This window comes from Jeotgalibaca arthritidis, from assembly GCF_011100465.1.
GTDB classification, from domain to species: domain Bacteria; phylum Bacillota; class Bacilli; order Lactobacillales; family Aerococcaceae; genus Jeotgalibaca; species Jeotgalibaca arthritidis.
Genome location: NZ_CP049740.1, coordinates 1,804,386 through 1,862,056 on the forward strand (window position 1 = coordinate 1,804,386; position 57,671 = coordinate 1,862,056).

The window sequence follows — 57,671 nt, forward strand, 5'->3', positions numbered from 1 at the left end:
TTAAAGAAAATCGTACAGGTAAAGGTTTGCCAATAATTACATCAGATGTGGTCTTAGGACAAGCTAATCCGACTTATACAGATGTACTATTGCGTTTTAAACAAGTTGAGAATCAAGGTTTAACTTTTGCTCATCCACAACTCACACAATTAGATAGCGCAGATGGTAAAGGTTATATCCATGCTTCGCAAGTAAGCAAACAAGAATTGGAAGCAATAAAAGACCAACTTGAAAAAAACCATCAGCTTGTATTTGAAGCTGTTTATCAATCTATTTAATTATACAAAGGAGTTTCTTTATGACTGTCATAAAAGTGCCCGCTACATCAGCGAATTTAGGACCGGGATTTGATTCGATTGGAATGGCTGTAGCTGTTTATTTGGAGTTGGAAATTTTAGGACCTTCTGAAGAATGGTTCATTGATCACGATATGGGGGAAGATATTCCGTCCGATGATCAAAACCTTATCATTCAAACTGCTCTACAAACATCAGCTGAACCATTAACACCGCAGCGGTTGAAGATGACATCAGCTATTCCACCAGCAAGAGGATTGGGTAGCAGTTCGGCAGCGATTGTAGCCGGAATCGAATTAGCAAATCATTTGGCAGACTTACAATTGACAACTGATGAGAAAATTCAAATAGCTAGTCGCATTGAAGGCCATCCAGATAATGTTATGCCAGCTATTACAGGTGATTTAGCGATTGGAACGATGATTAATCAAGAAGTCATCTGGAAAACAACTGACTTTCCCGACTGTGCATTGATTGTCACTGTACCAGAACGAGAGCTCTTGACATCGGCTAGTCGAGCAGTGATGCCAGAAAGTCTCTCTTTAAAAGATGCCGTTGAAGGTAGTGCCGTTGCCAATGTTATGGTAGCTGCACTTCACCAAGGGGACATTGAAACAGCTGCTCGCTTGATGGAGAAGGATGTCTTTCACGAACCTTACCGCCAAACTTTGATTCCCGAGCTCAATCAGATTCGCCAGCTAGCAAATCAAGAAGGGGCATACGGTGTTTACTTAAGTGGTGCTGGCACAACGATTATGACGCTGGCCAAGCCAGAACTTGCCGAAATAATTCAAGAACGCATTAAAGATGAATTTCCTGATTGCCACGTTTTCTTGACGGAAATAGACAAAGAAGGATCTCGAATCGAATAGTTAGGCTAGAAAGAGATTAAGCTGTGTGCTTAATCTCTTTTTTATAGACTAGGGGATTATAAGTTCAGCCATCAATGTCTAGCTCCCAAGTCCTGACCTAGTGAAAAAAAGATAAATTTGCCCCATTGCGCGCTTCGCTGCTCGCTAACGCATATCATTCGACTAACCCGCTGAAGCGTGAAGTCTCCTGACAATTCAGGGTCAAATTTCCTATTTTTTCATAGGCCAAGGCGGACTTGTCCGCTTTTCTTATTATTATGAGCGACTACTCAGAAGAAACAGGCTTTTCTTGTATTTCTTTGCTATTCTTATATAATTAAGGTAAAATAATGTGTTCATAATCATTAAAAAAAATAGAGCGTGAGGTTGGATTGGCACTAAAAGAATGCGTTATTATAACGCTGTGTTTATTTCTTATCCTAGCCTCTTCTTTTTGTGAGAAGGAGTCAATATGTTTAATAAATTTAAGCCTGTGTGGATGGTAGAAAGTGTCTATCAAATTTCAGCTGAGCAATTAGAAAAACACAATATCAAGGCAGTCTTTTGTGATTTAGACAACACACTGATTGCGTGGAATAATCCAAATGGTACAGAAGAGTTACTAGCATGGATTGAAGAAATGAAAGAAAATAATATTCACGTTACGATTGTTTCAAACAACAAGGGAGACCGTGTTCAAAAGGTAGCAGAGCATTTAAAGCTTCACTATATTCCGCGAGCACTTAAGCCTTTAAAGAAAGGTTATCGTCAAGCAATAGAACAAGCTGGTGTGCCAATGGACCAATGTGTGATGGTTGGAGACCAATTGATTACCGATATTTTCGGTGCTAATCGTTTAGGACTGAAAACGATTTTGGTGATACCGATTTTGAATTCGGATGCTTGGAATACACGTATTAATCGCTTCTTCGAACGGATTATTATGAAAAAATTACTAAAAGACGACCCAGATATGAAATGGAGGAAACGACTTGACTAGGGAAGAAATAGAAGAATTAGAACAAGAAGAACTGTTTTGTATTGGCTGTGGTTCACAGATTCAAACAGACCATAAAACAGAACGCGGTTATACACCGATGAGTGCCTTGAAAAAAGGACTTGAGAGTGGCGAATTATATTGCCAACGCTGTTTCCGTTTGCGTCATTATAACCAATTGGAAAAGGTTTCTGCTACGGACGATGAGTTCTTAGAAATGTTAAACCAAATTGGAGAGAAAAATGCCTTAGTTGTGAACGTAGTTGATATTTTTGATATGTACGGCAGTATGATTCCAGGCTTACACCGTTTTGTAGGATCTAATCCTGTCTTGATGGTTGGTAACAAGGTAGATGTTTTACCAAAATCAGTGAAGCATTCTCGTGTGAAACATTGGATGTTACAACAAGCGCACCAAGTTGGGCTTCGTCCATTTGATGTGGCACTTGTGAGTGGTAAGACGGCTACTCAAATTGATCGTTTGTTGGAAATTATTGAAGAAAACCGCCAAGGTCGTGACGTTTATGTGGTTGGTGTGACGAACGTAGGTAAGTCAACTATTATGAATCAAATTATTAAAGCTGCTACCGGAAGTAAAGAAGATGTGATTACAACATCACGCTTCCCTGGGACAACGCTTGATTTAATTAAGATTCCTTTAGACGATGGTGCATCATTAATCGATACACCGGGAATCATTCACCGCCACCAAATGGCTCATGTGTTAACGGCAGAAGATTTAACGATTGTGTCTCCACAAAAGGAAATGAAACCTGTCACTTTCCAATTGAATCCAGCACAAACACTCTTTATGGGTGCGGTGGCACGATTTGATTTTGTTGAGGGCGAACGCTCTTCATTTACCTGTTATTTTGCTAATGATTTGAAGATTCATCGGACTAAGCTTGAAAAAGCCACTGACTTCTATGATAAGCATAAGGGTGGGTTGTTACAGCCGCCTAATGAAGCTAACATTGGTGACTTTCCGAAGTTGGTTCGTAAAGAATTCCAAGTTAAAGAACCGTCAGATATTGTCTTTTCTGGTTTGGGCTGGGTAGCCGTTCAAAAACCGGGTAAAGTGGCAGCTTGGGTGCCAGAAGGCGTAGACGTTGTTATTAGAGAGCAGATTATTTAAGGAAGAGGTTTATTATGGAATTAAGAGGAAAACAAAAACAATTTTTAAAGAAAGAGGCGCATCACTTACAAGCGATTTTCCAAATCGGTAAGGGTGGTTTGTCTGATGAAATTGTTAGACAGATTGATGAAGCCTTAGAAAAAAGAGAATTAATTAAAGTGAGCTTGCTTCAAAATACTGATGAGGTAGCTGCTGATGTCGCAGTTGAAGTAGCAGAACGTGTTGGCGCAGTTGTCGTTCAACAAATTGGTAAAACAATTATCTTTTTCCGTGAGTCATCAAAAGAGAAGAACCAACGTTTGTCTCTTTTAGTTAAGAAAATATAAGCGAATCGCATTCTAGAAAGGTGGAATTTTCAGTCATGGTCAAGTTGTTTGATGTTCAGATACCAGAATTTATTGTAGTGGAAAAGACGAGTGTTGAGCCACAAGAGGTGACTACAGAGCGCAAGCGTGTAGGCATTATTGGTGGGACATTTAATCCGCCACATTTAGGTCATTTGATCATTGCTCAGCAAGTTGGGCAGCAGTTGGCTTTGGATAAGGTTTACTTTATGCCAGATGCGGAACCGCCTCACATTGACGAGAAGCCTTTTATTGACGGCAAGCATAGAGAAGAAATGGTTAAGCGTGCAATTGCAGATAATGATTTGTTTGCCTTAGAAGATGTAGAATTAAAGCGCGGCGGTAAAAGCTACACCATTGATACGATGAAGGAACTAATTGAGAAAAATCCTGATACAGACTACTATTTTATTATTGGTGGCGATATGGTTGCCTATTTACCAAAGTGGGAACGAATTGATGAGCTTATGACGCTCGTTCATTTTGTTGGAGTTGTTCGACCTGGTTATCCAGATACGAGCCCTTATCCAATTATTTGGGTGGATTCTCCTTTAGTGGATATTAGTTCCACTAAGATTAGAACGATGGTTAACTGTGGCCGTCCGCTACGGTATATTGTTCCTGAGGGTGTAGAGCGTTATATTAAGGAAGAGGGGCTGTATGTAAATGACTAAGCCACTGTATTCAAACCGTTATACGACTTGGACACGCGATGCCATTTTAGAGGCTGTTAATCGTAATGTTACTGAAGCACGTTACGAGCATATTTTAAGAGTAGAAGAAACAGCTATCAGATTAGCTGATCACTATGGTGCGGAAACTGAAGCGGCTAGTCTTGCGAGCATTTTACATGATTACGCCAAAGATATTCCGAGAGCAGATATTGAAGTCTTAGTTGATCAAGGTGATTTGCCTCGCGAGCTATTAGACTTCGGAAGTCAAATTTGGCATGGACCTGCAGCAGCTTATTATGCTCAAACGATATTTGGTATTCACGACCAATCGATTTTGGATGCTATAGCTCAACATACTATTGGCGGCCAAATGATGCCATTAGTGAGTCAGATTGTTTTTATAGCAGATTATATTGAACCAGGTCGCCAGTTTCCAGGTGTAGAGGAAGCAAGACGACTGGCTGATCAAACGTTAGAATCAGCAGTTGTTTATAAAATTAAACAAACATTGCTGTATTTGATACAAAAAGAAATTGTGATTTACCCAGAAACGTTCCATGTCTATAATAAATGGATGGGAAAATAGGAGGAAACATATGTTGAACAGTGAACAAATCTTAGAAGTCGTTGTGAAAGCAGCAGATGATAAACTAGCAGAAGATATTACCGTTTTAGATGTACGTGGATTAACGACTTTAGGCGACTACTTTGTGATTATGAACGGTCGTAACGAGCGCCAAATGGGTGCGATTATTGGTGGCGTTGTCGATGAAGCCCACAAAAATAACATCGAGATTAAAAACCAAGAAGGAAAAGACTCAGGAAACTGGGTATTATTAGATTTGGCAGATGTGGTTGTCCATGTCTTTAGTTCCGGTGAGCGTTCATACTACAATTTGGAAAAATTATGGAGTGATGCGCCGATTGTTGATATCAGCGCTATGATTAGTAAATAATGAGCTATAACATTTTTTCACATTTTTATGATATGGTAATGGATCAAACCGTCTATGATCAATGGTTGTCGTTTGTGGAAGGTTACCGTCAACGCCACCATCAATCTAAAGAACAGCTAGCCATTTTAGAGTTAGCTTGTGGAACAGGTATTATTGCGCTTAAATTGGCTGAGGCGGGTCATGATGTGACGGGCTATGATTTGTCAGCTGATATGTTGTCACTTGCTCAAGAACGGATAGAAGAAGCTGGCCAAGAGATACAACTCATAGAAGGTGACATGAGGGAATTACCAGACATTCAAGCTTTTGATATGGTGACTTGTTTTTCTGATTCGTTATGCTATTTGCATCAAGAATCAGACCTCTTGCAAGTTTTTGAAGGGGTTCATCGTAACTTGAGTGAAGGTGGGACATTTTTATTTGATGTCCATTCGCTTTTTCAAATGGACCACGTTTTTCCAGGGTATCAGTATATCTATCAGGAAGAGTCAGAGGTCTTTTTGTGGGAGAGTTTCATCGGTGATTATGATCATTCGGTCGAGCATGTTTTGACTTTCTTTGTGGAGAATGAAGATGGTCGTTTCGATCGACTGCAGGAAATTCATCAAGAGCGTTCATTCCCACTTGAAACCTATCAACGACTATTAAAAGAAGCTGGATTTTCTTCAGTAGAACTAACAGCTGAGTTTGGTGAATCACCTGTTGATGAAACAACAACGCGCTGGTTCTTCGCAGCGAAAAAATAGCAAATGCGTTAGGATGAATGAAATGAAAAGTTGTGGCATTATAGCGGAATATAATCCTTTTCATCATGGGCATGCTTATCAGATCGAACAGGCGCGCAAGCAATCTCAAGCGGATGTGATGATTATTGCGATGAGTGGTAATTTCACTCAAAGAGGTGAACCAGCCATTTTTGATAAGTGGGAGCGGGCTAAGGCAGCACTAGAAAATGGTGCCGACTTAGTGGTTGAACAGTCGGTTTTAGGAAGTGTTCAATCATCAGATTTATTTGCTGAGGCGGGCATTCATCTGCTTGATGCGCTTGGTTGTGACAGCTTTTCATTTGGAGCAGAGACGGCCGATGGTGAACGATTAATTCAGTTAGCTGACCAGTTGATTCAACAAGAAGCCGCTATTAACCATGTTTTTCAAAGTGTTCGAAACGATGGACGGACATATGCGAGCCAAATGACTGATGCGATTCAAGCTGTCTTAGGCTCTAGTAGCCTACCAGAGACGTTTTGGAAAGCAAACAGCCAATTAGGTTTAGCCTACTTGAAAGCAAATCTGAGGGCAACTAGACCCATGGAAGCCTATCTTGTGGAACGCATGGGTGCTGGTCATCAAGGGGAGCTTGATCGAGAACAACAATTTGCTAGCGGAACAGCTATTCGACAATTAATTCATAGCAGAAAGTTTGCTGAAGCCAAACAGTGGATGCCGCTAAAGGATGAGAGCTCTATTGCTCATAGTCCAGCTGCCAGTTGGACTCATTTCTGGCCATTATTACGCTATCGTTTGTTGCTTCTTAGTCCAGAAGAGTTACGTTTGATTTATCAAATGGAAGAGGGAATTGAGCATCGCTTAAAAAAATATGCCGCACAAGCAGATTCTTTTGATTTGTTTATCAATCTAGTAAAAAATAAACGTTGGACTTGGGTTAGACTACAACGGCTAGCGGTGTATGTTTTACTCGATATTCGAAAAGAAATGGTTGCGAGTTATTTTTCACAACCACCACTTATCCGTGTACTAGGTTTTACTGAAAAAGGGCGTCGCCATTTAAAAGCGATAAAAAAAACAACCAATAGTCTGATTTTGACAAATGTGTCTCAAAAAAATCATAGCTATTATGAAAAAGAGATTCAAGCTGATCAAATTTATCAATTTGGCTTGGAGTTAAAACAATCTGAACAAAATTATACGCGTGCACCAATTGTTATTAAGAGTTAAATGAGAAACTTTTCTATAGCTTGTAAAGTAAAAGCCATTGACAAACAATTTTTTCACTAGTATAATTCAATTTGTTATTTTAGGGGTGAAGGAAATGAAGTGGACCTTAAAAGAAATCCAAGAACATCGTGGTGAACCACTACAATTTGACGAAACAGTCAATTGTGAAGCGTCACTGATGAAAAGGGATAGAGAAATCCTGGCAGTTTCAGATATTAAAGCAACTGGTTTTCTATTATATGAAAACCGATCAGTACTTGCCAATTTCCAGATCGATTATACGATCACCCTACCTTCGTCACGTTCATTGGAGCCGGTAGAATTGAAGGTAACTGTACCAATTTTTGAGACTTACGTGGAAGATGAATCGTCATTTGACGCTTCAGAAGAGTCAGTCGATGTGATTATTCCAATTGAGAATAATGAAGTTGATTTGACACCAGCAATAGAAGATATGATTCTATTGAATATTCCTGTTCAAGTTTTCACTGAAGAAGAGCTCAGCTCTGAAGAGATGCCGAAAGGCGCTAATTGGTCAGTTGTGTCTGAAGATGATTACCAGCAAAAACGGGCGCAAGAAAAAGAAGGTCAAGTCGATCCGCGTTTAGCAGATCTAAAGGCTCTTCTGGAAGACGAAGAAAACGAAAGATAAAGTTCTACCTGCTGCTAAAGCAGCAACATTATGGGGAGGTGTAAGGAAATGGCAGTACCTAAAAGAAGAACATCAAAAGCACGTAAAGCTAGAAGACGTACTCATTTTAAATTAGAAGTACCAGGATTGAATGCTTGTCCAAATTGTGGTGAACTTAAAAAGAGCCACCACGTTTGTGCTTCATGCGGTCACTATGACGGCAAAGAAGTTGTATCAAACGAAGCATAATTCCAAAACGATTCAACCGAGTGATATTATATCCTCGGTTTTTTTGTTACCAAAAATTGCTGCTACTTCATTTCATTAAGCTTTCAGCTTATACTTAGCTTATAATAATAGTATCGGTTAGAATAAATGAACGAAAGGACGTGATGGCTTGCAAACTATTGATTTATTTGAAGTATTTTTATATCTTTTCCCGCTTTTAGAAATTATCATCATCTCCCTGTTTTGCAAACCTTTTTTACACTATAAAACATTTAAATTATCTGTGACAGATGTAACTATGCCGATACTCTTATTAGGGATTCACCTACTGAGTGTACGCTTGCTAACATACAGTCTCTTACCAAATTATATCCTTCTTGTTTTTGCTTTAGGATTATTGGTCACACTCTATTTTGATTTTTCTAAAAAAACAGTTAAAGCAAATAAAGTATTTTCAGTGTGGTTAAAAATTGCCTTTATAATTGGTTTTATCATGTATTATGCTATTGTTGCTGCAAGACTTGTTCAACGGATAAGAGGCTAGGTTAACAACGAAGCAGAGGTGGTTAAGGTGAAGATACTGTTATATTCAGAAGCAATGAAATGGATTGAAAAGTCAGGCCTAGGAAGAGCAATCAGCCATCAGAAAAAGCACTAGCAATTAATCAAGTAGCTTATACGACTGATCCTAAAGATTCTTTTGATTGTGTTCATATTAATACTTATTTTTTCAAATCACTCTAACTTGCCAAGCGAATGAATAAAAAAGGGATAGCAGTTGTTTACCATGCACATTCAACAGAAGAAGATTTTAGAAATTCTTTTTTATTTTCTAATGTATTGTCGCCGTTATTTAGGAAATAGAGTATCAGGTGTTATAACTTGGGTGACATTGTCATAACACCAACACCTTATGCCGGGACCGATTTATTTTTCTTTCCTACTTATGAGGAGACAGAAGGCATTGTCCTTTTAGAGGCGATGGCGATGGGGAAGACCTGTCTCATTAGAGACATTCCTATTTACGCAGACTATCAAGATGCTAGTCACCTTTATAAAGCGAGTGATCAAGAGAGTTTTTATACGGCAATTAACCATATTTTAGAAGGAGACTGGCCGTCCTTGCAACAAACTAGTTTACAAGCCGTGCAACAACGCGATATCAAAGAAATTGGAAAACAATTAAAAGAAGCTTATCAAGATGCGATAAAGATAAAACAAGACAAATCCTGCAAAGATGGATCGGAAAGTTGAAAAATAAATCTTTTTTCACTTTTTAATAGAAATCAATTGAAATATAAGTGAGAATATTCTAAAATTAAACTCAGCTATCTCTCATACGAGATATGAAGATAGCGAAAGTCTTTAACTTAGCACAGAGAGGCTAACAAGGCATGCTAAACGATTGATGTTAGACGACCGTTAAAACGCGCCTGGAATAGGTGCGTTTTTCTTACATTCAAATGTTTCATGCGAGGCTGAAAGTTGGACTGTTACTATTAAAGTCGGGAGGAACAATATGAAGCAACGCAGATATTTAGTTTTAGAGGATGGTAGTTATTACCCAGGTTACGCATTCGGATCCGGGGGGGAGACGTTTGGGGAACTTGTTTTCAACACAGGTATGACTGGCTATCAAGAAACATTGTCAGATCCATCGTATGCAGGACAGATTATTACATTTACTTATCCAATGATTGGTAATTATGGTGTCAATGAGGACGATTATGAGGGCGTTCATCCTGGTTTAAAAGGGATGGTTGTTCACGAAGTCGCAGATCACCCTAGTAATTTCCGATCAACCAAAACATTAGATGAAGCATTAAAAGATTTTGGTATTCCAGGGATTCAAGGTGTCGATACGAGAAGTATTACTAAGCGAATTCGTCGTGCTGGCGTCATGCGGGGGGCATTAGTTAACACGATTGATCATTTAGAAGAGACCATTGCATCCTTAACAAGCTATCAATTACCGAAAGATGAGATTGAAAAACGATCAATAACTGAGGCGAAAACCTATGACGGTAACGGCAAACATGTCGTTTTAATTGATTTCGGATCAAAAGAAAACATTTTATCTGAACTGTTAAAACGTGACTGTCGCGTAACCGTTGTTCCTTGGAACACAACAGTAGAAGCTATTCTTGCTTACCAGCCAGATGGTGTTATGTTAAGTAATGGACCTGGGGACCCTACAGCTGTTCCAGAAGCGGTTCAAACCGTTAAGGGGCTGATTACAGAAGACCATTTGCCACTATTTGGTATTTGTTTGGGACATCAGTTAATCGCCTTAGCAGCGGGAGCTAAAACCTACAAATTAAAATTTGGTCATCGTGGCGGCAATCATCCTGTTAAAAATCTAGAAAAAAACAACATTATTTTAACAAGCCAGAACCATGGCTACGCGGTAGATGAATCAAGTTTAGAAGCGACTGATTTTATCGCCACGTATACAGCTTTAAATGACGGTACAAATGAAGGTATAAAACATAAGAGCAAGACAATTTTCTCGGTTCAGTTCCATCCAGAAGCGGCACCAGGTCCGCACGATGCAAACTATCTGTTTGATGAATTTATAGCTGCTTTACAGCCAGCTCAAGGAGGAACTGTTCATGCCTAAACGTACTGATATTAAAACCATTCTAGTAATAGGGTCTGGCCCAATTATTATTGGACAAGCCGCAGAATTTGATTATGCTGGTACGCAAGCTTGTCTGGCATTAAGAGAAGAAGGTTACCGTGTTATCTTAGTGAATTCAAACCCAGCGACCATTATGACGGACGTTGAGATTGCAGACAAAGTTTACATGGAGCCGCTAACGTTAGAATTTATTAGCAATATTATTCGTAAAGAAAGACCAGATGCCTTATTACCAACGCTTGGCGGTCAAACAGGCTTAAATATGGCTGTTGAACTTGATCGCGCTGGTGTCTTAGAGCAATTTCAAGTGGAACTATTAGGAACGAAGTTGAGTTCTATTGAACAGGCTGAAGACCGTGATTTATTCCGTCAATTAATGATGACGTTAAATCAGCCAGTTCCAGAAAGTGATATTGTTCATACGGTTGAGGAAGCAGTGGCTTTCTCTGAAACGGTGGGCTATCCGCTGATTGTGCGTCCTGCCTTTACTATGGGGGGTTCTGGTGGCGGTATTTGTAACGATGAAGAAGAATTACGTGACATTGTAGCAAATGGTTTACGCTATTCACCTGTAACCCAATGTTTGCTTGAAAAATCAATTGCAGGCTTCAAGGAGATTGAATACGAAGTCATGCGCGATAGCAATGACAACGCGATTGTGGTCTGTAACATGGAGAACGTTGATCCTGTTGGCGTTCATACGGGAGATTCTATTGTTGTTGCACCAGCGCAAACCATGTCAGATAAAGAGCATCAAATGCTACGTGATGTGTCATTGCAAATTATTAGAGCGCTAAAAATTGAAGGTGGCTGTAATGTGCAGCTCGCACTCGATCCACATTCCTTTGATTATTATGTTATTGAAGTGAACCCGCGTGTCAGCCGTTCGTCAGCATTAGCTAGCAAGGCAACCGGTTATCCGATTGCTAAAATGGCAGCAAAAATTGCTGTTGGCTTAACCCTTGATGAAATGAAAAATCCGGTAACAGGGACTTCATACGCTGCTTTTGAGCCAACACTAGACTATATTGTTTCAAAAATTCCGCGTTTTCCATTTGATAAATTTGAAAAGGGCGACCGTAGTTTAGGAACACAAATGAAGGCAACTGGTGAAGTAATGGCAATGGGCCATACCTTTGAAGAGTCAATGTTAAAAGCTGTTCGCTCGTTAGAATACGGTGTGCACCATTTAGGATTGCCACAAGCCCAAGCTGAATCAGTAACCATGGAAGAGATTGAATCTCATATTCGTCTTGCTTGTGATGAACGTTTATTCTATATAGGAGAGGCAATGCGTCGTGGTGTAACCGTTGAGACTATTCACGAGTGGAGTACCATTGATTTCTTCTTCCTTTATAAATTTAAACATATTATTGATCTTGAAAAGGAATTAGTTGAGCATCCAAATGATTTAGAGCTATTGGCTGACGTTAAAAAATATGGCTTTAGCGATCAAATTATTTCTGAACTATGGGATATGCCAACTGAAGCCGTTTATAACTTGCGTAAAGCAAATGGCATCGTGCCTGTTTTTAAAATGGTTGACACCTGTGCGGGTGAATTTGAATCTTCAACGCCTTATTTCTACAGTACTTATGAAACTGAACAGGAATCAATTCCAAGTGAACGTGAAAAAATCATTGTTTTGGGTTCGGGACCAATCCGTATTGGGCAAGGTGTGGAGTTTGATTATGCGACCGTTCATGCTGTTTGGGCGATTCAAGAAGCGGGTTATGAAGCGATTGTTATTAACAATAACCCAGAGACTGTTTCAACAGACTTCTCGGTATCGGATAAGCTTTACTTTGAGCCGTTAACGGAAGAAGATGTCATGACCATTATTGATTTGGAGCAACCTAAAGGGGTTGTTGTTCAGTTCGGTGGTCAAACAGCTATTAATCTAGCTGACAAACTGGTTAAATATGGTGTTAATATCTTAGGAACAAGTCTCGAAGACTTGGACCGAGCAGAAGACCGTAAGTTATTCGAACAGTTATTGCGTGATTTAGAGATTCCTCAGGCACCTGGTAAAACAGCCGTTACTGTTGAAGAAGCAGTAGCAGTTGCTGATGAGATTGGCTATCCTGTTTTGGTTAGACCGTCTTATGTACTTGGTGGACGTGCGATGCAGATTGTCTACAATCAAGCTGACCTTGAGCGTTACATGAAGGAAGCTGTTATTGCTAGTCCTGACAGACCAGTTCTAGTTGACCACTACTTAGTAGGGCAAGAGTTAGAAGTGGACGCCATCTGTGATGGCGAAACAGTCGTGATTCCAGGTATTATGGAACATATTGAACGTGCTGGCGTTCACTCTGGTGACTCGATTGCTGTTTATCCACCGCAACGACTAAGTGAAGAGCTACGGAAAACGATTGAAGACTATACGATTCGAGTGGCGCAAGGACTCAATACGGTAGGCTTAGTGAATATTCAATTTGTTATTAGTGATGGACGTGTTTATATTATTGAAGTAAATCCGCGCTCTAGCCGGACCATTCCGTTTTTAAGTAAGGTAACTGCTATCCCGATGGCGAAATTAGCTATGAAGGGTATTTTGGGGCTAAGTTTAAAAGAGGCTGGCTATACAACAGGCCTTGTAGACGATCAAGATGGCGTCTATGTCAAAATGCCAGTGTTTAGTTTTAACAAGCTGAAACAGGTTGATACCGTATTAGGGCCAGAAATGAAATCCACAGGGGAAGCAATTGGGAAGGATATCAACTTACCAAAGGCTTTATACAAAGGGTTCGTTGCGTCAGGCGTTCGTGTGCCGGCTTATGGGGCAGTTTTAATGACTGTAGCTGATAAAGATAAAGAAGAAGCGACAGCGATTGCCAAGCGCTTTGCTCGTGCTGGCTACCGCTTAATTGCAACAAAAGGTACTGCGAAAACTTTAGAAGCAGCTGGACTTGAGGTAGAAACGATTGATAAAATCAACGCTAATAATAATGCTATTTTAGATGCGATTCACAATGGAAGAATCAACTTAGTGGTGAATACGATGACAACAGGGCAAACAAGTGAAACAGCTGGGTTCCTTATTCGTCGAGAAACTGTGGAAAATAATATTCCGTGTTTGACGTCCTTGGATACTGCAGAAGCATTATTGCAGGCTGTTGAAACCACCCATTTCCAATTGGAAGACATGTCTAAAGCATAAAACAATCAAAAAGTGGGAAAATTCCCCACCAACTTAAAAGTTGGTAAATCTTTTAAAATCAATCCTTTTTCTGAATTTAATCAGAAAAAGGATTTTTTTTTGCATTTTTGTGAAATAGGGTGGTGGGAAGTGGGGGAATGTGGTAGACTGAATTCATATTGTAGAGTGGGGTGATTTCTCATGCTGATTGGCGAATATAAACACAATATGGACGCAAAAGGTCGTATTATTATGCCAGCTAAGTTCCGTGAAGAACTTGGTCAGTCGTTCATCCTAACAAGAGGTTTGGATGGGTGTTTATTTGGTTATCCAATGGAACAGTGGGAAATCCTTCAAGAAAAGCTAAAACAACTGCCCCTAGCAAAAAAAGATGCTCGGGCATTCGTCCGTTTCTTTTATTCTGCTGCAACTAAAGCAGAAATTGATAAACAGGGAAGAATTAATGTACCAGCCAATTTAGCTGAGTATGCAAAAATTGAAAAAGAATGTCGTGTTGTCGGCGTGTCAGATCGTATTGAGATTTGGAGTGATACGAAGTGGGAAGATTTTGCTGATATGGCAGCAGACTCGTTTGAAGACATTGCTGAGAGTATGATTGATTTTGGATTGTAGGTGAAAATATGACTGAATTTGAACATTACAGTGTCCTTCTTGATGAATCAATTGAAGGTTTAGCAATTAAGCCAGATGGTATTTATGTTGATTGCACACTTGGTGGCGCAGGCCACAGTCGTAAAATATTAGAAAAATTAAACGAAAACGGTCACTTATATGCCTTTGACCAAGATCGTATCGCTATTGAGAACGCAGAACGCGAACTAGCTCCTTACATTGAAAAAGGGCAAGTCACGTTAATTAAAGAAAATTTCCGTTATTTAAAAGAAGAATTAGAAACAAGAGGTGTTGAAAAAGTTGATGGTATTCTTTATGACCTAGGTGTGTCATCACCGCAACTTGATCAAGCAGAACGTGGCTTTAGCTACCGTTTTGACGCGCCGCTCGATATGAGAATGAATCAAGACCAAGAATTAACTGCTATGACAATTGTGAATGAATGGCCCTATGAAGCTTTAGTAAAAATCTTTTTCCGTTACGGAGAAGAGAAGTTTTCGAAGCAAATTGCCAGACGTATTGAACGTGAGAGAGAAGACCATCAGATTGTAACGACTGGAGAACTTGTTGATATTATTCGTGAGAGTATTCCAGCTCCTGCTAGACGTAAAGGAGGACATCCGGGTAAGCGTATTTTCCAAGCGTTGCGTATCGCTGTAAATGATGAGCTATCTGCTATTTCAGATTCATTAGAAGATGCATTAGAGATGGTAGGCATCGGGGGACGTGTGAGCGTTATTACCTTCCAATCATTGGAAGACCGAATTGTTAAAGTTATGTTTAAGGAAGCATCATCTGTTATGGATGTACCAGCTAATCTACCTGTTTTACCAAAAGATATTGAAGCTGACTTCCGCTTGGTAAACCGTAAACCTATTTTACCGTCAGACTTTGAATTGTCTGAGAATAGACGCTCACAAAGTTCGAAACTACGTATTATTGAGCGAGTGAAATAGGACTTAAACGCATGAAATAGAAGGAGTGGGATATTTGGCAACACCAGAATATGCAGAGTCTACTTATAACCAAACGCTACCGAACTATAGTCCGCAGCCAAGCCAAGAGCCAAAGTCTCCTGAGATAGTTAGACCTAGTAAAAAACCAAGCATCATTACAAAAAAAGAAATCATGACGATGACAGTGGTTGGGGTTACAGCAATTATATTGTTATTTAGCAGTTTGATTACACAAGTCACACTGTCAAATCAGAATCGTAGCTATCAAGATTTACAACAAACAAATGTCATGATTACAACTGAAAATAATAATTTAAGTCAAGAAGTTCAAGAATTATCACGCTACAACCGAGTTATGGAGATTGCAGAAAAACTCGGTTTAAAAATGAATGAAACTAACATAAGGAATGTAAACGAATGAAGGATAAGAATAACCCCCAAAAGAACCGTCGTATAATGACTAAAATTATGATGCTGCTGACGGGATTGATGTTCCTGATCTTTGTTGTTCGCTTCTCAACCATTATGTTAACTAAAAAGGTAGACGGTGTAGATTTAAGTGAACAAATTGATAACTTGTATTCAAGAAGTAGCATCCTGCCTGCAAAAAGAGGAACCATCTATGATATTGGTGGCAATCCTATTGCTATGGATGCTACTTCTTATTCGTTAGTTGGCGTTTTAACAGATAAATGGAGCCAAGACGAAAAAAATCCACAGCACATCATTGACAAAGAACAAACAGCTGAAGCATTAGCGAAGCATATTGATATGTCAAACAGTGAGATTCTATCTCTATTAAATCAAGAAAATGTCGACCAAGTTGAATTTGGTTTGGCAGGTACTAATTTAAGTTATGGTATAAAAGCAGCTATTGAAGAAGAGGAGTTAAATGGTATTTTCTTTGAAGAAACGCCATCTCGTCTCTATCCAAATGGTGTCTTTGCATCTCATCTTGTCGGCTATGCTGCTGTTGATTCTGAATCAGAAGATAGCGTTTTGGTAGGGATGATGGGAATTGAGCAAGCCTTTGATGATTTATTAAATGGTCAAGATGGTAAAGTGACCGATCAAAAAGATTCGCAAGGTTATGGTATCCCAGGGACAGAAGTGGTTCTTGAAGAACCGATTGATGGGAAAGAGATTTATCTAACCTTAGACATGAGGCTACAAACCTATTTGGAAACATTGATGACAAAGGTTTATGAAGAGGCGGAGCCAGAAGAAATGGTTGCCATGCTAGTGAATCCTAAAACAGGAGCCGTTATGGCAGCGACACAACGTCCGACTTTCAATGCGACTACAATGGAAGGCATCGATGAGAGATGGCAAAACCTTTTAGTGGAAGAAGCGTTTGAGCCGGGCTCAACCTTTAAAATATTGACGATTGCTGCTGCAATCAATGAAGGTATTTTTCGTCCGTATGATACCTATCAATCAGGTTCGATTGAGGTAGAAGGCGGCAAGATTAGCGACTACAACTTAGTTGGTTGGGGACCAATTTCATACTTAGAAGGTTTTGGACGTTCAAGTAACGTCATGGTTGTGAAACTCGTTCAAGAAATGGGTTATGATGTTTGGGAAGAATACATGCAAGCATTTGGTATGACAACACCAACAGAATCCAAGCTAGCAAATGAAGCGACAGGTCATTATAACTATGACTACCCATTGGAAAAGGCAAATACCTCATTTGGACAAGGGGTAACCGTAACACCATTCCAGCTTATCCAAGCTTTTACTTCCGTTGCTAATGGTGGAGACATGATGAAGCTAAACTATATTCATAAAATTGTTGATCCTGAAACAGGAGAAGAAACGATCATTGAGCCTGAAAAACTATCCTCTCCAATTACAGCTGAGACAGCTAGTGTCGTATTAGATTATTTGACTACTGTTGTTTATGAAGACTATGGAACAGCCTCTGCTTATGCGATTGATAATGCCACAGTCGGTGTTAAAACTGGGACAGCAGAATTAGTTAATCCGGAGACAGGATTATATTATACAGGACAATATGAATATCTGTATTCAGCAGTTGGTTTTGCACCAGCTGAAGATCCTGATTACATTCTATATGTCACTTTAAAAATGCCAAAAAATAATACAGATAAAAATTTTGTCAACTATTTAACAGATGTCTTTAATCCGATGATGACCCGAGCAGTTTCTTACAGCGAATTAGGAATTGAAACGGATGGTACAACTAAAAAAGGTATGATACCAAAAGTAACAGGTCAATCAAAAGAGGAAGCTATTTCAACTTTAGAAGCAGCAGGCTTTTCATCTGTTAGTCTAATCGGTAGTGGAAGTAGAATTGTCCAACAGTTTCCTTATAATGAGACTGAAGCGCTCTTCAACCAAAAAGTTGTGTTAATGACTGAAGGCGCAATGACTATGCCAGATGTACGTGGTTGGTCCAAAGACGATGTTTTAAAAATTGCCGAATTAACAGGTGTGAGCTTCGAATTTGAGGGAGACGGTTATGTCGTTTACCAACAACTAAATGCTGGTTCATTAATTAATGTTGAAGAATCAATCAAAATTATTTTAGAATAGGAAATGTTAGGCTATAATGTCATACGAAACAGGAAGCAACTAGTGCTTCCTGTTTCGTGAACATTTCGAGGAGGAATATTATGGAGTGGACAGAAATGCTGATACCGTTTGTCTTTAGCTTTGCACTGACAATCAGCATCATGCCGATTTATATTGGCTATTTAAAGATTAGACAGTTTGGTCAAACGACAAGAGAAGAAGGACCTTTATGGCATGAAGCTAAAAGTGGAACACCAACTATGGGTGGTGTTGTTTTTGTTATTGCTGCCATTTTAATTATGATTGCGACAGCAGTATGGAAAACTGTTTTTAACTATTCAATGATCATGCTGATTGTTGTTCTTTTATTTTTTGCACTTATTGGTTTCTGGGATGATTTTATTAGTATCTTTAAAAAACAGAATGAAGGCTTAACATCTAAACAAAAATTCTTGGCCCAAATCGTGGGTTCCATTCTTTTTGTTGGTTTGTTTTATTTAAGCGGCGCTGCACCAACCATTGCATTGCCATTTATTGGGCGTGTAGAAAGTTGGGTGCTTTTTGCTGTCTTTACTATTATCTGGATTACTGGTTTTTCAAATGCGGTTAACTTAACAGATGGATTAGATGGATTAGTAGCTGGAACAGCTAGTGTTGCTTACGCTGCGTATGCTTATATTGCTTATCTACAAAATCAAGTAGAAGTATTGATTTTCTGTCTAGCTGTTATTGGTGGGTTAGTAGGCTTCTTTGTTTTCAATAAAAAGCCAGCCAAAATATTTATGGGAGATGTCGGTTCTCTAGCACTAGGAGCGGGATTAGCGGTTGTTTCTATATCGTTACATCAAGAATGGAGCCTCTTATTAATTGGCTTAATTTTTGTTATCGAAACTGCTAGCGTGATGATGCAAGTGACATCGTTCAAACTGACTGGCAAGAGAATCTTTAAAATGAGCCCGATTCATCATCATTTTGAAATGAGTGGATGGAGTGAGTGGCGTGTCGTTACAACCTTTTGGATTGTGGGACTTATTGCAGCCGTTTTAGGCCTATTACTAATCGTATAATGGAGGAAGCATAGGATGAAAGATACAGTGTTTAAAAATAAGAAAGTACTGGTTCTAGGACTTGCCCTAAGTGGTTTTCATGCTGCAAAATTATTACTAAAATTAGGCGCACTCGTAACCGTCAATGATGCTAAAGAACTTGAAAATAATCCTGATGCTCAAGAATTAGTCGCATCAGGTATTCGAGTGATTGCAGGTCACCATCCAGTAGAATTACTAGATGAGAATTTTTCTTATATCATTAAAAATCCAGGCATACCTTACAGTAATCCTATGTTAGAACGTGCTTCCGAACTAGAGATTCCTATTTTAACGGAAGTTGAACTAGCAGCTGCTATTATGGAAGCAGAATTAATTGCTATTACAGGAACAAATGGGAAAACAACAACAACGACAATGATTCAGGAATTATTAGACTATAAACGCTCAAGCGGGAAGGCATATAAAGCAGGGAATATTGGTATTCCAGCTTCTGCTGTAGCCCAAGAAGCTAAAGCGGGTGATGATATTGTTATGGAATTATCGAGTTTCCAATTAATGGGAATTGACCAACTTCATCCAAAAATTGCTGTCATTACGAATATTACAGAAGCACACCTTGACTACCATGGCACGCGACAAGAGTACGTAAAGGCAAAATTACGAATCACTGAAAATCAAACTGAAGCAGATTACTTAATCTTAAATTGGGACCAAGAGGAATTAAGAGAACTATCTAAGCAATCTAAAGCCCAGATTATTCCATTTTCGCGTCAAACTGAAGTCGAGAACGGTGTCTACATAAAAGATGACATGATTTATTTCAAAGACGAAGCAGTCTGTCCACTCTCAGCACTTCGTGTGCCTGGTAGCCATAATGTTGAAAATGCATTGGCAGCAGTAGCCGTTGCTAAATTGAAAGAAATGAACAACGCTTATATTGCAGAAGCCTTGTCACAGTTTGGCGGCGTTAAACACCGCATTCAGTTTGTCAAAAACGTGAATGGTCGTTCGTTCTATAATGATTCAAAATCAACAAATATCATCGCAGCTCAAACAGCATTAACTAGTTTCCCCGATAAAGACGTTATCCTACTAGCAGGTGGACTTGATCGTGGCAATGGCTTTGATGAACTGTTACCTCATTTAACAGCTGTTAAAGCAATGGTTCTGTTTGGTGAAACAAAAGATAAATTAAAAGCAACTGGTGAAAAAGCCGGCATTTCAACGATTATATTAACTGACAATGTGACAACTGCTGTAGCAGAAGCTTATCAGATTAGTCAAGAAGATGATATCATCCTCCTATCACCAGCTTGTGCGAGTTGGGATCAATATAAAAACTTTGAAATTCGAGGAGACCAATTTATTGAAGCAGTTGAAGGCTTAGAATAAATTTAACTATGAAAAGAGGTGACGAGCTAATTTAGCTCTCATACTTATGAAACTATTACTATCAGGTGGCGGAACAGGTGGTCACATCTATCCAGCGTTAGCATTAGCAAAACGGATTAAAGAACAGCACCCAGATGCTGAATTTTTATATGTCGGTACAGACAAAGGGTTAGAAAGTACAATAGTCCCTAAAGCAGGGATTGCCTTTAAGTCTGTTGAGATTCAAGGTTTAAAACGTTCCTTATCATTAGATAACCTCAAAACAGTTTATTTAATGTTAACGAGTGTTTCTAAATCAAAAAAAATCATTAAAGATTTTCAACCCGACGTGGTGATTGGAACAGGTGGATACGTTTGTGCACCCGTTCTATACGCAGCTGCCAAACTTAATATCCCAACGATTATTCACGAGCAAAACTCAGTTGCCGGTGTGACAAATAAATTTTTAGCTCGCTATGTTAATAAAATTGCGCTTTGTTTTGAAGATGCTAAAGATGACTTTCAAAAATACGCCGACAAACTAATTGTCACAGGAAATCCACGTGCCCAAGAAGTTGCTCAAATAAGTGAAACAACACCGCTTTCTGAATTTGGCTTAGATGATACGCGTCCTACCGTACTTGTCTTTGGGGGCAGTCGGGGAGCAGAAAAAATCAATCAGTCAATGATTGAAGCTGCTAAGCATTTCCAAGATAAAGATTATCAAGCGTTGTTAGTGACAGGAGAGCGTCATTTTGATGCTATTCAAGCTCAAATTGAGATGATTCAGCCAACCATTACGAATGTAAAGGTTGTTCCTTATATTGAGAATATGCCTGCTTTGTTTAAGAGCATTGATTTAGTTGCTTGCCGAAGTGGTGCAACCACACTAACTGAATTAACAGCTCTAGGAGTAGCAAGTATTTTAATTCCGAGTCCTTATGTCACCAATAACCATCAGTTGAAAAATGCAGAGAGTTTGTCTCATAACCAAGCTGCTGAAATTTTAGAAGAAAAAGACTTAAACGGCAGTAGCCTGTTTACTTTGATTGATGATTTGTTGTCGGATGATGAAAAGAGAGCAGCTATGGCAGATCGTGCTAAAGCATTAGGTGTTCCTGATGCGGCCGACCGTCTGTACCAGCTAGTAGATGAACTGATGACACAATAATGTAAAATGAACGAAACAATACTAACAACAAAAAGGGCCTATCTTAGGATAGAATAGATAATGATACTAAGATAGGCTGATGATTGAGGAGGTGTAGGAAGGTGTTTCAACGAAATAAGCAAGCTAAGCAGAAAAAAAGGAAACCAATAGATAGTAAGCCGGTATACAGTTCTTCTATAAGAGAGGTAGCTGATCATAACGATTCATCGACATCTAAAAAGCCTCATTACTTATGGCTTTATGCTTTTTTTGTGCTTGGCTTATCAACAAGCGGATATTTGCTTTCTCCTTATGGAAGAGTTAACCAACTCTATGTTGAAGGGGAAACCATTGTTCCAGAGCAACTAATTATGGAAGCGAGCCAGATTACATCCAAACAAACTGTAATCGGAACACTGTCTAATCGCGTTGCTATTGAAGCACAAATTCAAGCTGCTTTACCTCAAATCAGAATGGCAGATGTTGGTATCCAAGGCATAAATGATATTGTTGTTCACGTAGCTGATTATCAAACGGTCGCTTACATTGACAATGGCAATCGCTATCAGAGTGTTTTAGAAAATGGTGTCATTTTATTAGATGACTTAACGGTTCCACTAGGAAATCGCCCGTTAATTAAAGGCTTCGAGTCCGGATCTACACTAAATAAGTTTATTACAGAATTTAGTAAGGCCTCTAGTGATATTCAAGATAGTATATCTGAAATCACCTATAAAGGAAGCGAGGAAAATCCGTATTCTATTACAATCCATATGAATGATGGCAATCAAGTGAAAGCTAACCTCAATGAGTTCATTAGCAAAATGAACTATTATCCTGTTATACTTGAGGAGTTGGGTGGCCAAAAAGGCATTATTGACATGGAAGTAGGGGTGTTTTTCACACCTTTTGTATCTGAAGAAAGAGCTCAGGAAGACAGTCATGAAACTGTTGATAATGAAGATTTAAACGAAGAATAAAAGAGTTTTAAACTTAATAAAAGTTTTAATGGATTAATCTTTAAAAACCTTAAAAATAAAAGGTTGTTGTGCTAAAATAGGTAAGGTATAAGTAATTTTAAAAAAGACAAAGAAATGACGAACAGAAGTCATACTGAACAGTCATAAAAAATCGTAAGTCGTTCCTTCAGTATGTGAATGCAATAGGAAATCGGAGGTTTCAATAAGATATGAAAAATCAAGGTTTGTTTGTCAGCCTAGACATTGGAACCACTTCAATAAAAGTCGTTGTAGCAGAATATGTAAACAATCAATTAAACATTATTGGAGTAGGTAATGAAGTATCGAAAGGCCTCAATCGTGGTATTATCGTCGATATTGATGAAACGGTCAATTCAATTAAACGTGCGGTTGAGCAAGCAGAAAGAAAAGCAAATATTAAAATAAGAGACGTTATTGTTGGTATTCCAGGAAATCAAATCAGCATCGAACCTTGCCACGGCATGTACGGTGTTGCAAGTGAGAATAAAGAAATAACTAATGAAGACGTTCAAAATGTCTTCAATGCAGCAAGAGTGCGCGCATTACCGCCAGAACGCGAAATCATTTCTGTTATTCCAGAAGAATTCATTGTAGATGGCTTTGATGGCATTAGAGACCCAATTGGTATGATTGGGGTTCGTTTAGAACTTTATGCTAGCATGATAACAGGACCAAAGACGATTGTTCATAATATCAAACGTTGCGTTGAACGTGCAGGTCTTATTATTCAAGATATGGTTGTTCAACCACTTGCTGTTTCAAGTATCGCAATGAACAAAGGTGAACGCGATTTTGGAACAATCTTAGTAGATATGGGTGGCGGACAAACGACCGCATCTGTTATGCATGATGATCAATTGAAATTTGTTTATGTTGATCAAGAAGGCGGAAGCTTAATTACAAAAGATATTTCAATCATTTTGAATACCACTTTAGAAAACGCTGAAAAAATTAAACGTGAATACGGTTATGCGATTCCTGCAGATACATCTGATGTAGAATATTTCCCAGTAGATGTAATTGGTAAAGAAGAGCCCGTTCGTGTTGATGAAAAATACCTTTCAGAAATTATCGAGGCTCGCGTGATCCAAATTCTTGATAACGTTAAACGAGCACTGGATCAAGTTGAAGCTTTTGACTTGCCAGGTGGTGTTATTTTAACAGGTGGTGGTGCTGCTCTTCCGGGTGTGATGGAATTAGCAGAAGAGATGTTTGGATGCAGCGTGAAAATGTATATCCCAGAACAAATGGGTATGCGAAATCCTATTTTTGCAACGAGTCTTGGTTTAATCAAGTATGTTGGCGAGCAAGATGCTATTTACCAAGTTGCTAAGAATAGAGTCGTTCAACGACCAGCAGCTCAACCACAGCAAGTCAAACAAAATGTTGTGTCTATGCAACAAAAAGAAGCACCAGTTTATTCGGAACCTCCTGTAGAAGAAGAATACAACTACGAAGAAGAAAGCAAGAAAGATTCAATTGTTAATCAATTTAAACAATTTATTCATTCAATCTTTGAATAAGAAACGATAGATAAGTAGGAGGAAATATAATGGAACTTGAATTTGATTCAATCATGAGCGGCGGCGCTAAAGTAAAAGTAATCGGTGTAGGTGGAGCAGGTGGAAACGCCGTAAATCGTATGATCGCTGACGATGTTAAAGGTGTAGAATTTATCGTAGCAAATACAGATACACAAGCATTAAATGCTTCACAAGCAGAAACAAAAATCCAACTTGGACCTAAATTAACAAAAGGGTTGGGAGCAGGTTCTATTCCTGATGTAGGCCGTAAAGCAGCTGAAGAGAGTGAAGCACAATTAGCAGAAGCACTATCTGGTGCGGATATGATTTTTGTAACATGTGGAATGGGTGGCGGTACTGGTACTGGTGCAGCACCAATCGTTGCAAAAATTGCTAAAGACCAAGGGGCATTGACTGTTGGTGTTGTAACACGTCCGTTTAGCTTTGAAGGACCAAAAAGAGGACGTTACGCTGCAGAAGGTATTGCAGAATTAAAAGCTAACGTTGATACATTAGTAATTATTTCAAACAACCGCTTATTAGAAATTGTTGATAAAAAGACACCAATGTTGGAAGCATTTAATGAAGCTGACAATGTATTGCGTCAAGGTGTTCAAGGTATTTCAGACTTAATTACATCACCAGGTTACGTAAACTTAGACTTTGCCGATGTGAATACAGTTATGAAGGACCAAGGTTCAGCATTGATGGGTATCGGTGTGGCATCTGGTGAAAACCGTACGGCAGAAGCAACGAAAAAAGCTATTTCTTCACCATTACTAGAAGTTTCAATCGATGGCGCAGAACAAATCCTATTGAATATTACAGGTGGTGCGGACTTAACATTGTTCGAAGCACAAGATGCGAGCGACATTGTTGCACAAGCATCAACATCTGAAGTTAATATTATCTTCGGTACGTCAATTAACGAAGCATTGGGCGATGAAGTTGTTGTTACAGTTATCGCTACTGGTATTGATTCGGAGAAACGTAAAGAAGAAAAAAAGTCCAACGCGCGTGGAGGGAGCCCTTTTAAAGGACGTAAAGATGTTACATCAACCCCTGCACCAACATTTCAAGAACCAGCTGTAACTGAAACAGAAAAAGAAAAAGACTTGTTTGGAGATTGGGATATCCGTAGAGATAACAGTCCGAGAGAAACAACTTCAAGAGAAGTAAGCCCAGAACCAACTCAAGAAAACTACTCACGCTACCAACAACATGAAGATGTATCAGATTCAGATGACGATCAATTAGAAACACCACCATTTTTCCGTAAGAGACGTAGATAAAAATGACTATTATTTCTAATTGTCAAAGAATTGAATCTCGTATTCAAGACTCGGTTGCAACAGTAAATCGCCATGCTGACGAAGTGACTTGTGTGGCAGTAACGAAACAACGACCTGTTGCAGATTTACAAGCCCTTTACGAAGTCGGTTATCGTCATTTTGGAGAAAATCGCCCAGAAGGTCTTCTTGAAAAGCAGTCTGCTTGCCAGCAAGAAGATATTAAGTGGCATTTTATAGGGTCATTGCAAACGAGAAAAGTGAAGCAGATTATCAATCAAATCGATTATCTTCATTCTTTGGATAGAGAATCGTTGGCTAAAGAAATAAATAAACGAGCAGAACGTCCAGTGGCATGTTTTGTGCAAGTTAACGTATCAGGAGAGACTTCTAAAAGTGGAGTTTCTCCTGAACGTTTAGAATCGTTTATTGATGAGCTGGCTATCTATCCCAATGTTTTGGTAGTAGGATTAATGACAATGGCTCCTATTGAAGCTAATGCAAATGAGTTGAGTGTTTACTTTAAACGCTTAAAGAGTTTGCAGGAAGAAATAGCAGCTAAAAAGTTATCTTTTGCACCTTGTACGCAAACAAGTATGGGCATGAGTGGGGATTATCAAATCGCTATTCAAGAAGGTGCATCATTTGTTCGCATTGGATCTGCTTTTTTTGATTAAAAGCAGATAATCACGAAAGAATAGAGGGAATAGCTTGAGCCTAAAAGATATGATCAGGAACTTTTTTGGTTTAGATGAAGAAACTCCGGAATGGGAAGAACAATCAGAACACTATGACACTGTTCATTTTCAACAGGAACAACCGACTAGACACGCTGTTCCATCACAAAAAATGAAGTCAAAAGTTATTCCAATGAACCAGAGAAGTCAATCTCAAAAAGCAAGTATTCATGTAATCGAGCCGAGAGTCTTTACAGAAGCAGAGCAAATTGCAGATTACTTATTAAATAATGATTCAGTCCTTTTAAATTTTAAACGAATGGAAAAGGATCAAGCATCTAAAGTCATTGATTTTATTGCAGGGGCTGTTTATGCCGTAAATGGTGATATTCAGCAAGTTGGCGAAGGTATTTTCTTATGTACACCAGCTAATTTTGAAATTGCCAACAGAGAAGTAGGAGAAAGTCAGACAGAATACTACTTCTAGTTGAGAATAATAACTGTACTTCCAAGGAAGAGAAAGGAGGATGGAATGGTAAGGATTATTTTATTTTTAATGTACCTCGTTCCACGAGTCATTAATATTTATTCAGGAATTTTAGCTATATATGCTCTAATGACATGGTTGCCAAATGCCTTATCTTCAAAATTCGGCCAGCTGATTACACGGATTGTTGAACCTTATCTCAGCATCTTCTATCGATTGATTCCTTCAGTCGGCATGGTAAGTTTCAGTGTGTTATTTGCTATTTTATTTTTACGCCTAGTCAATTATGGCGCATATGTTGTCTTATTATTCCTTCTTCAATTATTTAGTTAATCGAAAAGGAGGCGGGTAAATGGAGCAGCTGTATCAACATTTTCGTAAAGAAGAACAGAGCTTTATTGATTTAGTTGAATCTTGGATTATTCAAGTTCAGGAGCAGTATTCACCTTACCTAACTGATTTTTTAGATCCAAGACAACAATATATTATTGAAATGCTTATTGGAAAAAAAGGAGAAGTTCGTGTTTCTTTTTTTGGCGGCTATGAGGCAGCAGAACGGAAACGAGCGATTCTCTATCCGGAATATTTCGAGCCGCAACAGGAAGATTATGAGCTTCAATTAGTAGAGATTAACTACCCTGTTAAATTTACACAGTTAACTCATGGTAAAATTCTGGGCACCTTAGTTGGCGCAGGTGTTAAACGTGAAGTATTTGGTGACATCATGTCTGACGGTGAAAGATGGCAATTTTTTACTGTAGAGTCAGTCTTTCAGTTTGTGAAGCTTCAAGTCACTAAAATGGGGAATATCACTGTTCGTTTAGAGGAACGTGATTATACTGACCTTATCCAACCCATTGATGATTGGACCATTGAACAAGACACCGTTAGTTCGTTGAGAATTGATACCGTCATATCATCGGTCTATAATATCTCACGACAGCGTGCTAAGGAATTAGTAGGGTCTGGCAAGGTCAAATTAAATTGGACCCAACACGATCGACCAGATTTTGAACTGGGTATTTTTGATATTATTTCTATTCGTGGCTACGGCCGTATACAAATACGAGCCATTCAAGGAAAGTCTAAAAAAGACAAGTGGCGAATTGAGATAGGCGTTCTACGCAAGTAATTTAAGTTGAAAGGGATGATTAAGAATGTCATTAACACCATTAGATATTCAACATAAAGAATTCGAGTCAAAATTTAAGGGATACAGCAAAGATGAGGTAGATGATTTTCTAGACCTTATCAAAAAAAATTATGAGCAAGTTCTAAAAGAAAACAAAGATTTAGAGAAACAAGTGAAATTTGCAGAAGAAAAAATTGAACATTTCCAAAATCTTCAAGATGCTCTTAATAAGTCAATTGTTGTCGCACAAGATGCAGCGGATCGCTTAAAAGAAAACGCTCGTAAAGAAGCAGAAATTATCCTATTTGAAGCAGAAAAAAGTGCAGACCGTTTATTAAAAGAAGCTGCTGAAAAAGCAACTCAAATTAATCACGAAACAGATAATGTTCGTCGTGAGAGCCGTAACTTTAAACAAAAACTGCAAGTATTGGTAGAATCACAGTTAAACTTAATTAAGAATGAAGAGTGGGAATTAGTATTAAATACAGTTCCTGAAAAGTATGTCCCAACACCGACACTGGATGATGTCTTGAATAATCGTACGCGTAAGGTGGATGATTTAATGGCAGAAACTGGTTTTGAAACGACAGAATCATCAGAAAAAGATGAGCAATCAGAAGAAGGTCAAGTAGAAGCTATTGATATTTCAGTAGAAAACAAGTAAAATCAAACTAATTGATGATTGGAACACCCAATGATTAGATACTTTTAAGCGAATTGGCAGCTGGTGAAAGGCCAATAGTCCCTGTAATCAACGGATCATCCATGAAATATGAGCTGAACATCCAATGATTGGATTAGTAGGTTAATCGCCTGAACAGCGTTAACGGTTCCTAAAGAAAGCAGTATTATGAATTTTTTGCTTTGAATTTGGGTGGTACCACGAAGACTTCGTCCCTTTTGAGGACGGAGTCTTTTTATTTTGCTGTAAAAAGAAGGCTAAACAATAATAATAAAATGGAGGAATATAGTTCATGAAAATGAAAGATACTTTGCTATTGGGAAAAACTGCTTTTCCAATGAAAGCAAATTTACCGGTTCGCGAACAAGAACGTGAAAAAGAGTGGGAAGAACAACAGGTTTACGACAAACGTCAAGAAAAGAATGCTGGGAAACCAACATTTGTCTTACATGATGGCCCGCCATATGCCAATGGTGCTGTTCATATGGGACATGCCTTAAACAAAATCAGTAAAGATTTTATTGTTCGTTCAAAATCAATGTCTGGTTTCCGTTCACCTTATGTGCCAGGATGGGACACACATGGTTTACCGATTGAACAAGCCCTAACCAATACAGGTGTTAACCGTAAACAAATGAGTTTAGCAGAATTCCGAAAACTGTGTGAAGATTATGCATGGAAACAAATTGACGGTCAACGTACTGTTTTCAAACGTTTAGGTGTGACCGGTGAATGGGATAACCCATATGTGACTTTAACACCAGAATACGAAGAAGGCGAAATCCGTGTGTTTGGTAAAATGGCTGAGAAAGGCTACATCTACAAAGGTCTAAAGCCAATTTATTGGTCACCATCAAGTGAATCATCACTTGCAGAAGCTGAAATTGAATACAAAGATATTAAATCAGCTTCAATCTATGTGTCATTCCCAGTAAAAGACGGTAAAGGCTTTTTAGATACAGATACCTCATTTATTATCTGGACAACAACACCATGGACATTACCAGCAAACCTAGGTATCTCTGTTCATGCTGATTTCAATTATTCTGAAATTGAAGCTGATGGCCGTAAATTTATTGTAGCAACTGACCTGCTAGAAACCGTTAAAAACGAAATCGGTTGGGAATCAGTAACAACATTGAGAGAATTCAAAGGGGCAGAAATGGAATACATGACTGCTCAACACCCATTTTATGACCGTGAATCACTTGTCATGGTAGGAGACCACGTCACACTTGAAGCAGGTACTGGTTTAGTTCATACTGCGCCAGGACATGGTGATGATGACTACATTATCGGTAAAAAATATGGCTTAGATGTTCTATCACCAGTAGATGACCGTGGTTGCTATACTGATGAAGCGCCTGGTTTTGAAGGTATTTTTTACGATAAAGCAAACAAAATGATTACAGAATTATTGGAAGAAAAAGGACAGCTATTGAAACTAGATTTCTTTGAACATAGCTACCCACATGACTGGCGTACGAAGAAACCAGTTATTTTCCGTGCTACACCACAATGGTTTGCATCAATCAGTAAATTCCGTCAAGATATTCTTGATGAAATTGAAAAAGTAGACTGGATCCACCCATCAGGAAAAGTACGTATCCATAATATGATTCGTGACCGTGGCGACTGGGTAATCTCTCGTCAACGTGTTTGGGGTGTACCGCTACCTATTTTCTACGCAGAAAATGGTGAAGCTATTATTACACCAGAAACAATCGATCATGTCGCAACATTGATTGGTCAAGAAGGATCAAATGTGTGGTTTGAGCGTGAAGCGAAAGACTTATTGCCAGCAGGCTTTACACATCCAGGTAGCCCAAATGGTCTCTTTACTAAAGAAACAGATATTATGGACGTATGGTTTGATTCAGGTTCTTCTCATGAGTCAGTTTTACGTAACAGAGAGAACTTAACCTTCCCAGCAGATATGTATTTAGAAGGTTCTGACCAATACCGCGGATGGTTTAACTCTAGTTTAACAACGAGTGTTGCCATTAACGGTGAAGCACCTTATAAGAGTGTCTTATCACAAGGATTTGTTCTAGATGGTGAAGGCCGTAAAATGAGTAAATCACTTGGAAATACGATTTTACCTGAAAAAGTTGTTAAAAATATGGGAGCAGATATTATTCGTCTATGGGTTTCAAGTGTGGACTACGAATCAGACGTACGTGTCAGCGATGATATTTTAAAACAAGTATCAGAAACATACCGTAAAATCCGAAACACTATGCGTTTCTTGATCGGAAATACAGAAGACTTTAATCCAGCAGAACACCGTGTCGCTTATGAAGACTTACGTTCAGTTGATAAGTTTATGTCAATCCGTCTAAATCAAATTATTGAAACATGTCTAAAGGCTTATGAAGATTACCGTTTCTCAACAATCTATCAAACGATTATGAACTTCTGTACTGTTGAGTTATCATCATTCTACTTAGACTTTGCTAAAGATGTGGTCTATATTGAACGTGAAAACGATGCAGTGAGACGTTCTATGCAAACTGTTTTCTATGATGCTTTAGTAGCAATCACAAAACTGTTGACACCAATTATTACGCATACAACAGAGGAAATTTGGACATACTTGAAAGAAGAAGAAGAGTATGCACAATTAGCAGAATTACCTGAAGCTGTATTTGCAGCTGATAAAGATGAGATTCTTGAACAATGGAATAGCTTTATGTCATTACGTCAAAGCATCTTAAAATCACTAGAAGAAGCACGTAGCGAAAAAGTAATCGGTAAATCGTTTGAAGCTCATTTAAATCTATTTGTTTCACAAGAAGTAAAAGACTTATTTGAATCGATTGATACTGACTTAGCTCAACTATTTATCGTGTCTCAAGTGACTCTTCATGATGAAGCAGATGCTGAAAATGGTATGCGCGTTGTCGTTGAGCACGCTCATGGCGAAACTTGCGACCGTTGCCGTATCATTAAAGAAGAAGTAGGGACGATTGAAGCAGCGCCAACATTATGTAGCCGTTGTGCGGACATTGTTATTAATGATTTTCCAGAAGCATTAACAACTGAAGAAGAGCAATAAGATTAGAGCGTGTAGGGAAATTCCTACACGCTCTTTTAATTATGAACAAAATGTTAACTATTATCCTGCTTATGAAACCGTTTTACGAAAGAAACTTGCATTTTATAGTGAACTTTATTATACTTAAATATGTAATTTGAAATATAAACATAAAGATTATGGTTCAAGTTATTAGAAAAATTTTTGGAGGTTTTGTTTTATTATGGAACAAGGTAAAGTAAAATGGTTTAACGGTGAAAAAGGATTCGGATTTATCGAAGTTGAAGGCGGAGACGACGTATTCGTTCACTTCTCAGCAATTCAAGGCGACGGCTTCAAAACACTTGAAGAAGGCCAAGATGTTGAATTTGACATTGTTGAAGGAAACCGCGGAGCTCAAGCAGCTAACGTTGTAAAATTATAATCTTCAAAAATTATAACTTACTTCATAAACTTATAATCCAAAGCACACTAATCATTGATTAGTGTGCTTTTTAAATATAGTAAAGGCATCAGGTCAATCCCTGATGCCTTTACTATAACTATTCTAATTTCGTTTTGATCGTCCTAGAATGAATGATACTAGGAAGATTAAAATGACAGCCCCAAGCAAAGCAGGTACAATGAAGAATCCACCAATTTCTGGTCCCCATTCGCCTAATAACATCGTACCTAGCCATGAACCAAGGAAACCAGCAATGATATTTCCAATAATGCCTCCAGGTATATCTCTACCCATGATTGCTCCAGCGATTGCACCTAGTACACCACCGACAATTAACGTCCAAATTAATCCCATCTTTGTTTCCTCCTTTAAAAAAATATATAAAGTAATGATTGATTACTTTAACTATCATTATTATAAATGAATATCAGTTGTTTTCAAAATGATATGATTTTTAAACAACAAAAAAGCCTAGAACGTCTAAATTCTAGGCTTTTTGCTTATTGATTTAAGCGATTTTCTTCTTTTTGAAGACTGAGTAGGTGGTCACGCAGTTCATTTTCCATGTGTGACAATTCTGTTTCAGCTTCGCGACGCTTAATGCGACCTTCTTGTTGGATTTTCAAAGTCTCTTGAAGGGTTTCAACTAAGTCTTTTTGGGTTTGTTCCAAGGTTTCGATATCAATCACACCTCGTTCATTTTCTTTAGCTGTTTCAATAGCTGATATTTTCAACATTTCTGAATTTTTCAGCATTAAATCATTGGTTGTTTGCGACACTTGTCGTTGCGCAGTTACGGCATCTTTTTGACGAAGCAAGGTCATGGCAATAGCTACTTGGTTTTTCCATAACGGAATAGCGGTATGGATTGACGCTTGTATTTTCTCAGCTAAAGCTTGATTAGTGTTTTGAATCAAACGGATTTGTGGTGCTTGTTGGATGGTCATTTGTCGTGCTAGTCTTAAGTCATGTGTTCGTTTTTCTAAACGGTCTAAAAACTGATTTAAGTCATTAACAATTTGGACATCCATCTGGCTTTTTGACTGTTCGGCTAGCTCAATCGCAGCCGGAATCGTCTGACTTGATAGTTCTTGAAGTTTTACTTCGCCGGCAGCAATATAAATATTAAGGGCATGAAAGTAATCTTCATTCTTTTTGTAAAGTTGTTCAAGCATAATATTATCATTTAACAAGCCATTCTTTTCTCGATCTAGCTTCACGGCAATTTTATCGATTTGAGCGCCGATCTGTTGGTATTTAGCGGTCATTTCATAAACGCTTTGTTTTACTTTACTAAACATCTTACGGAAAATATTGTTATCTTCTGCTCTTAAATCAGAAGGGCTTGTCTCATTTAGTTTAAACATCAACTCATTTAATGAATCGCCAATCTCACCAGTATCTTGGTTTTGGACATGAGAGAGCATAGAATGTGAGAATTCACCTAATTGTTTTTGAGCAGCAGCGCCATAACTAATGATCGCTTGCATATTTTTTTCATCAATTTGACCAGCCAGAGCAACAGCTTGTTTTTGTCGTTCTTCTGGTAAACGATCGATTAGCTTGTCAGCTACGACGGTTTCTTTTAGTTCTTGTTTACCATCTACTTGGGCAGCTGGATTAGCATACGGATCAGCAAATGGATTAGCTAGTAAATCTTCTAGTTCTTTATTAACAGTTTGATCTTTATTTTCCATATAATCCCTCCTAATAGTCATCACTTAATGGTTCATTTTCTTTATTATCTCTGTTCAGAACATGATTAGCAAGTTCCACTTCCATATCTAAGTCGTCAATATCATTTGACATGAAAGATAGATAATCTTTAGTAATCAATTGGCAAAGATCTTCCATAGTCTTCGAGCTAGTCTCTAATGACTGATAGGTTTCTTTTGTTTTTGCTAGATGACCATCAATCTCAATATAAGATTCGGTCATTTCCTTTAAATTAGGTAAATAGGTATAGAGGAAGTGGTTAACCTCGTGGAGACGGTTAGGCTGTTCCACAATATGTTTAAAAAAGTCTTTTATAATCGCAATCGTATTATGACGTATAGCAATCGCCTTTACTTTATTACTCTTATTGGTAGACTTTTCAATAGCATAAATATGCTCTCTAGCTGTATGCATCGTTTTTCGGAATAGCTGTATTTCATCTTTTGTTAGGCCTTTAGAATGATAGAATTCCTCTTTTTGGCTAGATACCTTAGCAAGTGGCTGCTTGTTCTTCTTAGTGGTTGTTTTTGACCGATAATGAAATAAAATAGCTCCCATCACAAGCGTAAGAACCAATGATGTGATGATATCAAATTCAAAAACGAAGAAAAAAACAGCTAAAGCGATTAAGCATCCGACATTTGAAAATGTATAAATAAAGCTTTTTTTGATTGTTTGAAACATAAGTCACCCTCCTTAAGTAGTGAAATCTTACTTTGATTTTATTTTATCATAACAGCTTGAGACAACTATCGGTCAAAAGGATGATTTTTCATTAAAATTGAATGGAATCTTGTCATCAAGAAAAGAATTAGGGTATGATAGACTTAAATGAATGATAAAAAGCGAGGCTAAACAAATGGAGTTTGAAGAAAAAACCCTTACGAAAGAAATAATTTTTGATGGCGTACTTGTTCATTTAGAGAGAGAAGAAGTCCTGCTTCCTAATGGAAAAACATCTATTAGAGAAATTATCCGTCATCCTGGTGCTGTAGCAGTGATGCCTTTTACGGCCGATGGAAAGATGGTTTTGGTCCGTCAATATCGCAAACCGTTAGAACGGACAGTCGTAGAAATTCCAGCAGGTAAGCTAGAAAAAGATGATACTCATCCATTAGAGGCAGCCAAAAGGGAACTAGAAGAAGAAACCCATTATTCAGCAAGTCGTTGGGAAGAGATTGAGACTATGTATCCAACTCCTGCTTACTTAGATGAAAAATTTACAATCTATCTCGCAGAAGGGTTGGAAATTGTAGAAAATCCACTACCTCAGGATGAGGATGAATTTGTTGAAGTTGTCCTATGTAGCTACCAAGAAGCATTAGCGCTTAGAGAAAGTGGAGAAATTTGTGATGCTAAGACGCTATATGCGCTGCTCTATTGGAAACTTCGCTTATTAGAAAAGGAAGCTTAATATGGCTAAAAAAGAAAAAAAACAATTGATTACTCGAAAAAATTACCAAGAGTATATACAGAAAGAAACTGATAATGGTAATGAAAAGGGAAAATCACTCAAGAAAAAAACAAAATCAGCCGAGGAAACAAAAACACGACTAACGGTTAAAGAAAAAGGAAGAAGATTAGACCGTTTTTATAATATCGCTATTATTAGTGTCATTATCGCGATTGTTTTAGTTTTTGTATTGGCATTTGTCATTTAAATAAACGTTAAGGAATGTGAATAACTATGATCGGTATTATTGGCGCAATGGAAGAAGAAACACGTGTATTACTTGGTGTAATGTCGGATAAAAAAACAGAAAAAATTCATCATTTAGAATATACCTCTGGGAAAATTGGCGAAACAGATGTTGTCATTACCCAATCAGGAATAGGAAAAGTAAACTCAGCATTGGCAACAGCGTTTTTAATTGATCGTTATCAAGCTGATTTGGTTATTAATACGGGATCAGCAGGAGCGATTAAGTCAGGATTAGCTGTGGGAGATGTCGTTGTAGCTGAGCAATTGGCTTACCATGATGTTGATGCGATGGCATTTGGCTATGAAAAAGGACAAGTTCCTCAGATGCCTGCCCGTTACATGAGCGATGTGAAAAGTGTAGAGGCTATTATGGCTGCTGCTCAAGTGGTAGGGTTGAATCCATCTAGAGGCTTTATTGTATCCAGTGATTCGTTTATCGCTAGTAAAGAAGAAATTAACCGTATTAAGGCAGAATTTCCAGAAGCAGCAGCAACGGAAATGGAAGGAGCGTCAATCGCCCAAACGTGTTTTAATATGTCTGTTCCGTTTGTTGTAGTACGAGCGATGTCTGATAGTGCAGATGAAGAAGCATCTATGTCTTTTGATGACTTTATTATCGAAGCTGGAAAAAAATCAGCTGAAATGGTTATTGAATATGTGAAGCGTTATTCTCATTGAGAATGAAAGAGGCGAAAAGCCTCTTTTTTTTGGTTAAAAAAGAATGTGAATTTCATAATTAACAGACTAATTTAATATTGTTTTAATGAGAAAGCGCTTTAAATCAATATTTTTGTTGTTTTTTGTATAAACATACAGTAGAATAAGCCTTAAGTTAATTGAGAATGATTCTCAATTAGAATCATTCTCATTAAGAGTTATCAGAAAAGGTATTGTGGGAAAAAGGTAAGCCATTCTAATAGGGCTTAAAAAATAAATCATTTGAGTTATAGAGATAGGGAGAGAGACAGATGGGAAAAAATAAATTGGTTAAATTGACATATAGTATGGCTGTAGCTGCCTTATTGTTGGGAGCGTGTTCAACAGCGAATGAGGCAACAGAATCAGAAGCAGTAGAATCAGCTACAACGGAATCCATTGTTGAGTCATCAGTTGAAGAAGTTGCAACAACAGTGGCTATTACAGATGCACATGGTACTGTAACAGTTCCAATCAACCCTAAAAATGTAGTTGTGTTAGATAACCGTACCTTTGAAACATTAGCTGATTGGAGTATTGAATTAGCTGCTGTACCTAAAGGTGTCATGCCAGCAGACTCTCCTTATGTGAGTGACGAAAATGTGAAGGATATTGGTAACCACCGCGAACCTAATCTTGAAATTATTGCAGCAGTTGAACCAGAGTTGGTTATTGTTGGACAACGTTTTGCTAGTTATTACGAGGAAATAAAAGAACTTGTACCGAATGCAGCTGTTATTGATTTGAATATTGATGTTTCTGAAGACTCAGAAACACCTGGTGAAAATCTTGTTAATGGACTAAAAGATTCTACTGTAGCCCTAGGACAAATCTTTGAAAAAGAAGCCGAAGCAGAACAACTAATTGCAGACTTTGATGCAGCAATTGAGGCTGCTAAGTCAGTATACAATGGAGCAGACACAGTGATGAGTTTAGTTGTTTCAGGCGGGGATATTGGATTCTCTGCACCACATTCTGGACGTGTTTGGGGACCAATGTATGAGATCTTTGGTTGGGTACCTGCACTAGAAGTTGAGAAATTTTCTTCTGATCATGAGGGGGATGAAGTTTCTGTTGAGGCAATTGCTCAAAGTAATCCAGATTGGATTTTTGTTCTTGACCGTGATGCAGCAGTATCATCCAACGAAGATGCTGTCCCTGCGCAAGACGTGATTGATAATGCACCTGCTTTGCAAAATGTAATAGCTATTACTGAAGGACAAATTGTCTACGCACCAAATGATACTTACACCAATGAATCAATTCAAACTTACCTCGAACTGTTTAACAACTTAGCTGAAACATTAGCGAAATAGTGATTGCTTATGGATAAGCAATCAATTAAAGACATGACAAGTACTGAGCTTGCTCAGTCCTTGCGTCATGGTCGAAAAAAAGTATTTACGAAAGCATTTGTTCTGACTTGTATTCTGGTTCTGTTGCTAGCGCTTCTATCCTTAATGACTGGTGCTTATGATATTAGGGGAAATGATGATGGTTGGACTATGTTTTTTATTACCCGAGTTCCTCGTACCATATCCTTAATGTTAACAGGAGCAGCTATGTCAATGACTGGTTTAGTCATGCAGATGATTACACAAAATAGGCTCGTTGAATCATCAACAACAGGAACGGTTGAGTGGGCTGGTTTAGGATTAGTATTTGTTTATTTATTTTTTCCCGCACCATCTCTTGTCTTAAGGATGACTGGCGCTATTATTTTTTCGTTTGTTGGGACATTAATCTTTTTCTTTTTTTTACGAAAGGTAAAACTTAAATCTTCTTTAATTGTACCTATTATCGGTATTATGCTGGGAGCCATTGTTTCCGCCGTATCTACCTTTATTGGCTTAGCCTTTAATATGAGTCAGAATGTGGAAAGTTGGTTTGTCGGTTCATTTGCCTCTGTTCAACTTGGACGATATGAGTATTTATGGCTGATTGTTCTAGTGACAGTCATTATTTTTATCTATGCTGATCGATTGACATTAGCTGGGTTGGGTGAAGAGGTTACGACCTCTGTTGGTGTTAACTATAACCAGATTATTTTAGTAGCAACCTTATTAATTTCAATTGCAGTAGGGATTGTCTCGGCAGTTATTGGCAATTTACCTTTTATTGGCCTCATTGTGCCAAATATTGTATCCATGTATCGTGGAGATGATATTCGAAGTAATTTGCCATGGGTATGTTTATTGGGAATGGGAATTGTTATGATTTGTGATATCATCTCAAGAATAATTATTGCACCATTCGAAGTCCCTGTATCGCTTATTTTAGGAACGGCAGGCTCTGTTATCTTTATCATTATTTTACTTAGACAAAGGAGACGATAAGATGCAAAAGTTATCGGCATATAGAAAGAATAACCAAATAGCAACTAAAAGCCGATCGACTGGCGCTTTTCGTTCTGCTAAGGAAGAACAACGATACTGGCTATTGCTCATTATTTTACTTAGCTTAGCTATCTTAGCTTCCTATGGTCTATTGGTTTATAAAAATCCGGTAGCAGTAACATCACCATCATTTTTGCCGATTGTAAAAAGGCGAACGACAGCACTAACGGCTATGGTGATTGTTGCACTTTGCCAAAGCTTATCAACGGTCGCTTTTCAATCTATTACAACGAATCGAGTGGTTACTCCCTCTTTGTTAGGGTTTGAAGCACTTTATGTTTCGATTCATACAGCCACTATGTTTTTCTTCGGAGTGACAGCCTTTGTTGGCTTTACAGGTTTAGTGCCATTTATTATTCAAGTTGTCGCTATGGTGTCACTCTGCTTACTACTTTATGGTTGGCTATTATCAGGAAAATATGGTGATTTACAGCTGATGTTATTAGTTGGGGTCATTATCGGTAGCGGATTACGTTCGCTGTCATCCTTTATGAAGCGGATTTTAACGCCTTCGGAATATGATCTGTTACAAGCGCGTTTACTGGGATCAGTTAATAATGCTGATGCTGATTATTTTCCTATTGCAATCCCAATTGTGGTGCTTGCAGTTATCCTGTTATTTGTTTATTCTAAGCGTTTAAATGTTGTAGCACTGGGGAAAGATGTGTGTCAAACACTCGGTGTTCGTTATCAAGCGAGTGTTATCTTTATACTCGTTATTGTTGCGGTGTTGATGTCTATTTCAACAGCACTAGTTGGTCAATTGACATTCTTTGGTTTTTTAGTTGCCACGCTCACTTATCAAGCAGCGCCGACTTACGACCATAAGTATGTTTTCCCAATGGCGTTTGTCATTGGTTATGTCATTATTACGGTTGCCTATTTCTTTATGTATCATGTATTTAATGCTCAAGGTGTCGTATCGGTCATTATTGAAATTTTTGGTGGCTTAACATTTTTAATTGTCGTACTAAGGAAGGGTTCATTATGATAGAAATAACAGATGTGAAAAAAGCATATTCTAAAGATGTCCAAATTGGACCCTTAACTGTCACCATTCCTAAAGCAGGTCTGACTTCTTTGATTGGACCAAATGGAGCGGGAAAGTCAACGACTTTATTAATGATTGGTCGGCTACTAGAAATGGATGAAGGTCATATCAAAATTGCTAATATGGACGTGTGCCAAACAAAATCAGCAGATCTGGCTAAAATTTTAACCATACTGCGCCAAGAAAATCATTTTATTACTCGTTTAACGATTCGACAACTAGCAGGTTTTGGCCGTTTTCCTTATTCAAAAGGGCGATTAACAAAAGAAGATGAAGCTATTATTTCTAAGTACATTGATTTTTTAGGTTTAACAGAATTAGAAAACCGTTATCTAGATGAAGTTTCTGGTGGACAAAGACAACGTGCTTATGTGGCGATGGTTTTATGCCAAGAAACGGATTATATATTATTGGATGAACCTTTGAACAATCTCGATGTTGCTAGTTCAGTCCAAATGATGGAGCATTTGAGATATGCAGCTAAGGAGTTTGGCCGTACGATTGTAACGGTTATGCATGATATTAACTTTGCTGCTAAGTATTCTGAACACATTTGTGCAATGAAGAATGGACAAATTGTCAGATTTGGAACTGTTAATGAGGTTATGAAAGCAGAAGTTTTATCAGATATTTTTGGAACAGCGATAGATGTCATTGAAGGGCCACATGGTCCAGTAGCGATTTATTAATATGGAATAAAAAACTGCCATGATGAGTCTCATCATGGCAGTTTTGTGTCGAGTGAAGAAGATTTTGAGCGCCAGTCGACATAATTTAGGCAAATCATGTCGACTGGCATTTTTTTTAGCTCTCACTCGACATATTTTATAATCATCATCTGCGCTATAATAGATACATCATTCATTAGTAAAAGAGAGAAGGTAATGACTATGCTGAAAAGGAAAGTAGGATGCATCATCATACTTATTGCTCTAATTGTCAGTGTTACATTAATCGACAAAAGTGAAGATGGTATTTTCATCGTATCTAAACAGGATATTCCTCAATCAATTGAAGTGATTAGGCATTATTTAGAAGGGGAAACAGTGCTTTACAAACATCCAACAATTATAATGGATTCTGAAAAGATAGCATCAGATACTAATAGTGGAGAAAGTAAAATTAGCTTAACGATTGGTCAGCAAACAGAAGATATTATTTCTTATGTTGACTCAAATGTAAATAGATTTAATATAAAAATTAAGGTAATAGCATATGATGAATTAACAGGTGAAATCAGCATAAAATTATCTTACCGAGATGGTCTAGAAAAGATAAGTAAAACAATCACCTTCAAATAAAAAAATCCCGGCTTGGATATCCAAGTCGGGATTTTTAAAATTAAGATTAACCTAATTTGTTGTAAGGTTCAATCATTTCATAGGATAGTCTATAAACGTTGGTATGACTGGACTTTTAAGCCGTTCTCTCAAATGCCTGGAAAAAATTAATGCCATAAAAAATGCCATTGGCTCAGTTTTCCATAAATTTGAGGAACTTATCAGCCGTTTCTTCCTTAGTCTTTTCGGTTACGTGGGTATAAATATCCATCGTTGTTTTTATGTTCGCATGACCGAGCCGCTCTTTTACTTCCTGGAGCGATGCGCCCGCCTCGAACAGCAGGGAGGCATGTGTATGCCGGAACCCGTGAATTGTTATTTTCTTCAGGTCATTCTTTTGGAGAACATCCCTCAGCCAGTAGAACACAGCGGACGGGCGTATGTGCGTATTGTGATAGGTTGTAAAGATAGGCTGGTTAGGCTTGTTCGTATTGATGCCAAGCATGAGATATTTTTCCAGCTGATCCCTACGCCATCTTTTTAGCAGTGCCAGCGTCTCATCATCCAAACTGATAGAGCGAATGGATGCCTCTGTCTTTGGTGTGTTAACAATGACCTTTTTTAAGCCGATAGCGAGCGTTTTATTAATATGCAGCTGTTTACGTGTGAAATCAATATCGGACCAGTTCAGCGCCAGTATTTCACTCTTACGGGCACCAGTGAACGCTGCAAGGCGGAAAAATACCACTTTCTTCAGGTCTTTTACTTTAGAGGCGCACTCCATGAACGTCCGCAGTTCGTCCCGGGTGTAAAAGCCATCCTCCTGCTCATACTGGGCTTTGACTTTCTTTTTCTTCTTAGGCATGATGACTTTGTCGGCAGGGTTTATGCTACTGATCCCGCTATTGTTGGCGAAACGGTAAACCATGGAAACATAACTGTTCATGAGCTGATACATGCCGACTTGACCGGCCCATTTGTTGACTGCTTTTTGAACCTGGGCGACCGTTATGTTGTTGATGCGGTACTTGCCCAACGATGGTAAAATGTAGTCATTGAAGTAGTATTTTGTCATGCGCAGCGTGTTCTCTTTGACGGTGTGCCGGTATTGATCCACCCACAGCTCATATACTTCCTTGAATGTGATGTTATCGTTATCCGTTTTACTGAGGCCGTTCTTGTCTACATCCAGCATTAACCTGGAGAGGGCAAGGTCGGCCTCTTTTTTTGTCTTAAAACCGGATCGCGTTGTCTTTTTAGGTTTCCCAGTTAGTGGGTCGATACCTAGATAGGTTTGGAACTTGTAGGCCGTAGAGCCGTCTTTTTTCGTGTATTTTGTAATGCTTGCCATAGTCTTTTCCTCTTCTCTAGCACCGCAGGGCAACAGGCTTTTAAGAGGTGACCTTCTCCCGATTGGCTACGGGGTGGGCCGTTATATTATTGATTATTTTTAATATTATCTGTTTTGTTGATCGCCTCTGTCAAAATATCAGTGAGCTTATCATGCAGGGTTGCATCCATACCGTCTTTATATACTGTTACATCATGGCCAGCTTTTAAGTCCAAGAACATATTGTCAACAGTACTTAATAAGTCCTTTAAGGTGTTGTAAGTAATATTAATGGCGCCTTTATTTGAGTCGTCTTCTCCGCGTAGAAAGCGGAAAATCGTTTCATTGGCAAGCTTTTTCATTGCTTCAATCTCTGAGTGGCTGAGACCATGCTCTTTAACCAGGGTTATAAACTGAAATTTCAACTCTTTTAATTGAGATAGGTCTTTAAGTAGCAGGGTGACAAAGCTGTCAGGATCTTCATCTTTTATTAAATCCTCGATAAAAGTATCCAAGAATGTAGCGGCATACTCTCTGATATCCCCATATAAAAGCTCATCGACTGAAATTCCAGCAATACCGGAGATGATAGAAAGACGTTTATTATTAGGTAAATTTTTCCCAGTTTCCCAGTTGCTTATAGTTCCGCTCTGAATTTTACTTGTTTTTTCTACTTGACCGATTAAATTAGCGAATTCAGTCATGCTCATACCTTTGTTTCTTCTAATTTGTCTAATTCGATCCCCTACATCATTAGGATTGATATCCATAAACACACCTCCTCTACTAAATAATAAACTATCTCACAAAGAAACGCAAAGTTTTTCTTGCGTTAAGTTAAAAAATGGTTTACACTATAATTACAAAGAAATGCAAAGAAAAAAGGAGGAAGAGCTATGACTAAGTTTGCAAAGCTTAGAAGAGGGAACGGACTCACTCAAAATGAAGTAGCCAAAGCTTTTAATATTACCAGACAAGCTTACTCAGCGAAAGAGCGAGGACTGTCTAGTTTTTCTGATAAAGAAAAGGTTATTTTCATTGAACTCGTCAAGCCAATGTTTCCACGTGAGACAATAGAAAGTATTTTTTTTACAACGGACGCAAAGAAAAGCAAAGATTAGAAAGGAGGTGAGAGCAAAATGGCAGAGCTGACGCTTAATGTATCTGATGACCTACAGCATCAAATAGAGGGCCTGCTAAGGCAAGCGGCTCTTAAAGTCATCGAAGAGGTATCAAGCAACGAGCTTCATAAGAAAGACTATTTCAATAAGAAAGAGGCTGCCGCATACCTGGGCATATCCTACAAAAGTCTCCAGAAACTCATCCTCATGGGGTTACCGATGGTTCAGGTAGATAATATGACGCTCATCGCAAAAAACTCTATCAATGAATTCATGACGGACTTGGAAAGATAAACAAAAAATAAGCATCCGCAGGGCAGCAGAGCTTAAACATGAGTATAAGTGAAAGGGTGTTAGTTATGACAATTTTAGAAGAAACGTTTCTGGGTGGTTTGTTAGTGGGTATTACTGTGACGCTGGTAGCTCTTAAAATGTGGTTGATTGTGTTGGAAATGGTAGAAGAACAAAAAAATAGGGGGTAATGATGATGGGAAACAGAGAAACTGGTATGTGGTTACCGTTGGAAAAAGAAGCTATTAAAAAACAGGCCTGGTCTGCCCAGGATGATGTAGACGTCTTTCTTTCAGACTCAAAGAGAAGCATCGAAAAAATGCGTGTGCTTGTTGATCAGATGACAGAAGACTGGTCGGAGTATGCAGATGAAATAGAGGAAGCGCCAGAGGATAGTGTAGGCGTTTATGTAAAGATGGCCATGATGAAGCTCTCACAACGCCATGGGGTTTATCTCGATCTGATGAACGAGATTTTAATGAATCAATCAAACGAACTGGAACAAGCAAAACTTAATAACAGTAAGCTGCAGAAACTACAAAAAATGGATGCATCCCTTTGAGCCGACGAAACTCAGATGCATCCAGACTAGAAAGTGGGTACCTTTTGTGTACCTATTTTCTGTCATTATAACATATTCAAAATGTAAAGTATAGAACCTTTACAGGAGGTGGGAAACTTTTGGAAGAAATAAAACTAACACACGATGGCCAGCTAGCCATTGCGACGGCCTACTCTCGTAAGGCCAGCAAGTGGAAGAACGGAGAAACAACCTGGTCACAGTTCTTGCAGCGCTTAAATAAACCAACTGAGACAAGCGAAACAGTTGCCGAGTATAAACAGATGAATGAAATTGATGATCGTATAAGTTGGGTGGCCAATATCATGGAAATTGAAAGAGGATATAACAGAAAATGGAGGAAAAAATAATGGAACAATCAAAGGCTGAAACAGTGAAGGATCAAGTACAAAGTATTTATTCAATTACACAATCAGAAATTACAAATGAAGATGGGACACCAATTTCAGTAGCAGACCTTCAAGACTTAGTTTATCAAGAAGTAGCTTACTTAGCTGAACTACTTGGTTTCGAATTAGAGGACTAAAGGGGTGGTGTAAATGAATCTATTGCAAGAAGCATACTTAGGTGGTTTGGTTGTAGGGGTTATTGCAACGCTTGTAAGCCAATCTTCATGGAACCTGATTAAAGATATTGTTACCGAATTTAGAATAATAAAAAAAAGCCTAAGAAATGCCAGTTTCTTAGGACAAGGAAAGTATTTTTTTGTAGAAATCTTTCTCTTATAGTAACGCAAATTAATTAATGATGCATCCATTTCTACTATTGGTTGTTCACTAGAGGGTGGCTTCCCTTCCCGCCAACGCCATAAGTTAGCGATTTACGGCCGCTAAAGTGAGGGTAGCTACTTTCTATTGAACAACCAATAAAGACTAGGATAGCAAGGAAAAAGAGGGATTATATTGGAAAAGAAAGCAGAAGAAATGATAGAAAATAACTCTATTGAATTCAATATAACATTGAGTCTAATTGAACAACTGATCGATAATCATGATTCACTAGTAAAAATAGCACAAAAAGTAGAGAAAAAAGAACTTACAGATTATACAGCTGCATATGAAGTTTTACGTTTATCAGGAAGAACAACTAATTCACTCACTTTAGCTCATCGTTTAGTTAGTGGTATGAACGATTCTAACGAGGAGATATTAGCCGATACAACGGTGTTTGGTTAGATAACGCTTAAAGAAAGAGGGTGAGTAAATGGCGATATATAGGCAAATTCAAATTAGCTTTTGGCAAGACGAATTAATTATTGAGTTAGAACCAGAAGAAAAATATTTTTACCTATATCTAATGACCAACGATAAAACAACTCAATGCGGTGTATATCGCATTAATGAAAAAATCGTTGCTTTTGATACAGGTTATTCAATCGAAAAAGTTAGGGAATTGCTTCAAGTATTCGTTGCTAAAAAACGCATTATGTATAACCAGGAACACAAAGAGTTATTTCTTCTTAACTGGCTAAAATTCAATAAAGCTAGTTCTCCTAAAGTAGCGGTGGTAGTTGACAGGGAACTGGCCAACATAAAAACCATCGAATTTCATAATGAAGTGGTCAAACAGTGTTTACTATACGGCTACCCCATTAAAACTAAAGAGATACACTATCAATACCCTATCGATACCGTATCTAAACAGGTTGGATATAGTATCGATACTGAAACGCAACCAGAACCAGAAGAAGAACCAAAACATAATAATAACCAGAAGCAGAATCAGAATAACGCTCCTGCTACTAATGCCCACTTGTTCTATCAAAATAATTTTGGGGTAGCAAACCCGACTGTTATACAAACGATTGAACATTGGATCAATGACTTGAACGAAGCAATGGTTATTGAAGCAATGAGAAGGGCAGCCGTTGACCAAAAAGGTTTCAGATACGCTGAAGGCATCATGAAGAAATGGCTAAATAAAAATATAACCACTATGCAGCAAGTACAGGCGGATGATGTTGCATTCTCCAATAAAAACGAGAAGCCTAACGGCATCTATAACCAAGAATTCAAGCGAACCGCAGAAGATGAGGAGCGTTTGAGACGGTTAAATGATATTGATTTACCGCAAGGATTCTATGACAACCTTATATAGGAGGTAGAGCAGTAATGATTAATACAAGCAAGTTAATGAGTAGCCGTTCAGCCTTTATTGATACGGCAATTAATAAAGGTGGCTTGCTGCCACTGGAAGAATACTCAACGTGTGAGAAACATATCAACGTGGAGTTATTCCAAAATCTCAAAACAAAAGAAATCATTTGTCCAGTGTGCTATTTGGAAAAACAATCCGATCAAACGGCTGCAACTGATTCCCAGGTACAAGATGGCGCATTTGGTGACAGAGCAAGAAAGTTCCGCTACTTAGCAAACCACTCATTATTTCAAAATAAAAATCTCATGAATAAAGGTTTCAAGGACTACAAGGCCACTACTAAAGAACAGAAAGAAAATCGAGATGCAGCATCTTCAACGGTTTCACGTATAGTAGGCGGCCAACCTTTGAATATCATCATTACAGGCAGCCAAGGCAGCGGGAAAACTCATTTGGCCACAGCCATCGGGAATAACGTGAACGCCATGAGCAACCGTGATGATATTCAAAAGACCGTTCTCTATTACAGCTTCAGTAGGTTGTTAAATGTAATCCGTGATAGCTACAGTAACCCAACGTTTAAGGGTGAAAAATATTATCTTGAACTCGCTGAAAAAGCTGACTTACTTATCTTAGATGATATAGGCGTAGAAATGGGTGGGACAGCAACAGGGAAGAAGTCCGAATTTAGTAACAAGATTCTATTCAGCTTGCTTGATACCAGAGAGGACAAAGCGACTATCATCACAAGTAATCTAAATTTAGAATCGCTTGAGAAGCAATATGATCCCCGTATCATCAGCCGTTTGAAAGCGAACATGGTGCCGATAACCTTCACTGAAACGGCTGATTACCGTGAAAAAATGATGATTTAAGAGGATGTGGCAGAGGGTGGCTGACAATAGGGTTCCCCAAAATTGAGGAGGCCCCAATTAAGGACTGTCCAATTTTGGACAGTCCTAATCAGCCGAAAACTAAGCCGATTAAAAAGAGGTGAAGCGAACTTGTTTGAATGGTTGACTGAATATAGAAAGCTTGAAGAACGTATATCCTTCATTGAGTGGAATCTCAATAAAACTAAGTTAGAGCTGATTCGCTGGGAAGAAGGGGACTTAATGAATATTAAGTTAACCAATGAATCAAGAGGGGCAAATGTTGAAAATGAAATTAAGCGATTGGAAGAAGAACTAGAGGAAACTGAAAGATTGAAAGAATCCTTATTAAACTTAATAGATACCTTTGAAGGGTTAGATAACATAATAATTAAAAAGAAATATATTGAAGGCCTTTCTTTAGAAGATATTGCAGAAGTTGTCGGATATAGCACTTCTTACGTCCGTAAACGTTATACCGAAATTAGAAAGACTTTAAAAATTATTGACCAATACACGGAAAAATAGAAAGTTGCATCTTCACTAAATAGAGAGTTAGATTAATGGCTATTTTTTAGCAGATGATTTCAAACATTTATTAAGTCAGATCCGTTATCTTGATGCTTTAACAGAATGGTTAGAAATAGATTTTGATGCTAAAGCAGTGGCCCGTGAAACTATTAAAGAATATGATGAGCTATTTTCAGCCATCGATTATGAGAATAAGGAACTTTGAGGAAAGGATGAGCCTAATAGTTGCTGAAACGGAAAAACAAATAAAGGTGCAGGAAGCAGCAGATATAAATAACCTTGGAGATGATCCGAGCGCACACTTTGAGATGATGATGCAATTCCTGGAGATATAGCCGGCACTTTCGGCAGCCTAAAAAAGCATACTCACATTTCTCAGAGTGCAATAAGCCTTAAATTAGATCACGTATGCAACACGCAATAGGAGGGAGACAATGGCTCTCCCTCATTTTATTAAAGAACAGAGGTGAAAAGTTATTGATTGAATGGGATCCAATACGTAAGGAATATGAGGAGACAGGCATTAACATGACAGACCTGGCCAACAAGTACGGCATCAAGCCCGCTACACTCCGAAAAAGAAAGTCACGTGACAGCTGGGAAAAAGTCACACAGGACGTGACTAAGAAAGTGACGCGTGACCTGCAGCGGGAGACGAAGGAGGTTCTCAGTGAGTCCGATCTCTCAGACATAGAAGAAAGGTTCTGTCTTGAGTATATGGTGGACTTTAACAAAACCCAGGCATACATGCGGGCACGACCTGGAACAGCTTATAACTCAGCAGCTACCAGCGCACAGCGGTTGTTCCAAAAAGATAAAGTCCAGGAACGCCTGGCCGAACTACGAGACGCAAAGGCTAACGAGCTCTTTTTGACAGCTTTGGACCTGGACGCGCAACTCCTGAAGCAGGCTATGGCCGATATGAGGCAGTTTGCTGAATGGGGTACTGAAGAAATAACGTCCGAGGAGTATACCGCCGAGGGTCTAAAGATTGAACACAAGAAAATAAAGCCGTTCCTGCGCTTCAAGAATTCGGAGCAGGTAGATGGCCAACTCATCCAAGAGGTGAGCCTGGGCCGTGACGGCTTACGCGTGAAGCTTCCTGACAAGCAGCGTGCCATCGCCGAGCTACTGAAACGCTTTGAGTTTGGGGATGACTATGATGCACACCAACAGATGGAAGATGATGGCTTCATTAAAGCTTTGGGGTTAACGGCCGCAGAATTGTGGCCAGAAGAAGAAGAGGAGGATAATACTTGAAGAAATCAACAGAGATAGACGACATCAAAGAAAGCCTAGTTTTTGCGCTGGAAGAACTGGGGGGCTTGGCCGGATCCATGCAGTTGGCCACGATTGCAACCAACGCAATGAATCGAATGGCAGAAAATTCAGGGGCGGAAACCGCTACTAACCTGCAGCGTGCTGCGAAGATTGGACTGCCTGAAATCATGGACGTCCAGCGGAATTGCTACCGACGCATTAAAATTGTGGAGGATCTCCTGCAGTCTGAAGTCGTGAACTTGATCCGTTTGACGAAGGAGGCAGCCGACGATGAAAGAGTCTAGTTTCGGAGCAGTACGCCCCGTTGTGGCCGTTATCTTGAAAGAGTACCCAGAGATGGTCTTGCGCCCAGGAGCAAGCGGCGTGCGTGCCTTGATTGCAACCTATGAAGATGAAGACTGTAGAAAGCTTCAGTCTGTGACTGTCTCGATGCTGAAAGGGAAAAGCTTTACTGTTCCTGCCAGCGATATTGACCATATAAATATGGGAACGAGCAGAGCCCACCGATCCGATGACGAGAATTGGCAAGAGTTAGAAGACGCTGCTTTCCATTACCGAAACACCATAGCAGATATCTTTGAATTTTAACCGCTGGGAGGAAAAGGATGCATGAGTTATGAAGTGACGGAGGAGGACCTGGCCACTATCAGAAGGGCAGTAGCGGAGTTAGTGGCCGAAGATTATGACCCGCCTGCTGATATCAGAAAAGATGAAGAGGAAAATCAAGATAAGTTTTTCCGCAATACGAAACTCCTGCTAAAGAATTATAGAAAGATGAAAGAGGATGCGAAGCATGTCCCACTAATTGAGGATCAATTACTATTTGATATTGAAACAGAGATTTTCGGAGGCAACGAAGACATTGAAATCATCCTGCAATCAAAAAGGAAAAGTGCGGCCATGCTGCAGTACGTGGATGCATCCATTGCTGCCTATAAAAAGATATGTACATCTTATGCGTATCAGTGGGATGGTACGTTCAGCAACAACCCACAACTTGAGGACAGTTTTAGAGTAATGAAGTGGTTCTACCTAGATTATTACTCAACCTACAAGCCGCGCATAACTGAGAATCCTTTCGGAATTAACCGCTCTAATTTTTATAGACAGCTGGACAAAGCCACGAAGGACCTTTCAGTTATCTTGTTCGGAATGGACTCAGAAGTATTTGATTAAGAAGAAAAGAGGTGATCGGATGCGGTACCTGCAGTATACAGTTACTTTTATCGCTGCTTTGTTACTCATTGCATCCATCCTGGCCATCTTTGCCCTGGTAGCCGGTGTATTGATTTATGGGGCGATGGTTGTCTGGCATTTTATAGAAATGGGCGTCTAGCCTGGGAGGTGAAACAATGAAAAAGAAAGCCATCATCAAAGCATATAAACGACAGAAAAAAGAGAAAAAAGCAGCAATTATCAAGAAAGTGAAGAACCCTAAAACCTTTCAAGACGATTTCGTCAGCCGCATCGCCGTATGGATGCACGAGAAGAATCCGGAAGCTCCGGAAACCGTCAAGCTTCAACGTGAACCGCTGCAAGATATATTTGAGGAAATCTTCCTGGAGAATATGAAGCGCAACTTAACAGAAGACGAGTGGCGCATCGCGAACAAAATAATAGATGACACAATAAAAAAAGTGGAGAGTGATTAATATGGAAATCGGTACAGAATTATTACAAGCGCTGCATACAACGTTTGACGCGCTACAAGCTGACATCACACAAACAGAAGAAGCGCTAGACATCGCCAACGCAGAACTCACTGCAATGGCAGACAGCAGCACCCTGGAAGAACTACAGGCACGCAATGAAATAGCTCAAAAAGTTTTATTGCTGCAGGAGGCTCTGAGACAAGCACAGGAGAAACATGACCGCATCCATAAAGAAAACGGTCCGTTGGTATTGGAGGACGCAACCCGCATCATTCGCGAGTACCGCACAGCTATCAAAGACAAGCATGTAGATGATTATGCACTGATCAGACAGAAAGAGGCAGAGATAGCAATCATTAAGGATACAATCAACCAAAGTGAACGCGCTGAAAAAGCCAACATGCATGAGTTCATTGCTGAGATCCGTCAATACCTGCCAACGAACCTTTATAACCCGGATGGATCCCGTAAAATCTTTGATACCCCGGAATCTTTTTTACATACGTACGTAGAAAAGGGCAGTAATCAAACCGCACTACTATTTAACCAAGGAGGACAAAGCTAATGACTAAATATGCAACGGAATTAATGGAAACCGCAAAAAAAGCAAAAGCAACGATCGAGGCACTGCAGGCGCAGAAGCATGAGGCTGACTCAGCTCATTTTAATAAGCGAATAACAGACGAGGTTCATTATGAGACCAACGCCAATATAAGCAAGGCTATAACTGAAGTCAAAACTGCATTTTATAACGAGATGCGTGCGCAGCGAGATAGTTATCAAGCTGCAGCCAATAAATGGGATACGCTTGACGCTGCCAAGTTAACGGATGATGTCAATCTTTTGAACAGCCCTATCAAACTAGGGGAAGCCGATTATACGAAACTCCTAGAGAAATATAAGGACAATCGGACCATGTTGCGCGCCATCACTGACTCAGCCAATGCCAATAAAGTAGAGTTTACCGTACCAAACGGCGGCGTCTTAGTATCTGCAGAGGCGAAGCTTGCAGCGTTTGACGACTTCAGCCAAAGCGTAACGCGAGGCATTGAGGATTTAAGCAGTGGCGCCAGTATGACTTTTGCGGTGATGGAGTCTATGACAGACGTTTCCAGTGTTGATGTTGCTTTAGACGTTTGATAACAAAATACCCGCTAGCTTTACGGCCGGCGGGTTTATCTTCTTTGGTAGGAGGATAGAGGTACACCAAAACGGAACCCATTAAACAAACAGAAAAAGAAAGAGGTGATTAAGTGGCAACACTAGAACAATCATTACAACTAACAGATAAATTTTCCGAACCACTGGAGCGGATCAACAGGATGGCGCAGGATACGCTTAAAACGTTCATTGCTTTGGACAAAGCCATGAGCGGCGGGTATGACCTGCGCATGAGTGCAGAAACGTCCGAGGTGGAAGATGCGCTCCTTGCATCCAACCGTCTTGCCGATGCAGTGGATAATGACTACAACCTCATTATTAACGCACAGGACGCATCTTTAAGGGATGCCATGCAAGAGGCCGAGAAGCTCCGAAGCTTTATGATGCAAGACATGGAAACGGCTGTAGCTGTTGATCATAGCGACATCACGCAGGCAACGCAGCAACTAAACACGCTGGAGATTGAGCTGGCCGGAACACGCAGCACCATGAGTCAGCTTGCAAGTATTGACCCGTTGGCTGGTATGACTGCCTCCCTGGGACAAGCGCAAGCGGTAAACAACCAACTGAACAGTACCAACGTTATTTATAGCCGTTTGGCCGCCGGTGTGGACGTGGTGAGCGCTAAGATGATGCGCCTGCCATTCCTATCGGACAAGCTAAAAGCCAGCCTGGGCGCTAACGTGACCGTTTGGACGGAGATGTATTTGAGACAGTCCCGCGTGGTCCAGATGCTGGAGAAAATGCGGGCATCCATGCAGCGCGCTTCAACATCACAAAACAAACTTGTTTCGACAACAATGCGCTTTGTTTCCATCCTTGGCAGGGTGAACGCGCCCGTGACAAAATTTATAAGCCTTGTCACAAAAGGCGGGGGAGCGATACTCCGAAATTTGAACAATCAGAACCGTTTCAAGGGCTCCATAGACCGGACAACGGCCTCCCAGGAGAAGCTAAACAGTATCAGCAGGCTCATGAACTTTGGGGTGGCCATTGCAGCGCTCCAGCGTATCAGTAGCATGATGACCGGCTTAATCAGTAAAGCAGACACGTTTATCAATACGATGGCCCGGCTCAACATGATCAATGACGGCATGCGAACCACAGCGCAATTATCAGACCAGATACTCGCTGCCGCCATTCGTTCCCGTTCTGCCTATGCCGATACGGCCAACTTTGTGGCCAGGCTGGGGATCAATGCGGGGGATGCGTTCTCCAATAACGATGAGTTGATCGCTTTCGCTGAGACACTGAACAAGGCCTACAAGATCGGCGGGGCCAGCGTTGAGGAACAAGCCAGCTCTATGCTGCAGTTAACGCAGGCTTTGGCCGCTGGGGCTTTGAGAGGCGAGGAGCTCAACTCCGTCATGGAAGGGGCGCCGCTTGTCATTCAAGCCATCCAGGACGAACTGGGCATCACGCGCGCAGAACTCCGGGAACTGGCCTCTGAAGGAGCCATCTCCTCCGACATCATTAAGAGAGCCATGTTTAACGCTGCAGACGAGATTAATGCGAAGTTTGCAACGATGCCACTGACGTTTGCGGACATGATGACACAAATGCAAAATACAGCCGTGTATGCTTTCCAGCCGCTCATACAGGCGTTTAATGATTTCATTAATTCGACTATGGGGCAGGAGCTCTTTGCATCCATCACAAACGGCATTTTTATCCTGGCACAAGTCGCATCCTGGGCGTTTGATGTGATTGTGGCCGGCATCCAGTGGGCCCAACAGAACGCGAACATGCTGCAGACTGCCTTTGTTATCCTGGGCGGTGTATTGGCCGCCGTGGCCGTCATCGCTTTAGGGATATGGCTTTATGCGCACGCCGGGGCAGTCCTGTTCATTGGAGCAATTGCTCTAGTGGCCTGGGCGCTCAATCAGATGGGCTTTTCAGCTATCGAGGTAGCGGGCTGGATCGTGGGCGGCTTTATGTGGGTCGGAACGGTGCTTTATAACGTCGTCGTCTTTGCGGCCGGGATCATCATCCAGCTTGGCCAGACGATCTACAACGTCTTTGCCTATGCCTGGAATGTGGTCGCTGCGTTCGTTGAGTTCTTTGCGAACGTGTGGCGAAGCCCTGTTTACAGTACGCAGATGCTCTTTTACAACTTGATCAAGAACATACTGGACTATATGGCCAACATTGCAGATAGCTCAGGCAGTGCAGCAACGGCTTTGGGTAATGCATTTGTGAACGGTGCTAACATTGCCATACGAGCCGTGAATGGTTTGATCGAACTGCTTAACAAGATACCAGGCGTTAATATCGGAACAGTGGGAGAGCTGGCCAGCTTTGGAGCTAACAACACAGTAGGCGATAGTATCCGGGGCATGAGTGAGATGTTCAACCCAGGCGAGGCTCCAGATAACTATTGGAGCGCTCCGAAGATGGAACTTGCAGCCTTTACTGGTTACGAGTTTATCGGAAACAATCTTAAGGATCCCGGGGCTTCTTTTGATACAGGTTATAACTTTGTTCAGAACCTCGGAGATATGGACTTTAACGGCTTGGGCGATTTCACGAACATGCTGGATAAGAACAACGGATTAATGGCTGGGGTTATGGATGGTTTCACGGGTTCGCCAGCAGATTACTCTGATCTTTTAGGAGCAGGAGACGATGGCGGCGCTGGTGATAAACTTGGTAAAGGCAAAGAGATCGGGGACATTGGCAAGATTAAGTCTGAGGTGTCTATCACCGAAGAGGACATCAAGCTGATGCGAGACATTGCGGAGCGCAATTTCATCATCAAGTATCAACAAGTAACACCTCAAGCGACGGTCAACCTCAACGGCTCCGGATCCACTGAAACGGACGCCAAGAAGTTGCTGCACTTGATGGAGAAGATGATTGTCGAGCAATCGTCAAATGATTTAGTACCACAAACTTAAGCTAATTGTTACGGGCATTTCAAATAGCTTTGCAGGGCCAGGGGGCTTTCCTCCTGGTCTTTTTGTCGAGCCTGGAGGTCAAACAGGGGTTCGACACGAGGTCAGACATTTTCAGGAATATCTTTCTGCGCTGCTTCATATCATAACGTGTAAGACAAATAAACAGCGTAGCGGCGCAGAAGGAGCAACAACATGATAAACGTGATTGAGATGGAGCAACTGGAACTGAAGAAGAAGCTTGAAGGTTTGACGGAGGAAGAAGAGCATGCCCTGCAGAACATTTACGGGGCGATTGATGACATGCTGGACGCTCTGGCAAGCTCAGAAGCCGGAGATATGCACCAACATTAGAAAGAAGGGTCCTGGTTACCATGCCAGGGCTTTTTCTATGCACAAAAAAAACCACTCTCAAAGTCTGAGAGAGGCAGCCTCATTGCCCTGCAGTTAGTTGATAGGTCCATTCAAAATTAAATGCCATGAAAAATGCCATTTGTGGCATTTGAATGCCATGCTATGAAATGGAAATATAAAAAAAACGCTGATATATCAACGATATACCAACGTATTCAATCATATGAAAGGTGATTAACCTAATTTGTTGTAGTATTCAACGATGTATGACTCATCAACATCAGCAGTTAACTCTTCACGTAATGGAAGACGGTTTAGAGAACCAGTTAATGCTTCTGCATCAAAAGTGATGAATTCTGGACGACCAAATAGTGCATCAACAGCAGCACGGATTGTAGTCATGTCTTTAGATTTTTCACGAACAGCGATAACTTGACCAACTTCCACTTGGTAAGAAGGGATGTCGATACGTTTACCGTTAACTGTGATATGACCGTGGTTTACTAATTGACGAGCTTGACGACGAGTTGAAGCCAATCCCATACGGTAAACAACGTTATCTAAACGACGTTCTAGAAGGATCATGAAGTTTTCACCGTGAGTTCCTTCAGTCATTTTACCAGCTCTCTTGAATAGAGTAGCAAATTGACGTTCGTTCATACCATACATATGACGTAGTTTTTGTTTTTCTTGCAATTGCAATCCATATTCAGAAAGTTTTTTACGGTTTGTTGGTCCGTGTTGTCCTGGAACGTATGGACGGCGTTCTAATTCTTTACCTGTACCTGAAAGTGAAATGCCTAGACGGCGAGATTTTTTCCAGCTTGGTCCTGTATAACGTGACATAATTTTATTCCTCCAATAATGTTTGTTTGGAGTAAAATAATTTGTTTGAAAGCGAAGCTTTACGTGCAGGTTATCCTTCAATCTTCACCTTATGCAGCCGGCAGGGTACGCAATTGAACCACTGTGGGCGATAAACTGTTGACGCGGAAGCTTTTCTTTCGCTGCATTATTTTACACGAAGACTATGTTAACACGATTAGCAGAATAATGCAAGATAATCACAATAAAGCTCATAAAAAAAGCCAGAAATAAAAAAAATGACTTCTTTCATAAAAAACGTCACAGCCTTGCTTTTTTTATAGACTAGGGGATTATAAGTTCAGCCATCAATGTCTAGCTCCCAAGTCCTGGCCTACTGAAAAAAAGATAAATTTGCCCCATTGCGCGCTTCGCTGCTCATTCAGGGTCAAATTTCCTATTTTTTCATAGGCCAAGGCGGACTTGTCCGCTTTTCTTATGAATTCTTCTATGATATACTGGTTGTTGATATCGTGGCCTCTTTTACAAAAAGGGCATCAGTTGAATAGACGGAGGATTCTTAAATGAACTTACTTTATTGGTTAGCAGGTATATTCATCATTGTCTTGATTGGATATGGCGTTGTATATTACTTAAATCGAAAACAAGCAACTCGTATAAAAGAGCTAGATGAAAAGAAATATCAAATGATGGCAATACCCGTTGCCGACAATTTGTATACATTAAAACACCTTAACTTAACAGGACAAACGAAACGAGCGTATGAAAATTGGCAAGCAACTTGGCAAACTGTAACTCGTTTCCAATTCCCTGAAATCGAAGCAACTCTTCTAAGTGCAGAGCAAAGCATTCAGCAAATGAATTTTGTTAATGCTAAAAAAGCAATTGATGATGCCGAAAAGCTGCTTGATGAAACGAATAGTAGTGTTGAGAAAATCAATAAAGCTTTGGAAGAGTTATTAGAAAGTGCACAAAAAAATCGTAAAGAACTAGAAGACGTTCAAGAACGCTACAATGTGATTCGTAAACAATTGTTAGCACATAGCTTCACTTTTGGTCCTTCTTTAGAAACATTAGAGAAAAACGTCAACTATATGGAGCTTGACTTCACCAAGTTTAATTCTCTAACAAACGAAGGCGATCATATGGAAGCTAAAGAAATTCTAGATCGTATTTCCCAAGACTTAACTTTAATGGAAGGTCTAATCAAAACAATTCCAGAATTGAATAAGACAATTAATGAAGAGTATGAAGAGCAAATTAAAGATTTACAAGAAGGGTATCAACGACTAATCAATGATAACTATGTCTTTGATAAAGTTGATATACCAGAAAAGATTAAAGATATTGAAGCAGTTATTAAAGAAGTAAAAGAATCTATTAAACTTGCTGATGTGGATGAAGCACAGAAGAAAATGGATAAAGTTGAGCGCCAGGTTGATGACACTTACGCTATCATGGAAAAAGAAATGGAAGCAAAAGAATTTATTGACCGCCATCAGACCAATTTGTCTCGCAAAATGGATCACGTTATACAAAGTAATCGTTATGTTCTTTTGGAGATTGATCGTGTGTCTCAGAACTTCTTCTTAAATCAAAATGAGCTTGCACGTTCGCAAGATTTTGAAACACAACTATTAAAAGAAAATGAAGCATTACGCCACTATGAAAAAGTGTTAGCAGAGCATGAAATAGCATATAGCTCAGCAAAAGGTTACTTTGAAAAGTTAAACCAAAAATTAAATGAAATTGATAAAGAACAATCTGATTTAGTTGCTAAACTAAGTAACTTGCGCAATCGTGAAAAAGAAGCTAAAGATGCTATCGATTTGTTTGAGATGGATATGCGTAACATGAAACGTACATTGGAAAAACAACATTTGCCTGGTCTACCTAAAGTTTACTTAGATTTATTCTTTGCTGTTTCGGATCGTATTGAAGATGTTTCAGCAAAATTAAACAGAGTTAAAATTGATGTCGATGAGATTGAATCGCTTGTTAAAATGTGTGAAGAAGATAT

68 protein-coding genes (2 of these 68 cut by a window edge) are annotated in these 57,671 nt (G+C 39.4%); 62 read left to right on the forward strand and 6 right to left on the reverse strand.

Going from position 1 to position 57,671, the window contains the following annotated elements:
* The 33 genes from G7057_RS09080 to cspD form a co-directional block, all read left to right on the forward strand.
* A protein-coding gene (locus G7057_RS09080) for a homoserine dehydrogenase (RefSeq protein WP_166163035.1) crosses the window boundary here: on the forward strand, positions 1-278 show its end. The gene continues 964 nt to the left of window position 1, outside the view; the window shows 278 of its 1,242 coding nt (coding positions 965-1,242); the start codon falls outside the window, past its left edge; it ends in the stop codon at positions 276-278.
* Between the two features lie 20 nt (positions 279-298).
* The gene (thrB, locus tag G7057_RS09085) at positions 299-1,168 is read left to right on the forward strand and encodes a homoserine kinase (protein WP_166163038.1); all 870 of its coding nucleotides are present in this window, start codon (positions 299-301) and stop codon (positions 1,166-1,168) included.
* A 451-nt stretch (positions 1,169-1,619) separates the two neighbouring features.
* Positions 1,620-2,147, forward strand: coding sequence for a YqeG family HAD IIIA-type phosphatase (locus G7057_RS09090; protein ID WP_166163041.1), 528 nt, complete (start codon positions 1,620-1,622; stop codon positions 2,145-2,147).
* A complete protein-coding gene (gene yqeH / locus G7057_RS09095; RefSeq protein ID WP_227004591.1) occupies positions 2,140-3,279 on the forward strand; it encodes a ribosome biogenesis GTPase YqeH in 1,140 nt (379 codons plus the stop codon). Before G7057_RS09090 ends, yqeH begins: the two co-directional genes overlap by 8 nt.
* 14 nt (positions 3,280-3,293) lie before the next feature.
* On the forward strand, positions 3,294-3,605 hold the full coding sequence (yhbY, locus tag G7057_RS09100) for a ribosome assembly RNA-binding protein YhbY (RefSeq protein WP_166163044.1): 312 nt from the start codon (positions 3,294-3,296) through the stop codon (positions 3,603-3,605).
* 44 nt (positions 3,606-3,649) lie between these two features.
* Positions 3,650-4,297: a nicotinate-nucleotide adenylyltransferase gene (locus G7057_RS09105; protein ID WP_373836141.1), complete on the forward strand. Its 648-nt coding sequence runs from the start codon at positions 3,650-3,652 to the stop codon at positions 4,295-4,297.
* Complete coding sequence (yqeK, locus tag G7057_RS09110; protein ID WP_166163050.1) at positions 4,290-4,883, forward strand: bis(5'-nucleosyl)-tetraphosphatase (symmetrical) YqeK; 594 nt, start codon at positions 4,290-4,292, stop codon at positions 4,881-4,883. The genes G7057_RS09105 and yqeK overlap by 8 nt, the downstream gene beginning before the upstream one ends.
* Before the next feature lie 10 nt (positions 4,884-4,893).
* The gene (gene rsfS, locus G7057_RS09115; RefSeq protein WP_166163053.1) at positions 4,894-5,253 is read left to right on the forward strand and encodes a ribosome silencing factor; all 360 of its coding nucleotides are present in this window, start codon (positions 4,894-4,896) and stop codon (positions 5,251-5,253) included.
* Positions 5,253-5,999, forward strand: coding sequence for a class I SAM-dependent DNA methyltransferase (locus G7057_RS09120; protein ID WP_166163056.1), 747 nt, complete (start codon positions 5,253-5,255; stop codon positions 5,997-5,999). The genes rsfS and G7057_RS09120 overlap by 1 nt, the downstream gene beginning before the upstream one ends.
* 22 nt (positions 6,000-6,021) lie before the next feature.
* Complete coding sequence (locus tag G7057_RS09125; RefSeq protein ID WP_166163059.1) at positions 6,022-7,209, forward strand: nucleotidyltransferase; 1,188 nt, start codon at positions 6,022-6,024, stop codon at positions 7,207-7,209.
* 94 nt (positions 7,210-7,303) lie between these two features.
* On the forward strand, positions 7,304-7,861 hold the full coding sequence (locus G7057_RS09130; protein ID WP_166163062.1) for a YceD family protein: 558 nt from the start codon (positions 7,304-7,306) through the stop codon (positions 7,859-7,861).
* Positions 7,862-7,909: 48 nt separating this feature from the next.
* The gene (gene rpmF / locus G7057_RS09135; RefSeq protein WP_126111115.1) at positions 7,910-8,089 is read left to right on the forward strand and encodes a 50S ribosomal protein L32; all 180 of its coding nucleotides are present in this window, start codon (positions 7,910-7,912) and stop codon (positions 8,087-8,089) included.
* Between the two features lie 148 nt (positions 8,090-8,237).
* A complete protein-coding gene (locus G7057_RS09140) occupies positions 8,238-8,612 on the forward strand; it encodes a DUF3397 family protein (protein ID WP_166163065.1) in 375 nt (124 codons plus the stop codon).
* Positions 8,613-8,950: 338 nt separating this feature from the next.
* Positions 8,951-9,322: a glycosyltransferase gene (locus G7057_RS11890; protein ID WP_227004592.1), complete on the forward strand. Its 372-nt coding sequence runs from the start codon at positions 8,951-8,953 to the stop codon at positions 9,320-9,322.
* 265 nt (positions 9,323-9,587) lie between these two features.
* Positions 9,588-10,688 carry a glutamine-hydrolyzing carbamoyl-phosphate synthase small subunit gene (carA, locus tag G7057_RS09150; RefSeq protein WP_166163068.1) on the forward strand — a complete coding sequence of 367 codons (1,101 nt, stop codon included), beginning with the start codon at positions 9,588-9,590 and terminating at the stop codon, positions 10,686-10,688.
* Positions 10,681-13,872, forward strand: coding sequence for a carbamoyl-phosphate synthase large subunit (gene carB, locus G7057_RS09155; protein WP_166163071.1), 3,192 nt, complete (start codon positions 10,681-10,683; stop codon positions 13,870-13,872). Before carA ends, carB begins: the two co-directional genes overlap by 8 nt.
* 180 nt (positions 13,873-14,052) lie before the next feature.
* Complete coding sequence (mraZ, locus tag G7057_RS09160; RefSeq protein ID WP_166163074.1) at positions 14,053-14,484, forward strand: division/cell wall cluster transcriptional repressor MraZ; 432 nt, start codon at positions 14,053-14,055, stop codon at positions 14,482-14,484.
* 8 nt (positions 14,485-14,492) lie between these two features.
* Positions 14,493-15,440: a 16S rRNA (cytosine(1402)-N(4))-methyltransferase RsmH gene (rsmH, locus tag G7057_RS09165; RefSeq protein ID WP_166163077.1), complete on the forward strand. Its 948-nt coding sequence runs from the start codon at positions 14,493-14,495 to the stop codon at positions 15,438-15,440.
* Positions 15,441-15,474: 34 nt separating this feature from the next.
* A complete protein-coding gene (gene ftsL / locus G7057_RS09170; RefSeq protein WP_166163080.1) occupies positions 15,475-15,861 on the forward strand; it encodes a cell division protein FtsL in 387 nt (128 codons plus the stop codon).
* Positions 15,858-17,999 (forward strand): penicillin-binding protein, encoded by a 2,142-nt coding sequence (locus G7057_RS09175; protein WP_166163083.1) that lies wholly within the window; start codon positions 15,858-15,860, stop codon positions 17,997-17,999. Before ftsL ends, G7057_RS09175 begins: the two co-directional genes overlap by 4 nt.
* Positions 18,000-18,079: 80 nt before the next feature.
* Positions 18,080-19,045, forward strand: a complete 966-nt coding sequence (mraY, locus tag G7057_RS09180) for a phospho-N-acetylmuramoyl-pentapeptide-transferase (RefSeq protein WP_166163086.1) — start codon at positions 18,080-18,082, stop codon at positions 19,043-19,045.
* A 15-nt stretch (positions 19,046-19,060) separates the two neighbouring features.
* Positions 19,061-20,419 carry a UDP-N-acetylmuramoyl-L-alanine--D-glutamate ligase gene (gene murD, locus G7057_RS09185; RefSeq protein WP_166163089.1) on the forward strand — a complete coding sequence of 453 codons (1,359 nt, stop codon included), beginning with the start codon at positions 19,061-19,063 and terminating at the stop codon, positions 20,417-20,419.
* A 46-nt stretch (positions 20,420-20,465) separates the two neighbouring features.
* On the forward strand, positions 20,466-21,569 hold the full coding sequence (gene murG / locus G7057_RS09190; RefSeq protein WP_166163092.1) for an undecaprenyldiphospho-muramoylpentapeptide beta-N-acetylglucosaminyltransferase: 1,104 nt from the start codon (positions 20,466-20,468) through the stop codon (positions 21,567-21,569).
* 101 nt (positions 21,570-21,670) lie between these two features.
* Complete coding sequence (locus G7057_RS09195) at positions 21,671-22,528, forward strand: cell division protein FtsQ/DivIB (protein WP_166163095.1); 858 nt, start codon at positions 21,671-21,673, stop codon at positions 22,526-22,528.
* A gap of 209 nt (positions 22,529-22,737) precedes the next feature.
* Positions 22,738-24,072 carry a cell division protein FtsA gene (gene ftsA, locus G7057_RS09200; RefSeq protein ID WP_166163098.1) on the forward strand — a complete coding sequence of 445 codons (1,335 nt, stop codon included), beginning with the start codon at positions 22,738-22,740 and terminating at the stop codon, positions 24,070-24,072.
* 29 nt (positions 24,073-24,101) lie between these two features.
* The gene (gene ftsZ / locus G7057_RS09205; RefSeq protein ID WP_166163101.1) at positions 24,102-25,364 is read left to right on the forward strand and encodes a cell division protein FtsZ; all 1,263 of its coding nucleotides are present in this window, start codon (positions 24,102-24,104) and stop codon (positions 25,362-25,364) included.
* A gap of 2 nt (positions 25,365-25,366) precedes the next feature.
* The gene (locus G7057_RS09210) at positions 25,367-26,038 is read left to right on the forward strand and encodes a YggS family pyridoxal phosphate-dependent enzyme (RefSeq protein ID WP_166163104.1); all 672 of its coding nucleotides are present in this window, start codon (positions 25,367-25,369) and stop codon (positions 26,036-26,038) included.
* A gap of 34 nt (positions 26,039-26,072) precedes the next feature.
* Positions 26,073-26,525 (forward strand): cell division protein SepF, encoded by a 453-nt coding sequence (locus G7057_RS09215; RefSeq protein WP_166163107.1) that lies wholly within the window; start codon positions 26,073-26,075, stop codon positions 26,523-26,525.
* Between the two features lie 45 nt (positions 26,526-26,570).
* Complete coding sequence (locus tag G7057_RS09220) at positions 26,571-26,858, forward strand: YggT family protein (RefSeq protein ID WP_166163111.1); 288 nt, start codon at positions 26,571-26,573, stop codon at positions 26,856-26,858.
* Between the two features lie 19 nt (positions 26,859-26,877).
* Positions 26,878-27,657, forward strand: coding sequence for a YlmH family RNA-binding protein (locus G7057_RS09225; protein ID WP_166163114.1), 780 nt, complete (start codon positions 26,878-26,880; stop codon positions 27,655-27,657).
* A gap of 25 nt (positions 27,658-27,682) precedes the next feature.
* A complete protein-coding gene (locus tag G7057_RS09230; protein ID WP_166163117.1) occupies positions 27,683-28,321 on the forward strand; it encodes a DivIVA domain-containing protein in 639 nt (212 codons plus the stop codon).
* A gap of 310 nt (positions 28,322-28,631) precedes the next feature.
* Complete coding sequence (ileS, locus tag G7057_RS09235) at positions 28,632-31,397, forward strand: isoleucine--tRNA ligase (protein WP_166163120.1); 2,766 nt, start codon at positions 28,632-28,634, stop codon at positions 31,395-31,397.
* A 202-nt stretch (positions 31,398-31,599) separates the two neighbouring features.
* A complete protein-coding gene (gene cspD, locus G7057_RS09240) occupies positions 31,600-31,800 on the forward strand; it encodes a cold-shock protein CspD (RefSeq protein WP_076766692.1) in 201 nt (66 codons plus the stop codon).
* 123 nt (positions 31,801-31,923) lie between these two features.
* Here cspD and G7057_RS09245 read toward each other — a convergent pair whose 3' ends face one another.
* The 3 genes from G7057_RS09245 to G7057_RS09255 form a co-directional block, all read right to left on the reverse strand.
* Positions 31,924-32,175, reverse strand: coding sequence for a GlsB/YeaQ/YmgE family stress response membrane protein (locus G7057_RS09245; RefSeq protein WP_166163123.1), 252 nt, complete (start codon positions 32,173-32,175; stop codon positions 31,924-31,926).
* 146 nt (positions 32,176-32,321) lie between these two features.
* Positions 32,322-33,518: a toxic anion resistance protein gene (locus G7057_RS09250; RefSeq protein WP_166163126.1), complete on the reverse strand. Its 1,197-nt coding sequence runs from the start codon at positions 33,516-33,518 to the stop codon at positions 32,322-32,324.
* A 10-nt stretch (positions 33,519-33,528) separates the two neighbouring features.
* Positions 33,529-34,221: a 5-bromo-4-chloroindolyl phosphate hydrolysis family protein gene (locus G7057_RS09255; RefSeq protein ID WP_166163129.1), complete on the reverse strand. Its 693-nt coding sequence runs from the start codon at positions 34,219-34,221 to the stop codon at positions 33,529-33,531.
* Positions 34,222-34,396: 175 nt separating this feature from the next.
* On the opposite strand from G7057_RS09255, the gene G7057_RS09260 reads away from it, so the two are divergent.
* The 8 genes from G7057_RS09260 (at position 34,397) to G7057_RS09295 (ending at position 40,683) form a co-directional block, all read left to right on the forward strand.
* Complete coding sequence (locus tag G7057_RS09260; protein WP_166163132.1) at positions 34,397-34,951, forward strand: NUDIX domain-containing protein; 555 nt, start codon at positions 34,397-34,399, stop codon at positions 34,949-34,951.
* 1 nt (position 34,952) lies between these two features.
* The gene (locus G7057_RS09265; protein ID WP_166163135.1) at positions 34,953-35,198 is read left to right on the forward strand and encodes a hypothetical protein; all 246 of its coding nucleotides are present in this window, start codon (positions 34,953-34,955) and stop codon (positions 35,196-35,198) included.
* Between the two features lie 26 nt (positions 35,199-35,224).
* Positions 35,225-35,917: a 5'-methylthioadenosine/adenosylhomocysteine nucleosidase gene (locus tag G7057_RS09270; RefSeq protein ID WP_166163138.1), complete on the forward strand. Its 693-nt coding sequence runs from the start codon at positions 35,225-35,227 to the stop codon at positions 35,915-35,917.
* Between the two features lie 290 nt (positions 35,918-36,207).
* Positions 36,208-37,251, forward strand: coding sequence for a siderophore ABC transporter substrate-binding protein (locus G7057_RS09275; protein ID WP_166163141.1), 1,044 nt, complete (start codon positions 36,208-36,210; stop codon positions 37,249-37,251).
* Positions 37,252-37,260: 9 nt separating this feature from the next.
* Positions 37,261-38,271: an ABC transporter permease gene (locus G7057_RS09280; protein ID WP_166163144.1), complete on the forward strand. Its 1,011-nt coding sequence runs from the start codon at positions 37,261-37,263 to the stop codon at positions 38,269-38,271.
* A 1-nt stretch (position 38,272) separates the two neighbouring features.
* Positions 38,273-39,322: an iron chelate uptake ABC transporter family permease subunit gene (locus tag G7057_RS09285; protein ID WP_166163147.1), complete on the forward strand. Its 1,050-nt coding sequence runs from the start codon at positions 38,273-38,275 to the stop codon at positions 39,320-39,322.
* Positions 39,319-40,071, forward strand: a complete 753-nt coding sequence (locus G7057_RS09290) for an iron ABC transporter ATP-binding protein (protein ID WP_166163149.1) — start codon at positions 39,319-39,321, stop codon at positions 40,069-40,071. The genes G7057_RS09285 and G7057_RS09290 overlap by 4 nt, the downstream gene beginning before the upstream one ends.
* Positions 40,072-40,266: 195 nt before the next feature.
* A complete protein-coding gene (locus G7057_RS09295) occupies positions 40,267-40,683 on the forward strand; it encodes a hypothetical protein (protein WP_166163151.1) in 417 nt (138 codons plus the stop codon).
* Between the two features lie 172 nt (positions 40,684-40,855).
* On the opposite strand, the gene G7057_RS09300 is transcribed toward G7057_RS09295, so the two are convergent.
* Both G7057_RS09300 and G7057_RS09305 read right to left on the reverse strand, forming a co-directional pair.
* A complete protein-coding gene (locus G7057_RS09300) occupies positions 40,856-42,013 on the reverse strand; it encodes a site-specific integrase (protein ID WP_166163153.1) in 1,158 nt (385 codons plus the stop codon).
* 86 nt (positions 42,014-42,099) lie between these two features.
* The gene (locus tag G7057_RS09305; protein ID WP_166163155.1) at positions 42,100-42,762 is read right to left on the reverse strand and encodes a helix-turn-helix domain-containing protein; all 663 of its coding nucleotides are present in this window, start codon (positions 42,760-42,762) and stop codon (positions 42,100-42,102) included.
* Between the two features lie 126 nt (positions 42,763-42,888).
* Here G7057_RS09305 and G7057_RS09310 point away from each other — a divergent pair, with 126 nt between their 5' ends.
* The 20 genes from G7057_RS09310 (at position 42,889) to G7057_RS09400 (ending at position 54,826) form a co-directional block, all read left to right on the forward strand.
* Complete coding sequence (locus G7057_RS09310) at positions 42,889-43,113, forward strand: helix-turn-helix domain-containing protein (RefSeq protein ID WP_166163157.1); 225 nt, start codon at positions 42,889-42,891, stop codon at positions 43,111-43,113.
* Positions 43,114-43,131: 18 nt separating this feature from the next.
* Positions 43,132-43,407 carry a helix-turn-helix domain-containing protein gene (locus tag G7057_RS09315; RefSeq protein WP_166163159.1) on the forward strand — a complete coding sequence of 92 codons (276 nt, stop codon included), beginning with the start codon at positions 43,132-43,134 and terminating at the stop codon, positions 43,405-43,407.
* 65 nt (positions 43,408-43,472) lie between these two features.
* Positions 43,473-43,595: a hypothetical protein gene (locus G7057_RS11940; protein WP_264372176.1), complete on the forward strand. Its 123-nt coding sequence runs from the start codon at positions 43,473-43,475 to the stop codon at positions 43,593-43,595.
* A gap of 5 nt (positions 43,596-43,600) precedes the next feature.
* On the forward strand, positions 43,601-43,966 hold the full coding sequence (locus G7057_RS09320) for a hypothetical protein (protein ID WP_166163162.1): 366 nt from the start codon (positions 43,601-43,603) through the stop codon (positions 43,964-43,966).
* A gap of 119 nt (positions 43,967-44,085) precedes the next feature.
* The gene (locus G7057_RS09325; RefSeq protein ID WP_166163165.1) at positions 44,086-44,334 is read left to right on the forward strand and encodes a hypothetical protein; all 249 of its coding nucleotides are present in this window, start codon (positions 44,086-44,088) and stop codon (positions 44,332-44,334) included.
* A complete protein-coding gene (locus G7057_RS09330) occupies positions 44,334-44,510 on the forward strand; it encodes a hypothetical protein (RefSeq protein WP_166163168.1) in 177 nt (58 codons plus the stop codon). The genes G7057_RS09325 and G7057_RS09330 overlap by 1 nt, the downstream gene beginning before the upstream one ends.
* A gap of 13 nt (positions 44,511-44,523) precedes the next feature.
* Positions 44,524-44,712, forward strand: coding sequence for a hypothetical protein (locus G7057_RS09335; protein ID WP_166163171.1), 189 nt, complete (start codon positions 44,524-44,526; stop codon positions 44,710-44,712).
* A 174-nt stretch (positions 44,713-44,886) separates the two neighbouring features.
* The gene (locus tag G7057_RS09340) at positions 44,887-45,159 is read left to right on the forward strand and encodes a hypothetical protein (protein ID WP_166163174.1); all 273 of its coding nucleotides are present in this window, start codon (positions 44,887-44,889) and stop codon (positions 45,157-45,159) included.
* Between the two features lie 28 nt (positions 45,160-45,187).
* Positions 45,188-46,081 (forward strand): DnaD domain-containing protein, encoded by an 894-nt coding sequence (locus G7057_RS09345; protein ID WP_166163177.1) that lies wholly within the window; start codon positions 45,188-45,190, stop codon positions 46,079-46,081.
* Between the two features lie 14 nt (positions 46,082-46,095).
* Complete coding sequence (locus tag G7057_RS09350) at positions 46,096-46,956, forward strand: ATP-binding protein (RefSeq protein WP_166163180.1); 861 nt, start codon at positions 46,096-46,098, stop codon at positions 46,954-46,956.
* Positions 46,957-47,085: 129 nt separating this feature from the next.
* On the forward strand, positions 47,086-47,481 hold the full coding sequence (locus tag G7057_RS09355) for a sigma-70 family RNA polymerase sigma factor (RefSeq protein ID WP_166163183.1): 396 nt from the start codon (positions 47,086-47,088) through the stop codon (positions 47,479-47,481).
* Between the two features lie 480 nt (positions 47,482-47,961).
* Entirely contained in the window at positions 47,962-48,744 is a 783-nt protein-coding gene (locus tag G7057_RS09360) for a terminase small subunit (RefSeq protein ID WP_166163186.1), read from the forward strand.
* Positions 48,741-49,049: a hypothetical protein gene (locus G7057_RS09365; protein WP_166163189.1), complete on the forward strand. Its 309-nt coding sequence runs from the start codon at positions 48,741-48,743 to the stop codon at positions 49,047-49,049. Before G7057_RS09360 ends, G7057_RS09365 begins: the two co-directional genes overlap by 4 nt.
* Positions 49,036-49,353, forward strand: coding sequence for a hypothetical protein (locus tag G7057_RS09370; RefSeq protein ID WP_166163192.1), 318 nt, complete (start codon positions 49,036-49,038; stop codon positions 49,351-49,353). The genes G7057_RS09365 and G7057_RS09370 overlap by 14 nt, the downstream gene beginning before the upstream one ends.
* A gap of 21 nt (positions 49,354-49,374) precedes the next feature.
* Positions 49,375-49,941 (forward strand): hypothetical protein, encoded by a 567-nt coding sequence (locus G7057_RS09375; RefSeq protein ID WP_166163195.1) that lies wholly within the window; start codon positions 49,375-49,377, stop codon positions 49,939-49,941.
* 176 nt (positions 49,942-50,117) lie between these two features.
* Positions 50,118-50,417 (forward strand): hypothetical protein, encoded by a 300-nt coding sequence (locus G7057_RS09380; protein WP_166163198.1) that lies wholly within the window; start codon positions 50,118-50,120, stop codon positions 50,415-50,417.
* Position 50,418: 1 nt separating this feature from the next.
* A complete protein-coding gene (locus tag G7057_RS09385; protein WP_166163200.1) occupies positions 50,419-50,982 on the forward strand; it encodes a hypothetical protein in 564 nt (187 codons plus the stop codon).
* Complete coding sequence (locus G7057_RS09390; RefSeq protein ID WP_166163202.1) at positions 50,982-51,557, forward strand: hypothetical protein; 576 nt, start codon at positions 50,982-50,984, stop codon at positions 51,555-51,557. Before G7057_RS09385 ends, G7057_RS09390 begins: the two co-directional genes overlap by 1 nt.
* A 113-nt stretch (positions 51,558-51,670) precedes the next feature.
* The gene (locus tag G7057_RS09395; protein ID WP_166163205.1) at positions 51,671-54,475 is read left to right on the forward strand and encodes a tape measure protein; all 2,805 of its coding nucleotides are present in this window, start codon (positions 51,671-51,673) and stop codon (positions 54,473-54,475) included.
* A 192-nt stretch (positions 54,476-54,667) separates the two neighbouring features.
* Positions 54,668-54,826 (forward strand): hypothetical protein, encoded by a 159-nt coding sequence (locus G7057_RS09400; protein ID WP_166163208.1) that lies wholly within the window; start codon positions 54,668-54,670, stop codon positions 54,824-54,826.
* 234 nt (positions 54,827-55,060) lie between these two features.
* Here G7057_RS09400 and rpsD read toward each other — a convergent pair whose 3' ends face one another.
* A complete protein-coding gene (gene rpsD, locus G7057_RS09405) occupies positions 55,061-55,672 on the reverse strand; it encodes a 30S ribosomal protein S4 (protein ID WP_166163211.1) in 612 nt (203 codons plus the stop codon).
* A gap of 542 nt (positions 55,673-56,214) precedes the next feature.
* Here rpsD and G7057_RS09410 point away from each other — a divergent pair.
* A protein-coding gene (locus G7057_RS09410; RefSeq protein ID WP_166163214.1) for a septation ring formation regulator EzrA crosses the window boundary here: on the forward strand, positions 56,215-57,671 show its 5' portion. Its footprint extends 262 nt past the window's final position; the window shows 1,457 of its 1,719 coding nt (coding positions 1-1,457); it begins with the start codon at positions 56,215-56,217; its stop codon lies off the right edge, out of view.

Bases quoted from the DNA above. Each gene is read 5' to 3' on its own strand.
- G7057_RS09220 (WP_166163111.1), top strand. From the start codon at position 26,571: ATGGTAAGGATTATTTTATTTTTAATGTACCTCGTTCCACGAGTCATT.
- ftsZ (WP_166163101.1), top strand. From the start codon at position 24,102: ATGGAACTTGAATTTGATTCAATCATGAGCGGCGGCGCTAAAGTAAAA.
- carA (WP_166163068.1), top strand. From the start codon at position 9,588: ATGAAGCAACGCAGATATTTAGTTTTAGAGGATGGTAGTTATTACCCA.
- cspD (WP_076766692.1), top strand. From the start codon at position 31,600: ATGGAACAAGGTAAAGTAAAATGGTTTAACGGTGAAAAAGGATTCGGA.
- murD (WP_166163089.1), top strand. From the start codon at position 19,061: ATGAAAGATACAGTGTTTAAAAATAAGAAAGTACTGGTTCTAGGACTT.
- ftsA (WP_166163098.1), top strand. From the start codon at position 22,738: ATGAAAAATCAAGGTTTGTTTGTCAGCCTAGACATTGGAACCACTTCA.
- G7057_RS11940 (WP_264372176.1), top strand. From the start codon at position 43,473: ATGACAATTTTAGAAGAAACGTTTCTGGGTGGTTTGTTAGTGGGTATT.
- G7057_RS09280 (WP_166163144.1), top strand. From the start codon at position 37,261: ATGGATAAGCAATCAATTAAAGACATGACAAGTACTGAGCTTGCTCAG.
- G7057_RS09320 (WP_166163162.1), top strand. From the start codon at position 43,601: ATGGGAAACAGAGAAACTGGTATGTGGTTACCGTTGGAAAAAGAAGCT.
- yqeK (WP_166163050.1), top strand. From the start codon at position 4,290: ATGACTAAGCCACTGTATTCAAACCGTTATACGACTTGGACACGCGAT.
- G7057_RS09300 (WP_166163153.1), bottom strand. From the start codon at position 42,013: ATGGCAAGCATTACAAAATACACGAAAAAAGACGGCTCTACGGCCTAC.
- G7057_RS09295 (WP_166163151.1), top strand. From the start codon at position 40,267: ATGACTATGCTGAAAAGGAAAGTAGGATGCATCATCATACTTATTGCT.
- G7057_RS09210 (WP_166163104.1), top strand. From the start codon at position 25,367: ATGACTATTATTTCTAATTGTCAAAGAATTGAATCTCGTATTCAAGAC.
- G7057_RS09375 (WP_166163195.1), top strand. From the start codon at position 49,375: ATGAGTTATGAAGTGACGGAGGAGGACCTGGCCACTATCAGAAGGGCA.
- G7057_RS09250 (WP_166163126.1), bottom strand. From the start codon at position 33,518: ATGGAAAATAAAGATCAAACTGTTAATAAAGAACTAGAAGATTTACTA.
- G7057_RS09290 (WP_166163149.1), top strand. From the start codon at position 39,319: ATGATAGAAATAACAGATGTGAAAAAAGCATATTCTAAAGATGTCCAA.
- yhbY (WP_166163044.1), top strand. From the start codon at position 3,294: ATGGAATTAAGAGGAAAACAAAAACAATTTTTAAAGAAAGAGGCGCAT.
- G7057_RS09335 (WP_166163171.1), top strand. From the start codon at position 44,524: ATGAATCTATTGCAAGAAGCATACTTAGGTGGTTTGGTTGTAGGGGTT.
- G7057_RS09175 (WP_166163083.1), top strand. From the start codon at position 15,858: ATGAAGGATAAGAATAACCCCCAAAAGAACCGTCGTATAATGACTAAA.
- G7057_RS09330 (WP_166163168.1), top strand. From the start codon at position 44,334: ATGGAACAATCAAAGGCTGAAACAGTGAAGGATCAAGTACAAAGTATT.
- G7057_RS09090 (WP_166163041.1), top strand. From the start codon at position 1,620: ATGTTTAATAAATTTAAGCCTGTGTGGATGGTAGAAAGTGTCTATCAA.
- G7057_RS09245 (WP_166163123.1), bottom strand. From the start codon at position 32,175: ATGGGATTAATTTGGACGTTAATTGTCGGTGGTGTACTAGGTGCAATC.
- rpmF (WP_126111115.1), top strand. From the start codon at position 7,910: ATGGCAGTACCTAAAAGAAGAACATCAAAAGCACGTAAAGCTAGAAGA.
- G7057_RS09380 (WP_166163198.1), top strand. From the start codon at position 50,118: ATGAAAAAGAAAGCCATCATCAAAGCATATAAACGACAGAAAAAAGAG.
- G7057_RS09230 (WP_166163117.1), top strand. From the start codon at position 27,683: ATGTCATTAACACCATTAGATATTCAACATAAAGAATTCGAGTCAAAA.
- G7057_RS09370 (WP_166163192.1), top strand. From the start codon at position 49,036: ATGAAAGAGTCTAGTTTCGGAGCAGTACGCCCCGTTGTGGCCGTTATC.
- G7057_RS09225 (WP_166163114.1), top strand. From the start codon at position 26,878: ATGGAGCAGCTGTATCAACATTTTCGTAAAGAAGAACAGAGCTTTATT.
- G7057_RS09285 (WP_166163147.1), top strand. From the start codon at position 38,273: ATGCAAAAGTTATCGGCATATAGAAAGAATAACCAAATAGCAACTAAA.
- G7057_RS09315 (WP_166163159.1), top strand. From the start codon at position 43,132: ATGGCAGAGCTGACGCTTAATGTATCTGATGACCTACAGCATCAAATA.
- rsfS (WP_166163053.1), top strand. From the start codon at position 4,894: ATGTTGAACAGTGAACAAATCTTAGAAGTCGTTGTGAAAGCAGCAGAT.
- G7057_RS09125 (WP_166163059.1), top strand. From the start codon at position 6,022: ATGAAAAGTTGTGGCATTATAGCGGAATATAATCCTTTTCATCATGGG.
- G7057_RS09385 (WP_166163200.1), top strand. From the start codon at position 50,419: ATGGAAATCGGTACAGAATTATTACAAGCGCTGCATACAACGTTTGAC.
- G7057_RS09265 (WP_166163135.1), top strand. From the start codon at position 34,953: ATGGCTAAAAAAGAAAAAAAACAATTGATTACTCGAAAAAATTACCAA.
- G7057_RS09120 (WP_166163056.1), top strand. From the start codon at position 5,253: ATGAGCTATAACATTTTTTCACATTTTTATGATATGGTAATGGATCAA.
- mraZ (WP_166163074.1), top strand. From the start codon at position 14,053: ATGCTGATTGGCGAATATAAACACAATATGGACGCAAAAGGTCGTATT.
- G7057_RS09275 (WP_166163141.1), top strand. From the start codon at position 36,208: ATGGGAAAAAATAAATTGGTTAAATTGACATATAGTATGGCTGTAGCT.
- rsmH (WP_166163077.1), top strand. From the start codon at position 14,493: ATGACTGAATTTGAACATTACAGTGTCCTTCTTGATGAATCAATTGAA.
- murG (WP_166163092.1), top strand. From the start codon at position 20,466: ATGAAACTATTACTATCAGGTGGCGGAACAGGTGGTCACATCTATCCA.
- mraY (WP_166163086.1), top strand. From the start codon at position 18,080: ATGGAGTGGACAGAAATGCTGATACCGTTTGTCTTTAGCTTTGCACTG.
- thrB (WP_166163038.1), top strand. From the start codon at position 299: ATGACTGTCATAAAAGTGCCCGCTACATCAGCGAATTTAGGACCGGGA.
- G7057_RS09310 (WP_166163157.1), top strand. From the start codon at position 42,889: ATGACTAAGTTTGCAAAGCTTAGAAGAGGGAACGGACTCACTCAAAAT.
- rpsD (WP_166163211.1), bottom strand. From the start codon at position 55,672: ATGTCACGTTATACAGGACCAAGCTGGAAAAAATCTCGCCGTCTAGGC.
- G7057_RS09400 (WP_166163208.1), top strand. From the start codon at position 54,668: ATGATAAACGTGATTGAGATGGAGCAACTGGAACTGAAGAAGAAGCTT.
- G7057_RS09270 (WP_166163138.1), top strand. From the start codon at position 35,225: ATGATCGGTATTATTGGCGCAATGGAAGAAGAAACACGTGTATTACTT.
- G7057_RS09350 (WP_166163180.1), top strand. From the start codon at position 46,096: ATGATTAATACAAGCAAGTTAATGAGTAGCCGTTCAGCCTTTATTGAT.
- G7057_RS09260 (WP_166163132.1), top strand. From the start codon at position 34,397: ATGGAGTTTGAAGAAAAAACCCTTACGAAAGAAATAATTTTTGATGGC.
- ileS (WP_166163120.1), top strand. From the start codon at position 28,632: ATGAAAATGAAAGATACTTTGCTATTGGGAAAAACTGCTTTTCCAATG.
- G7057_RS09130 (WP_166163062.1), top strand. From the start codon at position 7,304: ATGAAGTGGACCTTAAAAGAAATCCAAGAACATCGTGGTGAACCACTA.
- G7057_RS09345 (WP_166163177.1), top strand. From the start codon at position 45,188: ATGGCGATATATAGGCAAATTCAAATTAGCTTTTGGCAAGACGAATTA.
- G7057_RS09390 (WP_166163202.1), top strand. From the start codon at position 50,982: ATGACTAAATATGCAACGGAATTAATGGAAACCGCAAAAAAAGCAAAA.
- G7057_RS09255 (WP_166163129.1), bottom strand. From the start codon at position 34,221: ATGTTTCAAACAATCAAAAAAAGCTTTATTTATACATTTTCAAATGTC.
- G7057_RS09305 (WP_166163155.1), bottom strand. From the start codon at position 42,762: ATGGATATCAATCCTAATGATGTAGGGGATCGAATTAGACAAATTAGA.
- carB (WP_166163071.1), top strand. From the start codon at position 10,681: ATGCCTAAACGTACTGATATTAAAACCATTCTAGTAATAGGGTCTGGC.